This is a genomic window from Glaciihabitans sp. dw_435 (assembly GCF_018449675.1).
In the GTDB taxonomy this organism is placed as follows: domain Bacteria; phylum Actinomycetota; class Actinomycetes; order Actinomycetales; family Microbacteriaceae; genus Glaciihabitans.
The window spans coordinates 1-57,671 of the sequence record NZ_JAAVUZ010000001.1 but is presented as its reverse complement, the minus strand read 5'-3'; the positions used below and the strand labels follow the sequence as shown (position 1 = coordinate 57,671).

The following is a 57,671-nucleotide window of genomic DNA, read 5'->3' as shown; positions in this document are numbered from 1 at the left end:
GCCAGCGCGAGGATCACATCCGAGTTGCGCCCCGCGAAATCCTGCCCCTTGCCCGACGCACCGGCCTGCACCATCACGGGCTCACTCTCGAGCGGCGCCGTGTTGAGCGGACCCCGCACCTGGAAGAACTCGCCCTTGTGATCGATCGTGCGCACCTTGGTGAAGTCGGCGAAGACTCCACCGGCCGCGTCCTCGACGATGGCGTCGGCATCCCAGCTGCGCCAGAGGGCACGCACCACCTGCACCCACTCCTCGGCGCGGTCGTAGCGCAGGTCGTGGTCGATCTGCTTGTCGAGCCCATAGTTCTGGGCGGCGAGATCGCTGCCGCTCGTCACGACGTTGAAGCCGAGCCGTCCATTCGCGAAGTGCTGCAGTGTCGCCAGCAGCCGTGCCGCCGTGAACGGCTCGTAGAAGCTCGCGCTCAGCGTCGGAACGATACCGATCTTCTCGGTGGCCGCCAGGAGGTAGGGCACGAGCGGCAGCGGGTCATGCTTGGGAACGAATCGGGCAGCGGCGAGGTTGACCTCGGCCGACCCACCGTAGGTATCGGGCACGGTGACGCCGTCCTCGATGATGAACAGGTCGAGACCGGCTGCCTCGAACACGCGCGCGGCGTCCTGGTACACAGGCGGCTGCTTCCAGTCATAACCGACGCCGTACGTCGGGTCGCCCCACCCCTGCACGCCGAACCCGGCACCGAGGAACCAGCCGAAGTGCTGCAGTGCCATCAGTCCGACGATCCGTCCGCGAAACCGTCCGCGTTCATCCCCGAGGACTCGATCCACTGGTCGTTGAACGCCTTGCTCAGGTAGTTGCCGCCGCCGTCGGGCGCGATCACCACGATCACGGAGCCCGGCTCCGCCGTCGCCGCCACCTCGAGGCCCGCCGCGATCGCGAGTCCGGACGAGGGGCCGAGCAGCAGGGCTTCCTCCGCTGCGAGGCGACGCACCGTGTCGTAGACGATTTGATCCGGGATGACCCGGACCTCGTCCGTCACCGTCGGGTCGAAGATGCTCGGCCAGTTCGATTTCGGCCACCGCGTGCCGACGCCATCGACGACGATTGTGCTTGCATCACTGCCGCTGTAGGTGGAACCCACGGGATCGGCACCGATGACACGCACCTCTCCGGCACTGATGTCCTTGAGGTACCTGCCACCGCCGGTCACAGTCCCGCCGGTGCCAATACCGGCCACGAAGTGCGTGACCGTTCCCGCGGTCTGGCGCCAGATCTCGGGACCGGTGGTCGTGTAGTGGGCCGCCGGGTTGGCAGCGTTGTCGTACTGCGAGGAACGCCAGGCACCGGGAGTCTCCGCCGCGATGCGGTCGGCCAACGCGCGGGCGTTGTTCGGGTCGTCCGGCCCCGCTTCCCAGTCCGCCTCGACCAGCTGGGCGCCATACGCCGCCAACACCGCACGCTTCTCCGCGGAGATGAATGCGCTGTGGATGATGATGACCGGATGACCCGTCAGGCGTCCGACGAGTGCAAGACCGATTCCGGTGTTGCCCGAACTCGACTCGACGATCGTCGCGCCGGGGGCGAGCTCGCCGTTCGCCTCGGCCGTGCGCACCATGTGCAGGGCGATGCGATCCTTGGCGGAACCGCCGGGGTTGCGACTCTCGAGTTTCACCAGCACGCGGGCGTTCAGGCCCTGCGTGAGCGAGTGCAGCTCGACGAGGGGCGTGTTGCCGATGAGGTCCGACACGGAGGAGAGGACCTCCGGCGTCGGGGTGGGGAGCTGCGCAGGAGTGGTCGCGCGCTCGTCGAGGTATGTCATGCGGATCCTTAGTCTCGTTACCGCGAGCGTCTCGGTGTGGAGAGACGACCTCGGTAAATGGAGACTAACTGCGGCATCGGGTGTGCCCTATTTCGATTGCGGCGTATTACGCGCCAGCGTTCTTACCTACGCCAGCAGCGCCGCGTCGAAGTCTGCTTCCCTACGCCAGCAGGGTGGCGTCGAGGTCTGCTTCCCTACGCCAGCAGCGCGGCGTCGAGGTCCGCGATCAGGTCGTTGACATCCTCGATGCCAATCGACAACCGGATCAACCCGGGCGAGATGCCCAGCCGGTCGCGCAGTTCCTGGCTGAACGAGATGTGCGTGGTGGTCGCCGGGTGCAGCGCCATGGAGCGCACATCGCCGATGTTGGTCATCCGACTGATAACCCGCAGCGAATCGAGGAATCTGCGCGCACCGGCCTCGCCACCCTTCACCGTCACCGAGAACACCGACCCACTGCGGCCGCCGTACAGGTCCTGGGCCAGCGCGAACGCCGGATTCCCGGGCAGCCCGGCATAGTCGACACTCTCGACGCGGGGGTGCTGCTCCAACCATGCCGCGATCGTGAGCGAGTTCGACAGGTGCCTTTCCATACGCAGCGACAGCGTCTCGATCCCCTGGTGCAGCAGGAACGAGTTGAACGGCGACAGGGCCGGCCCGATGTCGTTGACCACGGCCTCGCGGGTCGCCCGCGCGTAGGCGGTAGTCGGGAACCGGTCGAGGAACGACGGTCCCCCACCCACACCATGCTCGATCAGCGGGTACGTGCGGTCGGAACCCGCCCAGTCGAACGTTCCCCCGTCGACGATGACGCCCGACAGCGCGGCACCGTGGCCACTGAGAAACTTCGTCGCCGAGTGCACCACGACATCGGCACCGTGCTCGATGGGACGAATGAGAAAGGGGGATGCCACGGTGTTGTCCACCACGAACGGGATGCCGTGACGCCGAGCCACCCTCGACACCTGGGCGATATCGACGATGTCGTTTTTGGGGTTCGGAATGGTCTCGCTGAAGATGGCCTTGGTGGCGGGGGTGATCACGCGGTCCCACTCGGCATCGTCCGATTCATCCCACACATAGTCCACCGTCACGCCGAAACGGGCGAAGCTGCGCGCAAACAGGATGCGGGTGCCGCTGTAGATACTCGCGGTGGAGACAATGTGATCGCCGGCCTGCGCGAGCGACAGGAGTGCCGCGGTGATGGCGGCCTGACCGGAGGCGACCACGATTGCCTCGGTGCCACCCTCGAGGGAAGCGATCCGCTTCTCGGCCACGGAACCGGACGGGTTGCGCTGCCGCGAGTAGATGAGCCCGTCGCCTTCGCCCGAGAAGCGTCCGCGGGCGTCATCAAACGAATCGAAGCGGTAGCCGGCGGTCATCGCGATGGGCGTGACGCGGGCGCCGCTGACGGTGTCCTCGTACTCACCGGCGTGTACCTGCCGTGTGTCGAAGGAGTAGCCGTCCCAGTCGTATTCGGGGGCGGCGACCTCGTGGTCGGGCTGGGCGTCGCTCATGCGGACACCACCTTTCTGGTGTGGGCGTGGGCTCGCACGGCGTCGGCCATCTGCACGATCGCCTGTTCGAGAATCGGTCGGGGCATCGCAAAGATGAGTCGCACGTGGTTGTCGAAGCCCGCGCCGCAGAGGGATCCGTCGGTCATCGTGACCCCCGCCTGCTCGCGGAAGAAGTCCGCGACGGAGCCGTCGATGCCGAGCTTCGTACAGTCGAGCCAGGCGATGTAGGTGGCCTCGGGCAGCGTGAAGCCAACCTCGGGCAGGTGTTCCTCGAGCAACTCCGCAAGCGCACGGCGGTTGCCGTCGAGGTAGTCGATGACCTCGCCGAGCCACTCGCGACCGTCATCGTAGGCGGCTGTCGCGGCGATGACGCCGGGGGTGGATGCCCCGTGCAGAACCGAGAACCCAAAGATCTGGTACAGCTCCTCATCGGCATCGTTCGACGTGATGAGTTGCGCCGTCTTCAGCCCCGGGAGGTTCCACGCTTTCGACGCGGACGTCGCGGTGATGGTGTGCCGCGCGGTTTCCGCGGAGATCGAGGCATACGGGATGTGCGGCACACCGCCGTAGCGCAGCGGTGAGTGGATCTCGTCCGCGAACACCCGACCGTTGTGCCTCTCGACGATCGTGGCAATGGCCTCGAGCTCGTCCCGGCCGATCACCGATCCGGTCGGGTTCTGCGGGTTGCACAGCACCAGCGTGCGGGCGCCGGCGTGGAACGCACGGTCGATACCGGCAAGATCGTGCTGCCAGCGCCCCTCGACGATCTCCCCCGGCATCTGGATGACCTCGCGCCCGAGCGTCGGCACAAAACTGAGGAACGGCATGTAGGCCGGCGTCGGAATGATCACGGCCGACCCGTGCGGCGAGTACTTGGAGATCGCGACCTCGAGGGCGGCCATCACGTCGGACACGGGGTGGATGTGTTCGGGCGCAATGGCCCACCCACAGTCATCCAGCAACCACTGCGCCGTCGATGCGGCCATGCGAGCGGATGTCGCGGGCGACAGATACCCGAGATCGCCGTCATCGATTGCCTGGTGTAGCGCCGCCGTTACCGCGGGGGCCGTGCCGAAGTCCATTTCCGCCACCCACGCCCCGATGGTGCCAGGGTGCAGGCTCCACTTGCGACTGCTGGAGCGGCTGAGCTGCTCGCGCGTGATGCCATCAAAGGGTGAGGTGGTCATGGATCGAGGGTACTTTCGACCCCGCGGCCCCGCTCAGCGCGGCGACGCGCGACGTAATGTTCGGCGGCGCTGTGTTCGCCGCTAGACCAGCGTCTTCTCGAAGCAGACCGCCGCGGTGATCAGGCCGTAGGCGCCATACACGGGGATCCGCGTGTAGCCCAGGCGCTCGTACAGTCCGATCGCCTCGACCTGAAGATCTCCGGTCTGCAGCACGATGGATGTGACGCCCATCTCGCGGGCGATGTCCTCAAGCTCGAGCATGACTTTCTTCGAGATCCCCTGGCCGCGGTAGCGCGGGTCGACCACGACCTTCTTCACCTCGAGGGAATCACCGAACCACCGCAGCGCCGCGTGACCCACCGCGACGTCACCGTCGAGGGCGAGCACCGTGGCGACGACGTCCTCGGGACGCAGGGCGAGCACGGCCATTACTTCGGCCAGCTCTTCCGGCGTCTGACCGACCATCGTCGGACCGTAGAGGATGCCCATTTCGGCGTCCATGGCCTGACGCAGCGCGGGCGCGCGGACATCGTCCCACCCGACTCGTTCGATGGTGATCATGATGCTCTCTTCGTGATTCTTGTGTAGCTGAATGTGCGTCGCAGCACTCGCGGCGCAGAAACGGGGGCGACGGCTGATAGCCGCGCCCCCGTCATCCGCTCGCAATGATGCTGGTGTTACTGGTGATGCTGGTGTTACTGATGTTGCTGGTGTTACTGATGTTGCTGGTGTTACTGATGTTGCTGGTGTTACTGATGTTGCTGGTGTTACTCGCTCTTTGCGCCCACCGTGGCCGACGCGTTCGACTCGTACGACGTGTTCGTCGACTCGAAGAAGTTGACGAGCTGCAGGGTGTCGTTGGCCGCTGCCATCCACTTGGCCGGGTTGGAGACGTTGTAATGCGCCTCGAATCCGAGCTCCTCGAGCCGACGGTCAGCCAGGTACTTCACGTACTGGTTGATGTAGTTGGCGTTGAGGCCAAGGATGCCACCTGGAAGAAGGTCGTTGTTGTACTCCTCTTCCATCTCGACGGCGTCGATGATCATCTGCTTGATCTCGGCGGCGAACTCTTCCGTGCCGACCTCGGGGTTTTCCTCGAGCACGGTCAGGATGAGGTTGATGCCGAACTTCAGGTGCAGGCTCTCGTCGCGAACGACCCAGTCCATGAGCGAACCGAAGTTGCGCAGCAGGTTCCGCTGGCGGAAGCTCAGCGCGACCATGAAGCCCGAGTAGAACCAGACACCCTCGAGGATGACGTTGTACGCAACGAGGTTGCGCACGAAGTCCTGCTTGCCCTCGACCGTGGAGATATCCAGCGTCTGCTCCGTCATGCGACGGATGAACTTCAGCTCGAACTCTTCCTTGCGAGCCATCGACGGGATGTCGACGTGCGAGTTGTACGCCTTCTCCCGGTCGATCGGGAACGTCTCAAGGACGTACTCGAACGACATGCAGTGGTTGGCCTCTTCCCACATCTGCTTGGCGAGATAGATGCTGCACTCGGCCGCGCTGACGTACGGGTACACGCCGAAGGCCAGAGCCTTGTTGACGAGAAGCTCGTTCGGGTTGAAGTAGCTCATCAGGAAGGTGACGGCGTGACGTTCTTCGTCCGTCATCTTCTTGAAGTCGGCGATGTCCTCGCCGAGCTGGATCTCATTGGGGAACCAGGTGTTGGCGACGGCCTGGTCGTACAGGTCCATTGCCCACTGGTACTTGATCGGTTTGAGCAGAAGTCCGTCCTGCAGACCGGTGCCGAGAATACCCATGTCGTTATCCGCCGATTCTTACTGGCAGCTGTCGCACTGCAGGTCGTCCATCGGGTCGACCGGAACGCTGTACTCAGAAGTGTTGTCGAAGGGGTTCATGTTGTCTCTGCCTGTCTTACTTGTCTGACGATGCACTGACGCCGCCGAAGCCGAAGCCCTTGCGCGGTGCGGATGCGGGAACGGTCTGGGCGACCGACTCTGTGGGGGTGGATGACGCTGCGCCGAAGCCCTTACGGACACCACCGTTGACGTCCTCCGACTTGTTGACCTTGACCGTGGACTGCTCAGCAGTGTGACGCGGCTTCATGTGCAGGTAGTAGGTCGTCTTGACGCCGCGCTCCCATGCGGACATGTAGATGTCCATCATGTCGCCGATGTCGCGGGTCTCGAGGTACATGTTGCGGCTGATCGCCTGGTCGATCCACTTCTGCGCGCGAGCGGCAACCTCGAGGAACGCGTACGGGGAGAGCTGGAAGCTCGTCTTGTACGTGGCCTTCAGGTCGTCCGGGATCGACGCGATGTTCTGGATGTCACCCTGGCTGCGCAGGATGGTCTCCTTGGTGGAGTCCCAGATACCGAGCTTCTGCAGGTCGACGACCAGGTTGCGGTTGACCTCAAGGAACTTGCCGTTCGAGGTGGCGCGGCTGAAGATCTGCGAGAACTGCGGGTCGAAGCCGGGAGTCGTTCCGGCGACGAGGCCGATGGACGCGGTCGGGGCGATCGCCATGAGCGTCGCGTTACGCATTCCGCCCTGCACCTTGATGCGCATTGCATCCCAGTCCAGACGCGTCTTGCGGTTGACCTTGATCTCCTGGCCACGGTCGGCCTCGGTCAGCGCGATCGTGTCGATCGGTACGAGACCCTGCGACCAGCGCGAGCCCTCGAAGTTCGGGTACGCGCCACGCTCCTGAGCGAGGTTCGCACTCTCGTCGATCGCCGCGTAGGAGACGTGCTCCATGATCTCGTCGATCAGGTCGTACGACTCTTCGCTCTCGTAGCTGATGCCCATCTGCTCGATGATGTCGGTGAAGCCCATCACTCCGAGGCCGACGGCGCGGTTCTGCTGGTTCGAGAAGTCCGCTTCCTTGACGGACGAGCGGGTGATGTCGATCAGGTTGTCGAGCTGGCGCACGGCGAGGCGGGCGCTGGCTTCGATCTTGCTGAAGTCGAGCTTGCCGGCGTCGTCGAGGTGACGGGCAAGGTTGATCGATGCCAGGTTGCAGACGGAGACGTTGTCCTCGTCCTGCGGCAGCGTGATCTCGGTGCAGAGGTTGGAGAGGTGGATCGTTCCCGTGTTGTTGTTGAGCGCACGGTTGTTGATCGTGTCCTTCCAGGTCAGCCACGGGTGGCTGGTGGTCTGGAGGGAGATGAGGATCGACTTGAACTGCTCGCGGGCCGTAATCTTCTTGAACAGACGCATCTGTCCGTTCTCGGCCATCTCGACGTACTCGTTGTAGCGGGCGGAGAACGCCTTGCCGTAGAGCTCGTTGAGGTCGGAGACCTCCAGCGGGTCGAACAGGTACCAGGGCTCGTCGTTCTGGACGCGCTTCATGAACTCGTCGCTGATCCAGACCGCGGTGTTGGCGGTACGGGTGCGGCGGTACGGGTCACCGGAGTTCTGACGAAGGTCGAGGAACTCGGGGAAGTCCATGTGCCAGTTCTCCATGTAGAAGCAGAGGGCACCGAACTTCTTGCCACCACGGCTGACGGCCCGAAGGATCGAGTCGATGGTGTGCATGAACGGGATGGGACCGGTGGAGGTCGTGTTGTTCGAGCGGATGGGCGAACCCTGCGCGCGAAGCTTGGTCACCGAGAGGCCGATGCCACCGGTGCCCTTGGTCAGCCACATGACGTCGCGGGTCGTCTTCGCGATGTGCTCCATGTCGTCCTGCATCTCCATGACGAAGCAGTTCGCGAGCTGCGGGTAGATGGTGCCCGCGTTGACGAGGGTGGAGCCGGCAGCGAGGTACTCGAGCTTCGACATCTTCTCGTAGAACTTGATGGCGTACGCGGTGGGGTCGGCCTCGTTGAGCGAGAGGCCCATCGCGATGCGCATCCAGAAGTACTGGGGAACCTCGAGGGCATCGCCGTTGCGGCCCTTGATGCCGTAGCGGTTGTTGAGCGTGACAACACCGATGTACTTGAGGAGCTCGTCGTGTGCGGGCTCGAGGGCCTTCGCGAGCACGTCGAGGTCGAAGAGCTGGGTGAGGCGGGAGTCGAGCAGCAGCTCGTCAACGCCACGGGTGATGTTCGCCGCGAAGTGCTCGGCGTGCAGCTTCTTGAGCTCTTCCGCGGTGCTGTAGTCACCGAGAACGCGCTTGTAGATCGTCTTGAGGAGCAGGCGCGCCGCGACGATGTCGAACGCCGGGTCATCCTTCACGTTCTGAAGGGCGACCTGGATAACTGCCTCGTCCAGCTGCTGCGTGGTGATGCCGTCGAACAGCGTCAGCTCGAGCTCGGACGCGATCTGCGTGACCCAGGTGATGTTGTCATCGAGGCCGGCACTTGCGTGCTCGATCGCAAGGTTGATCTTGTTGGCGTCATACGGCTCTCGCTCGCCGTTTCGCTTGACTACGGTAATTGCCACGAATTTGCTCCCTCGCTGCGCCATTTCACCGGCGCCTGCCCCGAATTTGTGTGCTCGAACCGTTTTCGCGGCGAGCGGTTCCACCACTATATATCGGGCCACCGACACTTGCGTAACCCTAGATATAGTGGGCGTGTCATCCACAGGTGTGGATAACTTGTGGGACTTATCCACACGATAATCCGGGGGTGTGACATTCGGGATGTCACGCTGCGCGCGGCAAAAATCGCCTTCGGGGTCGCATTACACCGCGGTGCACAGCACGGCCACACCTCACGTGTGCGCACCTACATTTCGTCAGACTTGCTGGTGAGGTACAGACGGTGGCTGGTGATGAGGATGGCGAGCCATCCGGTTCCCGTGACCCAGCCGACCGCGACGTCCGTGAGCCAATGCGCGCCGAGGAGAACGCGCGACAACCCCACGGTGACGCTGGTCGCGGCGGCCGCGCCGATAATGGCCGCTTGTGGACCATTCCGCTTCTCTCGAAGCGCGAGGAGATAAGCGAGAGTTCCGAGGATCGTCGTGGCATTCAGGGTGTGCCCGGACGGGAACGACGGCGACTTCTCATAAGGCGCCACCGCGTCCCGGCGGTGCGGCCGGTTGCGGTGAATGATGTCTTTCCCCGCCACGGTCATGGCAAGGGATCCGGCGCCGGCGGCAACCAGGAGGGTGACCGGCGACACCGCGCGTTGCCGCACGGCCAACGTGGTCGCCGCGGCGACCGTGAGTATCGGCATGCTCACCGGTCCGAAACCGCGGGCGATCGCCGCCGCCGAGGCGTTCAGCGCGGGCGAGCGCAGAGTCTTGGCGAGTTTCAGCGCTGGCCGGTCCAGACTCGCGACCCCGTCGCGTCCCGTCACTCCGTCGTAGATGCGGGCGGCACCAATGGTTGCCGCCACCGCGATGCTGCCGCCAACGGCCAGCGTCGCGACGAGGGTGCGATGCGCCCCGATCCGGTTGGCGATCGACTGATGGCCGGAGGCAAGTCGCCGACCGGCCGCGGTGCGCCAATGGGTAACATCTCGTCGGCCGATTCGCCGCTCGAAGTGAGTATCGTCGCCGGGGTCGCCCACATTTTCCATTGAATTAGTGTGCACTGCCGCTCCGGGCAAACGCTGATGACGGAGGGACGTCGGTGGAACTTCCTCCCACGTCTTCACCACGGAGTGACCTCACTGTGACGTGAACGACACCGCGAATTACCGGGAGAATCCGGGTCGACCGCATAGTGGTTATCCTCCGCGATTGCTGGCTCGGCGGCCATGAGTGGAGCACCCAACGTGCCCCGGCCGACGGAAGCGGCACGGCTAAGCTGGTGCGATTGTGAGTGCGTACGGACAGCTGTTGAAGACACCGGGGGTCGCCCGGATTATTGCCGCGCAGCTGACCGCCCGCTTCCCGAACGGAATGCTGTCGCTCGCCTTCCTGCTGCACATCGAGCACATCACCGGCTCGTACGGATCGGCCGGACTCGTTCTCGCCGCCACCAGCGTCGGTCAGGCCGTCGCCGGACCTCTCACCAGCCGCTGGATGGGCGTCTGGGGAATGCGCAAGGTTCTCACGCTCACGCTCGTGGTGTCGGTGGTGGCGATCTCTGCAATCGCCTTCATTCCGATGACTGTTCCGCTGTACATGATCGTCGGACTCATCGTCGGGCTGAGTACCCCTCCCGTGCAGTCGGCAGTCCGGACCATCTACCCCAAGATGGTGACCGGCAAGCAGCTGACACCGCTGTTCTCACTGGATGCCTCGGCGCAGGAGATCATCTGGGTCGCCGGCCCCGTCATCACGACCTTCGTCGCCACACAGATCAGTACCGTGGCCGCCATCATGGTCGCGCTCGTGTTCCTCATCGGAGGCGGCGCCTGGTTCATCCTCTCTCCCGAGGTCGGCCGCGTGCGTATCCCCCGCAGCCGCCGCAAGCTCGGCAAGGTACTCACCAAGAAGCCCGTGCTGCTGTCCACCCTCACCGGTTTCCTTCTGCTCGGTGCCTGCTCCGCCGTGGAGGCGAGCGTCGTCTCCGCGTTCGGTCACGGCGGCCCCGAGTCCGGCATCGTGCTGGCAATCTTCGCGCTCGGGTCGCTCGCCGGCGGGCTTTCGCTCGGGCAGCTCCCCGTCGGCCCCTGGTCGATGGCTCGGCGGATGTTCGCGGTCTTCATCGGACTCGCGCTCGCCGTCGCGTCCCTCCAGTTCTGGTGGCTCGCCGTCGCGCTGCTCATCGCCGGCATCGGCATCGCTCCGGTCTTCGCCGTGATGTCGTCCATCGTCTCGGTCAGCGTGAAGTTCAGCGACACCGCCGAGGCATACGGATGGGTCGGCACCGGCCAGCTCATCGGTGCTGCTCTCGGCTCGGCCCTCGCCGGTTTCTTCATCGACGCCAACGGTGCGACCGGTGGGTTCTGGGTGTCGGCGGGCTTCGCGCTGGTGGGCTTCCTGTTGCCGACAGTGCTCAAGAGCTGGCACCCCGACCTGCGGGGACGGGACTCGAGCCCCATCCCCGATACCGAGCCGATCGCGATCCAGCCGAGCTAGCGCCGCTGGCTGGCGCAGCGGGCTGGCGCAGCGGCTGGCGCAGCGGCTTCAGCGCCCCCGGCAAGCGCAGCGGCTACCGCAGCGCTCTAGCGCAGCGGCTTCAGCGCTCCGGCCATATCCACGAGCTCGGTCAGCATCTTCGTGAGGATGGCGGCGGGCTTCGCCTCCGCGTTGAACACTCCGTCGACCACGTGGGATGCGGCAAACGGAAGCTCCACGGCCGCTCCCGCCTTCACCAGTCCGACGGTGGTCATCGCCGGCTCGAACGCGGCGACACCGCGCGATCCGCCCGATACCCCGCCGTAGCTGACGAATCCGACAGGCTTGCGCCACCACTCCTGCGACAGGAAGTCGAGCGCGTTCTTGAGCGCGGGTGCGTAGCTGTGGTTGTACTCGGGCGTGACGAAGATGAACGCGTCCGCGGCATCCACCCGCTCGCTCCAGGCGAAGGTGTGTGGCTTTGTGTACTGGCGCTTCACCGGGTGGTTCGGCTCGTCCATGAAGGGCAGATTGATCTCGAGCAGGTCGGCGAAGTCGACGTCGAAGGCGCCGAACTCCTCGGTGTGCTTATTCACCCACTCCGCGATGGGGAGGCCGATTCGACCGGGACGGACACTGGCGACAACGATCATGAGAGTAGGCATGCCCCATCGTAGGCAGCACGGGCCGTGCGCATTCCGCGAAATAATGGGGCATGACCGAAACCCCGTTCTCCCCCACCATCGAGCTCGCCGACGGCCGGAGCATCCCGCAGCTTGGCCTTGGTGTTTATAAGGTGGCGGATGACACGGCCGCCGTGCTCACGCAGGGCGCGATCGAAGCCGGCTATCGCCACGTGGATACCGCGAAGCTCTACTTCAACGAGGCGGGGGTGGGTGCCGGGGTGCGGGCGTCCGGGGTTCCCCGGGAGGAACTCTTCGTCACGACGAAGGTGTGGAACGACGACCAGGGCTACGACAGCACGCTGCGGGCGTTCGACACCAGCCTCGGGTTGCTCGGCATGGACTACGTCGACCTCTACCTCATCCACTGGCCGGCCCCGGCGCGCGATCTCTACCTCGAGACGTGGCGCGCCCTCGAAAAGCTGCAGGCCGATGGGCGTGCTCGGTCCATCGGGGTGAGCAACTTCACCATTCCGCACCTCGAGCGGCTGCGTGAGAACTCGGATGTGCTGCCCGTCATCGACCAGGTCGAGCTGCACCCCTGGCTTCCCCAGACCGAGCTGCGCGCCCACAACGATGCGCTCGGCATCCGAACGGAGGCGTGGTCCCCGCTCGCGCGCGGCCGCATCCTCGGCAACGAGACGCTCGAGGCCATCGGACGCAAGTACGACAAATCGGCAGCCCAGGTGGTGCTGCGCTGGGACATTCAGAACGGCCTGATCGTGATCCCCAAGTCGAATTCGCTCGACCGCATCCGCGAGAACTCACGGGTGTTCGACTTCGAGCTCGACGCGGAGGATCTCGCCGCGATCGCCACGCTGGAGACCGGCGAGCGCACCGGGTCGAACCCGGACACGGTCAACTAGCGGCCTGGCCGAGCACACCGCTGCGGGCCCGCCCTCGCTGCCGGGCTACCGCGCCAGCCGGCTATCGGCCGCGCGCTATCTCACCAGCGGTCGTGGATCGCCGCGCGGAAGTAGCGGTCGTAAATCTCGGTGACGGCGGTCGTGAATTCCAGCGGCAGGCGATCGACGGACCCGGCCGACGCGTTCGCGCGCGCCTGCTCCACCGATCGCGCACCAGGAATCACGGTGCTGACACCATCGAGCTGCGCCACCCACGCCAGCGCCGCCTGCGCCGCGGTGAGTCCCTGCGCCTCGGCGAGCGCGGAGAACTCCTGCGCCGCCTTCACGCCCTGCTCGAAGTCGACTCCCGAGAACGTCTCCCCCACGTCGAACGCCTCCCCGTGACGGTTGAACGTGCGATGGTCATTGGCCGCGAAGGTGGTGTCGGCCGTGTACTTTCCGCTGAGCAGCCCGCTCGCGAGCGGCACCCGTGCGACGATGCCGACGCCCGCCTCGATGGCGGCCGGCAGCACCTGGTCCAGCGGCTTCAAACGGAATGCGTTGAGAATGATCTGAACGGATGCCACGTGCGGGTGCGAGATCGCGGCCAGCGCCTCATCCGCCGTCTCGACACTCACACCGTAGTTGGCGATCGCGCCCTCGTCGACGAGGGTATCGAGGGCGTCGTACACCGCATCGGTCGAGAACACCGGGGTGGGCGGGCAGTGCAGTTGCACGAGGTCGAGCGTGTCCATCTTGAGGTTCGTGCGAGACCGATCCGTCCACTCACGGAACTTCGCGAGCGTGAAGTTCGCGGGATCCTGGGCCTCGCGGCGGCCCATCTTGGTGGCGACGAAGACTCTCGCGTCGGGGCGCCCGGCGAGGTATCCGCCAATCAGCTGCTCGCTGCGGCCGTCCCCGTAGACATCTGCGGTATCGAAGAGAGTGACGCCGGCATCCACGGCCGCGTCGAGCACCGCGTGCGCATCGGCCTCGGTGACATCCCCCCAGTCGGCTCCGAGCTGCCAGGTACCGAGGGAAATGACGGATAGGGTGCGGCCGGTGCGACCGAGGGTGCGACTATGCATGCTCGAAAGGCTACGCGATCACTTCGGCGACCGCCCGCGCCAGACGTTTTCTCACTACATGGTCCGCGGCTTCGATACGATGCATGGTTACGTGTCGCATCTGCTCGATAATCCGCATGGTTCCGGGAGTGATGAACTGGTCGAGCGCGCCGTAGACGACGTCGATCGACACCTTCACGGACGCGATGTCACTGATGGACGTCTGCGCCTCAATACAGTTCTTGAGCGACAGGATGAACGCGGTCCAGTTTCGCTCGGTGATCTCGAACACCGTGGCGATGCCCAGCAGCCTGCCGACGCGCGCGGCGTTGGCGATCGTGAATTCCTTGTTGGCGCGGATGAACTCGTACGCCTTCAGGTAGGCACCGACCTGCGACCGCGTGCGCGCGTTGCCGAGCTCCGCCGGAGCGAGGTAGACCGGCGGACTGATGAGCACTACCCGGGCGACCCGGGCGGGAAAGATCGCCGCGTAGCGCGCCGAGATCAGGCTGCCGAGCGAATGCCCCACGAGGATGAACGGTGCCTTGAGGCGCAGGGAGTCGATGGTCGCCGGGGCATCCGACTCTCCGAATCCCAGCAGGTCGATGGTGATGACGCGATAGCGGTCTACCAGCAGCGGCTCGAGGAACCGGAAGGTGACGGAGGACGACGCGATTCCGTGGATCAGGATGATGACGGGACCCTCGCCGTGATCGCCCGCGATGTGCAGGGGCTGCACGCTCCGGTGACGGAACCACTGGGCGATAGTCATCACCCGATTATCCCGTGGAGCGACGAATAAGAGGTGGGAAACGTTGTCTGGTGGCGCCGCGGATGTCTGATTACCGTGAGGTCATGAGGCGCAGATTTCTTGGTATTTCCGCGGTGGCGCTGGTCGCCGCGCTCTGTCTCGCCGGGTGCACGGCCCGCGGCGGGAGCGATTCCGCGAGCACGCAGGGCGACGGCTCACCGGTGGGCAGCTCGCAGGGCACCAGCTCGCAGGGCGACGGCCCGGTCGCCACCGAACCTGACAGCGCGGCGGACGCCAGCGCGCCCGGGTCATCCTCGTCCGTCACCTCCGCCGCCGACCGGCAGATCGTGACGACCGGCACGGTTAACCTCACGGCCACCGCCCCGACCGACGCCGCCACCCGGGCGATCGCGATCGTCGAGGACGCCGGCGGTCGCGTGGACAGCCGCTCCGAGACATCCCCCGTCGACGGCGACGCGGGCAGCGCAACCCTGACGCTGCGCATCCCGGCGGCATCGCTCACCCCAACGCTCGAGCGAATCAAGAAACTCGGCACCGTCGATTCGATAGCGATCAAGGCGGCGGATGTCACGACACAGAGCAACGACCTGAACGCGCGCATCACGGCACTGCAGGCCTCGGTAGACCGTTTGCTCGTGCTGCTGGCGAAGTCCAGCGACACCAAGGTGCTGATCGAACTCGAGACCGCCATCTCCAGTCGTCAGGGCGAACTGGACAGCCTCACCGCGCAGCGCCGGCAGCTGACCGACCAGGTCGCGATGTCCACGGTTACCCTGCTGATTGGGTCCCCCGCGGATGCCCCGGTGAAGACCCCCGATTCCTTCTGGAGTTCCGTGGTCGCCGGCCTCACCGGTTTCGCCGGGTTCTTCACCGGGGTGTTGTTCGTGCTGGGCTACCTGCTGCCATGGATTGTGCTCGCCGGGGTTATCGCGGTCGTCGTGGTGCTCGTGCTGCGACGTCGCCGCGGCGCAGGGTCATCCGCCCCCGCTTCGACGCCCCACTGACTCGCTACTTCGGCGCCCACCCGGTGCCGCGCAGCCGCACGTAGTCGACGCTCATCACCGCGGGGAACGCCGTCGACGCGGTGGGCGATCCCGGCCAATCACCCCCGACCGCGAGGTTGAGCAGCAGATAGAAGGGACGGTCGAAAACCCACGCCGTTCCGGGCGGCAGGCTCGCGCGCGTGATGGAGAAGTACTGGCGACCGTCGATGTACCAGGTGACGGAACCCGGCTGTTTATCGATCGCGTAGGTGTGCCACGCGCCGTCCCCGGTCGACGCGCTGCCGACCGTGGTGTGGCTGCTGAGCCCGTTGCCGCCGGAATATCCCGGCCCGTGCGCTGTGCCGTACACGGTGGTCGGCTCGCGCCCGATGCGCTCCATCACGTCGATCTCTCCGGTGTTGGGCCAGTCCGTGCCCGACCCCAGCATCCAGAATGCCGGCCACAGCCCTGCCCCCACGGGGATCTTGATGCGTGCCTCCGCCCGCCCATACAGCAGGCTCACCTTGCCCTCGGTCGTGAGCCGCGCGGACGTGTACGGGCAGGGCTGCCCGGTCCAGCACAGCAGTGTCGGGTCGGACGACCTGCGGGCGGTGATCTGCAGGGTGCCCCACCCGGTGCGCTTCGATGCGCTCGGCGTGTAGTACTCGAGCTCGTGGTTTCCCCACCCGCTGGTCGCCGCGTTGCCGGAGACCAGCGTCCACGCGCGACTGCTCAGCCCCGTACCCGCCGGGCCCGAGAAGGTGTCCTCCCACAGCAGCGGTTGCTTCTCGCCCCACGACTGTGCGGTGCTCTCCGCGGGCGCCGCCGTGAGCGTGATGGAAGCGGATGTCGCGACCGCCCCGGCCACGAGAATCGCTGCCAGCACGACCGCCCTCCGGGTAACCCGGCGCGGAGTGGCCCCGCCGCTGTTGGCAGTGCCGGCCGGGGTACTCCTCCGCGGATTCATCCGGACAGCCTGCCAGCCGCCCGCGGACCGGGGAAGGGGTCAGCCCAGATTACGTAGTGATGCTCACGACCTCAGTAGCGTGGTGGCTACTCGCGCGCGGCGGGCAACTGCAGCGTGAAGACCGACCCCGCACCGAGCTCGCTACTGACCCGGATGACCCCGCGATGCGCCGCGGCGTGTGCCTGGGCGAGCGACAGCCCGAGGCCGGCGCCCGGCGTCGCCGAGGTGCGCGCAGAACGCGTGCGGAAGAACCGCTCGAACACCTGGCCCTGATCCTGGTGCGCGATTCCGACGCCGGTATCCTCGACCGCGACGTACACGTTCCCGTCGTCCGCCGTGACGATGACCGTGATGTGGCCGCCCTTCGAGGTGAAACGGATCGCGTTCGATACCAGCTGGTCGACCACGTCCGTGATGCGCGCGGGGTCGACGTCGACGTGAATGGGGGCGGTCGGGCTCCAGGTCAGCCCGATCCCGGCGACGTGCAGTCGCACGGCGAACCGGTCGAGCACCTCGGTGACGATGGCGGTGATGTCGTGACGGCGGGTGATCGCCGGCAACTGCGACCCGTTCACGCTCAGCAGATCGCCGATCATCACCCGCAGCCGCTCAGCGTTCTTGCGGATGATGTCCATCTCCGACGAGATGCCGAGCTCGTCGGCCTCGATGAGTTCGGCGTACCCGATGATGTTCGTGAGCGGGGTGCGCAGCTCGTGGGAGACGGTGCCGATGAACTCATCGCGCACGCGAATTGCCTCCACGAGCTGGGTCACGTCGTGCGCCACGATCAGCGTGCTTGGTTTGGCCCCCGCCCGCAGGAGCGGACGACTCGTCGCCTGGATAGCTGCCTGGTTACCGGGCGCACCGAGCCAGTAGACGATGCCCTCGGTGGACTCTCCCCGCAGGGCCTTGGCAACGAAGCGATCCTCGAGCGGCACCGGGGTGACCCGGTCCATCGCGTACACGAGCTGCTCGCCCGGCAGCACCGGATGTTCGGACGCCAGATGGTCGTCGGTGCGGCCATCCACCGAAATGGCCTCGAGCTCGCGCGCCGTCCGGTTGCGGAGAACGATGTGTCCCGCCGAGTCGACCACGACGATGGCGGCGTCCACGGTTTCACTGATCAGCGTCAGGGCATTCTCGCGGTCCACGGCATCGTCGAGCGATCCGCGAAGCTCGGTCGAGACATCCGCCAGCTCCTCCTGAATGGTGCTGAGCCTGTCGGCCGCAACCCGAACGGACACGGTCACGAAACCCACCAGCCCGGTGAGGAGGAAGACGTTGACCCAACCGGCCGACGTCGTTGGCCAGGTGTTGTGCGCCGCGAAGGGGTACAGCGTGACAGCGAAGGCGGCGAGCACGCCGGCGGCCGCGGCGATCCAGGAGACCGAGTAGGCGAGCACCATGAGCGGAAACACGACAAGCACGATAGTGGCGGGGAAGACGTCGTAAACCACGTTCCAGAGGATCGCTACGGCGACGAGATCGAGGATCGGGATGGTGATTTTCCACGCGAGGATCGCGCGTTCCCAGAAGGAGAGACGCGCGAGCGCGGTCGTGACGACGACCAGCACGGCACCAATAATGAGGTCGCGTTCGGCGACGCGCGACGGGGTAGCGATGGCCAGCGCGACGAAGAGGACCGCAACGACGACGGCGAACGGAACCTGGGCGGCGGCGAACATGTCGGCCCGCATGACGCGGTCAAGCCTCGGGCGGGAACGCTGTGCTGCCACGGTGTCCCGCTCCATCCCTGAGTTGAATATTCTTCCGCTACCGGCTACACAGTAGCCCCAAGTGCGGGGGCGCCGCTTGGCCCTTTCGGGGGGCGTGTACCGATCTGTACAGTCCCGTCACTAAGAGGCAGTGCGGGCCGACCCGTTGAACGATGTCGGTGGTGCCGAGAAGGATGAAATGACCGCAGTTCCCGAAACAGTCCCGATTGCAAAGGAGCACCTCATGGACTGGAAAATTGAACTCGTTTCCATCCCCGTCACCGACGTCGATCGCGCGAAAACTTTCTATGTCGACCAGGTCGGATTTCACGCCGACTTCGACGAGCGGGTCAGCGACACCCTCCGTTTCGTGCAGCTGACCCCTCCCGGTTCCGCGTGCTCGATCTATCTCGGAGAGGGAGTGAGCGAGATGCAACCCGGATCCCAGAAAGGTCTTCAGATGGTGGTGGCAAGCGCGGATGACGCGCTGGCCGCCCTGACCGCAAACGGGGTACAAGCCCGGGGCGTCGTCGACCTCGAGTGGGGGCGCTTCGTCTACTTCGAGGACCCCGATGGCAACGCGTGGTCGGTGCAGGAACTGCCCGCCAGCTACACGGCCCCGCCCGAGTAGGAGCATCCGACTACCAGTCACGGGGTGTCGCTCGCCGACGGCCCGGCGAGCGACGGCGTGCTCCAGGGGGTGAGCTGTGTCGGGGTGGCGCCGTCCAGCGTGATGCTGAATTTCACGCTCGAGTGGGCAGCGGAATCGCGGAATTCGTAGGTGAGCCGCCGTCCGTCGGCGGACCAGGCGACCGACACCACATCACCCTCCCGCGGAACCCACACGTGGATGGCACGGGGAGCGGAGCCCTGTGGCACAACGATGGTCCGCACCTCGACCGGCACCTGTCCGACCACCTCCCGCGGAACGCCACCCCGGCTCGACCTCAGACAGATTCGGTTGCCGCCATCGGACGGTCGAATGTCCGCAACGTGGGCGCCGTCAGGAGACACAACGGCGACGCTGGCGGCCACGGTGGCGCGGGATGTCGCGGACGGGCTGGGCAAAGCAATGCCCGCCTCCGCGTCGGCGGAGGAACACGCGGTTGTCGCCGCCACGAGACCCGCACAGGCCAGAAGGATGAACGCGCGTTCGCGGGCGTGAATCGGCGAGTCCGCCGCGGTGAAATGAACAGACATGAGGTCGCACTTCTTTCAGCTCTGGGAGTGGGGATCGGAGCGATCCCCGAGGCCGATCCAATTGCGTGCGAGAACGCCCAACAAGCGGCCAATCTGGTTAAAGTGGTCGCGTGGTCGCACGCACGGTGGGCGTTGGACATCTGCTCGAGCTCCTGGAGGGGTGGCGGGATCAGCAGGGTGCGACCTACGCGATGCTGGCGGCGCGCATTCGGTTGCTGATAGCCGACGGCCGCATCGGTTTCGGCGCGCGTCTCCCAGCGGAGCGGGAGTTGGCCGCCCGTTTGGGGCTCAGCCGCACAACCGTCAACTCCGCGTACGCGACGTTGCGCGCCGACGGTTACCTGCTCAGCCGGCAGGGATCGGGCAGCATCGCACGGATCCCCGGTCACCAGTCCGAGGCGCCCCAACCCCGGGAAGGCGATCTGATCGACCTGAGTCGCGCGACCTCAAGCGCCGCACCGGGGGTTCACGCGGCAGCCGAGCGAGCGATCGCCCGCCTTCCGGACAGGCTCTCGGCAGACGGCTACGAGCTGGCCGGCCTGGATGACCTGCGCGTGGCACTGGCGGCGAGGTACTCAGCAGCGGGCGTGACAACGTCGGCCGACCAGATCCTCGTCACCAGCGGCGCGCAGAGCGCGCTCTCGCTCATCGCGCGGACGCTCCTCACGCGCGGCTCCAAGGTCATCGTGGAGTCCCCGAGTTACCCGCACGCGCTCGACGCGTTTCGTGTTGCCGGTGCGCGACTCCTTCCCGTCGGCGTCGACCTCGACACGGAATGGGACACCGATGCCTTCGACCAGACCATCCACGATTCCATGCCGGCAATGGCATATCTCATGCCCGACTTTCATAATCCGACGGGTATGAGCATGTCGAACGACGATCGCCGAGAATGGGTGCGGCTGGCAGAAAAGTGCGGCACCGTGCTGATCAGCGACGAGACAACCGCCGAACTGAACATCGATCGCGCGGGGACCTTCCGACCATTGGCATCGTTCGCAGCACGTCCGGACTCCGTCATCAGTGTTGGATCGGCAAGCAAGACGATGTGGGGCGGTCTGCGCGTCGGATGGATCCGCGCGGCGAAAGAGATCCTCAACCGGTTGGTTGCCGCACGATTCGCGAACGATCTCGGCGCGGCAGTCATCGATCAGCTCGTGGTGACCGAGATGCTGCCGGGGTTCGAGAAGGTGCTCGCGTACCGGCGGGACCTGCACGGGGCATCCCGTGACGCTCTGCTGACGGCCCTTGCCGAGAAGCTCCCCCGCTGGCGGGTGTCCCGCGTCGAGGGCGGGGTCGCCGCCTGGGTGTATCTGGACGCACCGGTCAGCTCGGCACTCGCCATCGCCGCGCGGTCGCGTGGCCTGCTGATCGGTGCAGGGCCCTGGTTCGGGGTGAACGGCGCATTCGAACAGTTCATCCGGATCCCCATCACCGCGACCCCGGACGTGATGTTCCGTGCTGTGGACATTCTCGCCGCGGCGTGGGCGGAGCTCGGGGTGGGACCGAGGCGTTAGCGGGAGCGGGCGCCTTCCAGCGAAGCCGTGGGGCTCGACTGCGGGCCGGTACCGGCGCTGGTGTCGGTGCCGCTGCCGGTGGCTGTGTCGGCGCGGGCGTCGGTGCCGGTGCCGCCGTCCGCGTGACCGGCGAGGGTCAGCACGGTGTCGGTGGCCCGCAGGTCGTCGGCGTGGTGGGTTACCAGCACCGTGATTTGCGAGGCGAGGCCATCGCGCAGATCGCGCATCATGTCGTGCGCAGCGTCGACGTCGAGATGGGCCGTGGGCTCGTCGAGCAGCACGACTTCCGCACGGGTCAGCAGCGTGCGGGCGACCGCGACGCGCTGACGCTGTCCACCGGAAAGCTCGTCACCCTCGGACCCCACGCGGGTGTCGAGGCCACGGGGCAGGGTGCGCACGAAGTCCGCGAGTCCCACGCGGTCGAGGGCGTCGAACATCTCCTCGTCGTCCGGAGCGTCGTCATGCGCGCGGGCGAGAAGCAGATTTGCCCGCAGCGTCGAGTCGAAGAGGTGACCCTCCTGCGGCGCCCAGGCGATGTGGCGGCGAAGGGAGGCGGGGTTGAGGTCGCCGGAATCGGCGCCGTCCACCAGGTATGCCCCGCGGGACGGGGTGAGGTGGCCGAGCAGCACCGTGAGCAGGGTCGACTTGCCCGAACCGGACGGACCGGTCACCACGAGCCAGTCGCCGGGCGTTGCGACGGCGGACAGCCCGGAGAACACGGTCTCCGGGGCATCCGGCCACCGGGCACTGATGTCGCGAAGCTCGATCCCAGTGACGCTCCCCGGCAGGTCGATGCCGGCGTCGGCCACGACGGGCGCGGCCCGGAACGGAGCGAGGCGACGCACCGCCTGCGCGAGCGCAGGCCACTGCTGCACGGCGTCGACGACGCTGAGCAGGGGTTCCATGAGGCCGAGCGGCAGGAGCACGAGCACCGCGACGGTCTCACCCGGGAGCGTTCCGGCGGCCACGGCGGGCGCGCTGACGATGAGCATGAGCACGGACGCCGCACAGCTGGCGGCAACGATCACGGCACCGCCGAGGCCGAGGGCCCAGGCGCTGCGCTTCGCATCTTTTCCGGCCGCGGCATCGAGGTCACGCACACGCTCGCGCACTGCCCCGTCGACGGCGTTGGCGCGCAGGTCACCGGCGGCGGCCAGGAGCGAGGCAAACCGGCGTGTGACTTCCGACCGGATGAGCAGCTGTCCACGGCTGGCGCGACGGTCTCCCCAGAGGGCGATCGCCGGCGCCACAACCAGACAGACGAGGAGGTACGCGACGAGCAACGCGACCGCGGGAGCGTGCAGCATCTGCGTCGCGATGATCGCCGCGACGCCGGTCAGCACACCGATGATGGGGGGAAGGATGACCCGGGGCGAGAGGTCCCGCACCTGGTCGGCCGTCACGACGAGGTAATCGAGAGCGGTTCCGCCGCGCAGCAGCTTGCGCGAGGTGGTGCCCTTCGCAGCCAGTGCACCCCACAGCCGCATGCGCAGCACTGTGACCGAGGCGAAGATCGCGTCGTGGGTGACGAGGCGTTCGGCGTAGCGCAGGGCCGAGCGGCCGACGCCGAAGAACCGCACGCCGACGATGGCAACCATGAGGTACATCATCGAGGGGTGTCCGCTGGCGCGCACGATCAGCCATCCCGACACGGCGGTGAGCGCAACGGCGAACAGCGCGGCGAGCACGCCGAGGAAGATCGCGAGCACGAACTTGCCCGACGCCGGACGAATGATCTCGAGCAGCAGACGGACGGCGCTGACGCGACGCTCACCCGCCGGATCGGTGAGGCTGGGATCGGTGAGGCTCGGATCGGTGGATGCCCCGGGCCCGGCGTTGTGTGCCGACGCGGGCGCCGCGGTCGCCGACGCCATCGACGATGTCATCGCGCGCAACGGTGATGCCGTCAGCGCGCGGGCGCGGGCCGACGGCTCTCCGAGGAAGACCGACTCCGTGGCGAGGTCGCTGACCTCAAACTCGTGGGACGCGAGCACGACCGTCACCCGTCCGCGAAGACCGGCGATCGCGGTCTCGATGACGCGGCTGCTGTCGCCATCGACATGGGCGGTGGGCTCGTCCATCAGCACGAGGGTGGCGCCGGCGTCGACGCGCAGCAACGCGCGGGCGACCGCGACGCGACGAAGCTCGCCGGGGCTCAGCTGCGCGGGGTCCTGCTCGGCCACGGGGGCGAGCGCCAGCAGGCGAAGAAGCTCATCGATGCGGGAATCCACCTGCCAGATGGACGCCTCTCCGGCGTAGAGCCGCAGTTCCTCGCGCACGGTATCCCCCACCGTGTGCGGGTGCTGCGGAACCCAGGCGACACGCGCGGGATCGATTCCGGTGACGGAGCCGGTCACGACCGCGTCATCCGTTCCGTTGCGCAGGCGGCCCGCGAGCACGGCGAGGATGGTGGACTTGCCGCTGCCGCTGGGGCCGCGTAGCGCAGTGATGGTTCCGGCGAGCACGTCGAAGGAGACGCCGTCGATCGCGGACTCGGTGCGCCCCGCGTACGCGACGGTGAGATCACGCACGTGGACGTCGGCGAGAGTTCCGGGCGCCGCGAGCGAGGTAGAAGAAGAGGTCAGGGGCTCCGGCACCGGCTCCGCCAAAACCGTCTGGGCCTTCTTGAGAGCAACGACGCCGTCCTGCGCGGCGTGGAACGCGGCACCCATGTCCCGGAACGGGGCGAAACATTCCGGAGCGAGAATCAGCACGAGCAGCCCGATTTCGAGCGGCAGCGAACCGCTGACCAGACGCACGCCGATGAAGACGGCGACGAGGGCAACCGAGATGGTCGAGATCAGCTCGAGCGCGAGCGACGACATGAACGCAGTGCGCAGGGTCGCCATCGTGCGGGTGCGGTAGTTGTCCGAGATCTTCTTGAGCGCGGCGGTTTGCTCCTCGACGCGGCCGAGACCGACCAGCACCGGGAGGCCACGCGCGAGTTCGACGAGGTGGTCAGACAGGCGTCCGAGGGCAGCGGATGCATCGGAGACACGTTCCCGCGTGTGCATACCGATCAGCGCCATGAAGACCGGGATGAGGGGGATGGTGACGACGATGACCAGCGCGCTGACCCAGTCGGCGAACAGGATGCGCACGCCGATGAGGAGAGGAATGACCGCGGCCCCGGTGATGGCGGGCAGCACGACGGTGTAGTACTTGTCGAGTTCGTCGAGTCCGCGCGTGGCGAGGGACGTCATCGCTCCGACGGAGCCGTTGCCGCCTTCCACGAGGTGATCCGCGAGGTCCTGGCGGGTCTGCTCCTTCACTCCGAGGGCCTGGCGAGCCGCGTACGCCTGCGTTGCCCAGTGGGCGACCGCGCGCAGCACCGCAGCGATCAGGCCGGTGACGAGGGCGGGCTGCCACGAGTGATCCGCTGCAATGACGCCCGTAATCCCGCGGGCGAGCGCGTCCGCGAGGAGCACGAGTGAGCCGGCCTTCAGCGCGCTGAAGAGTCCGAGCACGTACATGGTGCGCATGCCGCCGTTGCCGAGACCGGCGCTGAGGAGTGCGCTCTGCATGCGCTCGCGGGGCGACGTCATTTGGTCACGATGGCCGGGACGATGTCGTGAACGTCGGGGATGTGGTTGTCACCGACGCGCTTGCGGAAGACCCAGTAGGTCCACGACTGGTAGGCGAGGACCAGCGGAAGCGCGAAGCCTGCCACCCAGGTCATCACACCGAGTGTGTAGGAGCCACTCGCGGCGTTGAAGATCGTGAGGTCGAAGGCCGGGTCGAGCGTCGACGGCAGCACAACGGGGAACACCGAGACGAAGATCGATGCGACACCGGCGAGAAGGAAGATGGCGGTTCCGAGGAAAGCGCGTCCCTCCCGACCTGCGCGTCCGTTGATGTAACCCCACACGACGGCGATGACCGCGACGATGATGATGGCGAGCGTGACGAGCTTGCCGTTCTCCCACTGGATGTACAGCACCCAGGCGACGATCGGAAGCAGGGCGATGGGAGTCCAGCGGGTGAAGAACTTGCCGGCCTTCACGCGCACGACACCGTCGGACTTGAGGGCAAGGAACGCCGAGGCGTGCACGAGGCAGAAGCCGACGACCGCGAAGCCGCCCAGCAGTGCCGCGGGGGTGAACCAGGCGAAGGCACCGCCGACGCGGTCACCGTTGGCGTTGATCGGGAGGCCGGTGGTCGTGAGGCCGAGCATGGCACCGACGCCGAACGCGGCCACGAAGGATCCGAGGCCGAGGGCCAGATCCCATCCGCGACGCCAGCGGTCGGTGTTGCCCTTGCCGCGGTACTCGATGGCAACGGCACGGAAGATGAGGCCGAGCAGCACGAACAGCAGCGGAAGGTAGAGCGACGAGAACAGCGACGCGTACCAGTAGGGGAACGCGGCGAATGTCGCGGCACCGGCGGTGATCAGCCAGACCTCGTTGCCGTCCCAGACCGGGCCGATCGTGTTGAGCATCACGCGACGCTCCTTGTCACTGCGGCCGGTGATGAGCATGTGCATGCCAACGCCGAGGTCGAAGCCTTCGAGCAACAGGTAGCCGGACCAGAGAATCGCGATCGCGATGAACCAGATGGTGGGGAGAACGTCCACGATGTGTCCCTTGCGCTTTCTAGTAGGCGAACGACAGGACGTCGTCGCCGTGCTTCTTGTCCGGGGCAGAACCCGCGGTCGCGTGGTCCTGCGGCTCGTCGTTGTCGTGGGCGAGTTCCGGCATGGCCGAGATCACGCCGCCCCGCACGTACTTCACGAGGAGCTTCACTTCGACGACCAGCAGGGCGCCGTAGACGAGGGTGAGCGTGATGAGCGAGAAGAGCATCTCCCCCGCGCTGACGCCGGGCGAGACCGACGCCGCGGTGAACATGAACACTCCATCGACGCCGCTCGGGTTGGGGTTAGGCACAACCGAGAACGGCTGACGTCCCATCTCGGTGAAGATCCAGCCGGCCGAGATTCCCACGAAGGGCGCGAGGATGCTGAGCAGCCCGGTTCGCATCATCCACTTGGAATTCGGCACTGTGCCCTTGCGTGACAGCCAGAGCGCGACAGCGGCGGCCATGGCGGCGAGGATGCCGAAGCCAATCATGAGGCGGAAGCCCCAGTAGGTGACCTCCATGATCGGGACGTAGTTGATGGTCGTGCCGGCGCGGTCACCGTAGATCGGGTCATCCGGAATCGTCGTTCCGTACTTCGCCTGGTATTCGGGGACGAGCGTCGAGACACCTTTGACCTCCGTGGTGAAGTCGCCGTGCGCGAGGAACGACAGCAGACCGGGAATCTCGATGATGCCCGCCACGTCGTTACAGTTGCTCGATCCGAGGTCTCCGATCGACAGGACAGAGAAGCTCGTGCCGTCGGAACACGCGGCCTCCGCCGCGGCCATCTTGAGGGGCTGCTGGTCGAACAGGAGCTTGCCCTGGGCGTCACCAGTAATGGCAACACCGGCGAAGGCGACGATCGCGACCACACCACCGACGCGCAGCGAGGTGAGCCAGACGGAGTGGTCGGCCTTGTCTCGTCCGGGGACGCCGACGGCCGAACCGATGACGACGTGTCCGGTGGCGTTGACCGTGTCGATTCCGTCACGGCGGCGGCGCCACAGGTGGTACCAGGAGATGCCCATGATGAACGCGGCCCCGGCGCCGAAGGAACCGGTGAGCGTGTGGGCGAAAGCGGTGACGGCGGTGTTGTTGCCGAGGACCGCCCAGATGTCGACCATGACCGGATGTCCGTCGACGAGCTTGACGCCGACCGGGTGCTGCATCCACGAGTTGGCCACGATGATGAAGTACGCCGACGCGATGGAGCCGATGATGGCGATGTAGAGCGAGGCAAGGTGGAGTTTCTTCGGCAGCTTGTTCCAGCCGAAGATCCACAGCCCGAGGAAGGTCGACTCAAAGAAGAAGGCAAGCAGCCCCTCCATGGCCAGCGGTGCTCCGAAGACGTCACCGACGAAGCGCGAGTATTCGCTCCAGGCCATACCGAACTGGAATTCCTGCACGAGGCCGGTGGCCACGCCGAGGATGAAGTTGATGAGGTAGAGCTTGCCCCAGAACTTGGTCATCTTGAGGTAGCGGGCGTTGCCCGTGCGTACCCACATCGTCTGCATGTACGCGACGACGGGGCCAAGACCCAGTGTCAGCGGCACCAACCAGAAGTGATACACGGTTGTAATACCGAACTGCCAGCGGGCGATCTCTACCGGATCCACACTTCCACCAATGCTCATCGAACGAATTCTCAACAATTTCTACACTTGGTAGAAATCATTTCTACGTCAGTGTAGAACAATTTCTACGCTACGTAGAACGTATGGCGAATCTGAGCTAATCTGAAGGGACCTTAGTCCTCACATTCATTCGGACGAGGTCGGAAATGGGTTCGATGTTTACGCTTGGCGAGTTGGAGCGGTCCGTTATGGACCTGCTGTGGGAGTCCTCTACCCCGATGTCGGCGTACGAGCTGCAAGACGCCCTCGCGGCATCCGGAGCAGCCCCCGACACCAAGAAGCTCGCGGCCACGACGGTCCTCACGGTGCTGTCGCGCCTGGAGAAGAAGGGCTTCGTCGGCCGGGAACGCGCATCACGCCCGCACCGCTATCGCGCGGAGGGATCCCGCGAGGACCACATGGCCGAGCTCATGCACCAGGTGCTCGGAGGCGCGTCCGACCGGGTCGCCGTACTTGAGCGTTTCATTGGTCAGGCCACGCCGGGAGAGACCGATCTCCTGCGCAAGCTGCTCGACACGAGCGGTCGCTGACCCGCACCGTGTTCGCGTCGCCGCCGCTAACCGCTAGCGGCACTCCATGTTTGTAGCCTCCATGCTGCTCGCCGTGCTCGCGGGCCTCCTGGCTATCCCGGTCCCGGTTCTGCTGTCACAGATGAGCTGGCCTTCGCGCGCCCCGGCAACGGCCCTCCTGCTCTGGCAGGCCATCGCCCTCTCCGGGGGACTCTCGATGATCGGGTCCCTCGTCACCTTCGGCCTGATTCCGTTCGGCAGCAATCTCGTCGAGAGTGGATCCGCGCTCTTCGACACCGTCACCGCGGGCACCAAGGTGCCCAGCGTCGACTTCATCTACGTGGCATCCCTCTGTGCCGGGCTCTACCTCGGTCTGCACCTCGTGGCCAACCTCATCCTCACCGTTGTCACCACCGAACGCGAACGCCGCCGCCACCGCCAGCTAGTGCAGTTGCTGAGCGCGCCGGATCCAGTGCGCCCGCACACCCGGGTGATCGAGCACGCCGTCCCGGTCGCCTACTGCCTGCCGGGAACCCAGCACTCCGTCACCGTCTTTTCCGCCGGCCTCGCCGACCTCCTCAACGAGAACGAATTGCAGGCGGTGATCGAGCACGAGAAGGCCCACCTCCTGCAGCGTCACTACATGGTGCTGCTGGCCTTCGACGCGTGGCGCAGCTCGCTCCCCTGGTTCCCGATCGCCACCCGCGCGCAGCATGAGGTCGGCGGCCTCGTCGAGATGCTTGCCGACGACCGCGCCCGGCGCACGGTCGACGACCGCACCCTGGCCACCGCGATCGCGCTCGTCGCCAACGGAACCCCCGCGCCGGCGACGCCCGCCATCGCGAACTCCATGGGCACCGACCTCGCCCGCCAAGGAGCCGCCAACAAGCAGCTCACCGCCCGCGTGCGGCGTCTCGCGAACGGCGAGCCGGGCCTCACGAGTACCGCGCGCGCCGCCGCCGCGATCATCGCCGTTGCCCTCATCGCGGTGCCGACGGTGCTGCTGTTCTTGCCCGCGTTTACGGCCTAGAACGAGGTGAGCGGATGCCCCGGGGCATCCGCTCACCCAGAAGGCCCCAGCCATGTCGACTGGGGCCTTCCGTTTCACTATGGGGTTGAGGTCACTTCCCCGAGCCGGTTATCGCGGGATGCGAACCGGAGCCGAACCGCGCACCACGGAGACGTACCCGGTCTTGGTACCCGTCACGTGCACGGTGATGTTCTTGCCCCGTGCTGCCTTCGGCACCTTGTAGGCGGAATGCGTCGCGTGGGCGATCGGCTTGCCGCCCAGGTACCAACGGAAGCTGAGCTTGGTCCCCGACGTCCACTTGCCCGCCTTGGCCGTCAGCGTTGCGCCCACCTTGGCCTTGCCCGAGATCTTCGCGGCCGACGAGACGAGAGTGCCCGCGGCAACTGCCCGCGTGCTGACACTCGTCTTCGTCAGCTTCGGGTAGCCGGTCTTGGTTCCGGTCACCTGCACGATGATCTTCTTGCCACGGTCGGCAGCCGTCGGAACATAGGTGCCCTTCGTCGCACCGGCCACCGCATGACCGTTGACGAACCAGTGGTAGCTGAGCTTGGCGCCCTTCGTCCAGGTACCCGTACGGGCGGTGAGCGTGACACCGACCTTCGGAGTTCCGGCGATCATCGGCACCGTGCCGGTCAGCACCGGCTTCGGCGTCGTCGTGGGCGGCGTCGTCGGCGTGCTGGTCGGCGTCGCCGTCGGTGTCGCCGTCACAGTCGGCTCCGGTGTCGGCGTTTCCGTCGGCGGCGGCGTGGGCGTTGTCACCGGTGTGAGGTCAGCGACACTCAGCGCGGGAATGGTGAGATCTGCCGTGGCCAGGGCCACGAAGATCGGCGAGTGGATCTCGTAGTTGCTCGACGTCCACAGTCGCGTGCTCTCGCGCGTCGACATGGTGCGAGTGACAACATCACCCTTCGTCTCGACGAACGCCGTCGGAATCTCCTCGCTGAAGAAGGGTTCCGTCGTGAACATGTCGCCCTCACCCACCAGCAGGTCGAAGCCGGGCACGTATGCCGGGGGTCGGAAGTTCATCTCCAGTGTCAGTGGCCGCGCGGCGTTCTTCTCCGGCGTCGCCGACATCGTTCCCCAGTAGTCCTGGGTGATGTGCAGGTGAGCCGAGTCGGTGCGCCCGGGTGCCGCGTTGTCGAAGCTGCCGATGATCGTGTTGTAACCGTCGATGTATTCGACCCGCGTCACGCCGGTCAGATCGACCTGCTGCGTCGACTTGCCATCCTTGAAGAAGCCGTCGGCAAAGACCTGACGACCATCGAACGCGTAGTAGCGAACGGTGGACTGCACGTCAGTCTGCGCGTTGTTCTCCACCGCCACATTCACGAGGTTGGCGTTGTCTGCCGTCGGCGTGAAGGTGAGCGAACTCGGCGCGGACGACTCGGCGGTGAACGTGTCGAGCACCATGCTCGGTCCGTCAGACCCGTCCGGAAGCACGACCGTGATCAGCCCGGTGACATCACCGGCGTCGACCAGAGCTGTCGACGAATCAGCGCTCTGCACGTCGAACCCGACGACCTCGCCCAGCTTCGCCGTCTCATCGAGGTACGACTTGCCCGTTGACACCGACTCCAGGTGGAAGCGCACTGTTCCGTGACCGCGATAACTCAGCGAGATTCGCGCGTGCGCGTTCCCGTCGAACCCAATGGTCGGGAATCCGTACGCGCCCACCAGGGCAACCGGCGTCACCCGGAACGGCTCGGTCAGCGTCACAGTTCCGTTCGTCAGCGTCAGCGTGTGCGCACCAGGGGTGAGCGTGGCCGGCATTGTGATGGACCAGTCGATCGTTCCCGAGACAGGCACGAGGCCCGAGCGGATGACACTGCCGCCGTCAATCGACGCCGTGTAGGTGTCCCCGGGGGTGAGCCCGGTCGCCGTGGCCCGCAGGTCACTTGCGGCACCCACCCAGTCCGGGCCGAGCGTCAGGGCAGGATCACCCGGCAGCGCAGGCACATCTGCCCCGGCATCCACCACGACGGTGGTGGCGAGACCGGTGTCACCGAAACGAACGCGACCAAGGTAGCTTCCGCCCTTCAGGTCGGACCACTTCGCGGTCACCGTTGCGGTCTCACCGACGTGTCCGTCAACCGAGGCGGGGTCCGTGGTGAACGATCCCTCCGCGGCGTCCGGAGTCACGACATAGCTCGTCAGTGCGTAGCCCTGCTTCGTGGACTGGTCGGTGCCGGACGCGTATGCGGAGACATCGACGATGTAGGTGCCCTTCGAGACATCCGTCACGTCCAGCTTTTCGTCGGCACTGCCGGTGGCCGAAGCTCCCACGAGGCTGATCGCGCCCGTGGATGTGCGGCGGTACACCACGAGGTCGAGGTCGGCGCTGTCATCCGTCGAATCAAGCGCGAAGCGCAGGAACGTGGAGTCCGCGGGAACCTCGACCGAGTAGCGGTCGGACGCTCCCTTGACGACGGCAGAGCCTTCGACGCGCTGCCCATGGGCGAGACCCTGGGACAGGATGTCGATCGCGGCGTTGTCACCAATGCTGGCGGGGATCGCGACGGTTCCGGTGGTTCCGGAACCCGCCACCTCCTTCGGCACATCGAGCGCGACGGGCTGAACGGCGAGCGCACTGCGCACGGTGATGTCCGCGCCCTTCCAGTCGAGGTAGCCGGTCGAGAAGGCTCCAAGATCGGCGCTCTCCCTTGTGAACTTCACGGTGAACGTGGCCTTCTCACCCGCGGCACCGAAGTGCAGCGTCTTCGGCGAGACGGTGGTGGCGATTCCGGTCAGGCCCGTGACGTCGGCGGTGTAGTCACCGGCGGCAGTCGAGGTGACCGTGCGCGTCATGGTCTGCTCCCCCGCAAGGCCACCGATACCGATGGACGGAAGGTTGAGGTCCGAACCGTCGAGCGGCTCGACACCGTGCTCCTCACCGATGCCCTGCAAGTAGCGCAGCCAGTCGGGGGTGTCGTTGAGGTACACGAGTCCGGGGTGCAGGAAGGCCGTCGGAACGACCTGCCCGTTGCCCTGGGCGAACGGGTCCTGCACGGGAGCATTGGCGTCGTCGACCGTGTCCACGGCCGTCGTCATCAGCGCGGACTTGACCTCGGCTGGAGTCGCCGTGGGGTCCTGGCCCAGGTAGAGAGCCGCGAGACCCGCCACGTGAGGCGCGGCCATCGAGGTTCCCGACATGAAACCCCAGGCGGGGTCTGCGCCAGCGGCATTGGCCGTCGCGGCGAGAATGTTCACGCCCGGAGCGGCGACATCGGGCTTGATCAGGTCGGAACCATCGGCAAGCACGGGGCCGCGCGACGAGAATCCGGCGACCTGCGGGGTGGGTACCGCGTCGTGTCCGCTCGTGTTGCCCGGCTCGAGCGTGGCGGTCGCGCCAGCCTTCGTGGCGTAGGCGTGCAGGGCATCCGCGTACTGCGCATCGACGTGCACCGACGGCACGGTGTGCGCGTCGAGGTCGGTCGAATCGTGCGCGGTGTTGACGAGGATCATGCCGATACCGCCCGCACGCTTCACCTCGGCGGACTTGTCGATACGGGCACTGACACCGCGGTCACACAGCACGATCTTTCCGGTCACCTTCGCCGGATCGAGCGTTCCCGTGCCACACAGCTCCGGGTCTGCCGCGCCGGACGCGGCGACATCCTTGGCGTAGACCAGCGAACCCGTTACCCCTCCGGCAGGAACGGTGATGCTGGCTCCCAGCGCGGACGTACCGTCGCCGAGGCGCACGGTTCCCTCACTCGCGGGGATGGTCGAGGCGGCGACGGTGGTGATCCACGGTGACGCGTTGTCGAGAGTGGATGCATCGGGGCCGCTGTTACCGGCCGACGCGGAGACGAAGATTCCCGCCGACGCCGCAGCCATAAAGGCCTGATCGGTTACCGAGTTGGTGGTCTGCGCGGAGCCGCCACCGATGGAGTAGTTGATGACGTCGACGCCGTCTCCCACGGCAGCGTCGATTGCGGCGAGGAGGTCAACCGTGGCACATCCGTCGTCTTCTTCGCTTGCGGTGTCAGGACCCGACCAGCACGCCTTGTACATGGCGATCTTCGCGGCCGGTGCGACACCCGAGAGGGTCGATCCGTGCCCGACGGCCACCACGCCGGTGTTACCGGCGGCGGTGCTGGAGGTATGCGATCCGTGGCTGACGCCGTCGCGCGGGGAGACGTACTCTCCCACGGCCGGGCTGCCGATGTGATCGGCACCGAAGCCGGTCACGAAGTAGCGCGCACCGATGATCTTGGTCGAGCAGTCGTCGGCGGTGAACTGCACACCCGTGGTGCAGACACCGCTGAAGTCATTGCCGTCACTCTTGTGGAAGACGATGGCGCTGCCGTCCTTGTACGGGGCCGCACCATCGGTCGTGCCGAGCGGCTCTCCCGTGAACGAGGGGTTTTCGGGGGCGATGCCGGTGTCGATAACACCAACAACGACGCCGGCGCCCGCCTTGCTTGTGCCTCCCAGGTCTGCCCACACGCCGGTGTCACCCTCGAGTCCGAGGTAGCCGGTCGAGGTGTGCTCGTCCGTCACGTGCAGGATCTCGTTGGGAACGACCATGGCGACGCGGGGGTCCGCGGCGAGCTTTTGAGCCTGGCCGGCGGTGAGATCGGCGGCGAACCCATTGGTCGAGAGGGTGTAGCTCGCGAGAGACTTCACGTCGATCGAGGCCGCGACCTTCTTCTGCTGCGCCTTGAGGTACTTCGTGTAGTCCACGGTGCGCGCGGCATCCGGGGCGAACGTGCGTGCCCCCTGCTTAGCGGTTGCCTTCAGGCTTCCGACGCCGCCGGAGTACGACGCGGCGGGGTCATCCCGCAGGGTGACGACGTACCGGCCGTCCTTGTATCCACCGGTTGCGGAGGCGTCAGCGCCCGCCGACGCGGCTGCAGCCGAGGAGCTGGTGGACGACGGCGATGCGGCCGTCGCCGACAGTGGCGCGGCGAGGGTCGAGGTCACGAGCGCGGCGAGCGCGAGGGACGCGAGCACGAAGGCACGAGGACGATTGCCTCTCGCACCTGGGCTGAAATGCACGAAATTGGGCACGCAAAATCCTTTGGAAGAGAAACCATGAGCGAGGTCAGGAGAACGCCGTGTCACCCTTCGTGGGGGTACGAGACGGTCGCCCGCTCACCATATGGTCAATGGCGTGGCAGCAGGCGGCCAGTGTCCGGGAGAGGACGCCCACGGACACACACTTGTTTCACCGCCGAAACATAGCCGTCACATAGGAGAGCCGAAGGGTCTACACCCAACCGCGTCGCGCGGCCTCAACACCGGCCTGAAACCGATTGCTCGCGCCGAGTTCCGCCATCAGCTTCTGGCTGCGACGGCGCAACGATCGCACGGCGATACCGAGGCGCTCGGCGATGGCCTCATCGGTCAGCCCCGCACCGATGAGCGCGATGATCGCCTGCTCTTCGGGGGTGGCGGCCCGCGTCGTTGCGCGCGCGGCCGCGCGACCTGACGTCACCACCGGCTCAGCATCGGTGCCGCTCTCGGTCAAGGCCGACAGCATCTCGTCTTTCCGCGAGTTGGCGGTGAGCGGGAGCCCGCGCGCCCAGTACGTCTCGTACATATCGCTCAGCATGTCGATCATCGGTGGTGACTGCGTGACCAGCGCGTCGGCGCGCACCCCGTCGAGGCTGAGGGAGACCAGCGCGATCGACCTGTCGACGATCACGAGCTTGACCGGCAGCTGCGGAACGATCCGCGACTCCTCCCCAGATTCGCTGAGCCGCAGGGTCTCCTCCCACGCTCCCGGGCGGGTGAAACTCTCGGCCGTGTACAGCCCGCGCCAGCGCACCCCGACGCCCATGATGCCGACCTCGAGGGTCTCGAGCGGGGACGACACGTACGGCGGGCGGTCGAACATCATGATTTCGTGCGTGGCCTGGTGTTGCATCCGCACATACCAAGACGCCACCGTCGCCGCGTCACCGACGATCCATGATTCGGGGGCACCGCCCTCCTGCGAAACGGTTCGGTCGAACTGGTCGGCGAGCAGTGGAATCTGCTCCCGGATACGGCTGACCTGCTCGGCCAGCCGATCGGTGACAGCGTTGAGCGCATACCGCGGGTCCACCGGCGCGTAGGCGGCATCTTCATCGGCGCCGCGCGAGATGAGTCCCCGGTCACGCAGCAGTGCGAGGTGAGCGGATGCCTCGGCCGCGTCGATCGCGCACCGCTCGACGACATCTCCCACCTGAGTGCGGCCCCGGTGCACCACGAACAGGTAGATCTGTTCTTCGATCTCGGATAGTCCAGCGATCTGCAGCAGCGCGGAGGGAGTGACCATGTGATTACGCTAACCGAGCGGTAGTCACCTTCGCCGGGTACGCACAGCGCGGGTACGCAAAAAGCCCCGGCCAATGACCGGGGCTTTCTACAACAGTGGTGGACCCTAGGAGATTCGAACTCCTGACCTCCTCGATGCGAACGAGGCGCGCTACCAACTGCGCCAAGGGCCCGTTTACTGCGTATTCACGATATCAGTTAGTTGGAGCCTTCGCGGACACGGGAGCGTCCGCGGGCCAAACCGCCCGATCGATGTGAACGATTAGGCGCGACGGCGACGCAGTACGGCGTCGAGGTCGGTGCTGCCCACCTCGGTCGGCTCGACGATTCCCATGCGCGCGAAGCGGCTGGGCGCCGACACGATTGGGATGACCTCGGGCTCGGCGTGCGCGGCGCGCAGCGCACGATCTGCCTCGACGGCTGCAACGCGCAGCGCCTCGAGCGGGTCGGCGTCGATGACGACCTTGGGCGCCACCGGACGACCGAGGTACAGCGGCTTTGGCACTGGCACCGGCGTCCACTCGACGATGGGAGCGGCCTCCTGCACGGGTGCCTGCTCCTGCACCACGCGCGGCGCGGCGACGGTGCGGGCGGGGCGCGCAACCTGCACGGGAGCCACGACGCGCTTGCGGGACACCCGGGCGAGACGCCCCAGAGTACCGACGCTCGTGATGGCGGCGATCGTCGCGAATCCGAGAATCGCAACCGACGCGGGCACCGCACCCGTGAAAATGATGAGGGCGAGCTGCACGAGTGCGACGACCACGGCGACAAATCCGACGATGGATGTCACGGCGCGCGTCTTGCGCAGACGACGGGCAACTACGGCTGCACTTGCCGGCTTCGCGGCCATCGGCGCGGAGTTTCCGGTCAGGCGCTGGCTGGCCAGGCGTGCTGCCTGGGCGTTGCGGGAGCGAATCATGGCGTCCATACGGTGCTTTTCCTGTCGGAGTGCCTTCTCCTGGGCAGCAATGCTGCGCGCGGATGTCTCGACACGAACAGCCCCGGGAACCTCGGCGGTCTCCGCCAGAACCCGCAGCGTCTGCTGCAGGCGCACGGCGTTGCGCTCGGTTGCCAGGTACTCGCGCCGCCTGAACCAGGTGGGCATGAGGTAGATGAGCCAGAGTCCCGCGGCCGCGGCGAACATCAGACCGCTTGCTGTCGGGGTGAATTCCATGTGCCTACGTTATGAGCGCATCACACAAACACCGGGTCGGCGCGCGGTTCACCCGACAGAGAAAACGAAATATGGTGACCGCGTACCGCCAACGGCGCGAATCAGCCCCGCGACACCACGCTCAGCGGCATGGCCGCCTTGGCCCGGTCGGCGGCGGGAATCACGGCGTTCTCGGCGGGAACCTTGCCGTCAAGCCACCGGCGAAGCGTGCCCTGCGGCAGCTCGTCGGCCGTCAACGCGAAGCAGAAATGGTCGCGCCAGTCTCCATTGATGTGGATGTACCTGCGCCGCAGTCCCTCGTACCGGAACCCCAGCTTCTCGACGACCCGCAGGCTCGGGGTGTTCTCCGGGCGGATGCAGATCTCCATGCGGTGCAGGCCGACACCGAAGAAGCAGTGATCGGTCGCGAGAGCCACCGCGGTCGGAGTGATGTTCTTGCCCGCAAACCTCTCGGACACCCAGTAGCCGATGCTGGCCGAGCTGAGCGAGCCGTAGCTGATGGATGACACGTTCAGCTGTCCCGCGAACTCACCGTCGTACTCGATGGCGAAGGGCAGGCCGAGGCCAGCCCGGGCGTTGGTCTGGAGGCTGCGAATGCTCGCACGCACATCAAAGCTCAGCGGACCGTACGGGTTTGTGGCTTCCCACTTGCGCAACCAGCTGCGGTTGTCCACCAGCTCACGTTCGAGTGGCCTGGCGTCCCTCAACCGAATGGGACGGATGGTGACCGCCCCTTCGGTGAGGGACGGTATGGATTGGGCCATCCGCTAGTCCAGGTTGCCGACGAAGTCCTTGAGCCACGGACGCAGGTCGGGTCCGAGGTCATCACGGTCAACGGCCAGCTGCACGATGGCCTTGATGTAATCGAGGCGGTCGCCGGTGTCATAGCGGCGGCCACGGAAGACCACGCCGAAGACTCCCCCGGCAATGTTCTCCTCGGCGAGCGTCTGCAGCGCGTCGGTCAGCTGGATCTCTCCACCCTTGCCGGGAGCGGTGTGCTCGAGAACCTCGAACACCTCCGGCTGAAGAACGTAGCGGCCGATGATGGCGAAGTTGGAGGGCTGGGTTCCCGGGGCCGGCTTCTCGACCAGTCCGGTGATGCGCACGACGTCGTCTTCGTCGGTGGCCTCGATCGTCGCGACACCGTAGAGGTGAGCGGCGGCGGGGTCGACCTCGAGCAGGGCAACAACCGTCGCACCACGCTGGAGGTTCACGTCGATCATGCGGGACAGCAGTACGTCGCGCTCGTCGATGATGTCGTCACCGAGCAGAACCGCGAAGGGCTCGTTTCCGACGTGCATCTTGGCGCGGAGTACGGCGTGGCCGAGGCCCTTGGGGTCACCCTGGCGCACGTAGTGCATGTCGGCCAGCTCCGTCGAGAAGTTGACCTTGGCGAGCTTTTCCTTGTCGCCCTTAGCGAGAAGAGTCGCCTCGAGTTCTCCGACACGGTCGAAGTGGTTCTCGAGTGCATTTTTGTTTCGGCCGGTAATCATGAGCACATCGGTAAGGCCGGCGGTAACCGCTTCCTCGACGACGTACTGAATGGCGGGCTTGTCGACTACGGGGAGCATTTCTTTCGGCATCGCCTTTGTGGCGGGCAAAAATCGTGTCCCGAGGCCTGCAGCAGGAATGACGGCTTTCGTGATGTGCGAGCTCATAACAACAGGGTAACGGGCAACTGCTCATATGATGACTGTCATGAACGAGGACGTCGGTCACCGAAAACGAGCTCTGCGCGCTGAGCTTCGCGAACGTAGACGCAACATGACCGCTACTGAGCGAGAACAGGCCGACGCGGCGCTGTCCAACAACCTCATTTCTCTGACGCAGGATTTACGAGCTCGTTACATTGCGGCGTACCTGTCGACGCCCGATGAGCCCGGCACGCGCGAATTCCTCCGCTGGGCCAACGAGGCAGGCATCAAGATCCTGCTCCCCATCTCCCGTGCCGACGGACTCCTCGACTGGTCGCGCTACGACGCCTCCCAGGAGGAGGAAGACCACGACATTCTCGGCATGCCGACGTCGTCCGGCGAGCTCCTCAGCCCCATGGCCATCAACGATGTTGACCTCATCCTCGTGCCCGCGGCGTGCGTCGACCAGCGCGGAATGCGTATGGGTTGGGGCCGAGGATATTTCGACAAGACACTCGGATCCATGGAACGCTGCCCACCCGTCTATGCTGTGATATTCGACGGTGAGTTTCTTGACTCCGTGCCCAGCGAAGTGCATGACCAGAAGGTCAATGGCATCGTCACCCCCAGCGGCGTTACGCAGTTCTAACGCTGCACTCTATTTCGTGCCGTTTTAAGGATCTTCGTGCCCACCTACTCCTACAAGTGCGTCAATGGCCATGCGTTCGACATTCATCAGGAATTTACGGATGACTCGCTGACCGTGTGCCCCGTCTGTGGCGGCAAACTTCGCAAGGTGTTCGGGGCAGTCGGCATCAGCTTCAACGGATCCGGTTTCTACAGCACGGACTCGCGCAGCGCGGGATCGAAGACGTCGTCCGGGTCATCCACCTCGTCCTCTTCGTCGTCGTCCTCCTCCGACTCGGGTTCGTCGTCGTCGAGTTCGGACTCGAAGCCCGCGACTCCCGCCGCGCCGAGCACGCCCGCCGCGAAGACGCCGCCCGCCGCCTAACGTGGCAGGGGCGGCATCGTTACCGCGTCGCCGCACTCGTATCGCCGCGGCCACCTCGTTGTTGGTCGCGCCACCCTCACCTGCTGTACCCGCATCCGCCGCCTGACCCGCGCCCCTGCGCGCCGACCCCCTAGGAGATCCCCGTGCTGAAAGGTTTCAAGGAGTTCATCCTCCGCGGAAACGTCATCGACCTCGCCGTCGCCGTCGTGATTGGTGCCGCATTCAGTGGCATCGTGACCGCCATCGTCACCAACGTGTTCAACCCCGCCATCGGAGCGCTCTTCAACGCGAAGTCGCTGGAGAAGGCACTTCCCGTCGTCATCCCGACCACCTCGGGCGATGACGCGACCCTCTACTTCGGCGCCGTAATCGCCGCCGTGATTCAGTTCCTGCTCGTCGCAATCGTGGTGTACTTCGCCCTGGTCGTGCCGATCAACTTCATCAAGAAGCGTGCCTTCCAGAAGAAGGAAGCCGGCATCCCCGCGGTGAAAGAAGACACCCCGCCGACCGAGCTCGAGCTGCTGGCGGACATCCGCGACCTGCTCGCACTGCGCAGCGACCACGAGGGTAAGCACACCCCGCCGGCGGTGTAACCCCCTGCCCGTCGTCCGCGACTTGCGTAAAAATGCTCTAAATCCGCCGGATTTAGAGCATTTTTTTACGACTCGATGACCGGGGGCGATTCGGGCGCCGGAGCCTCGCTGGCCGACAAGAACGCAGTCCAGCCGCGCATGGCATGGAGGAGCTCGTCGCGGGATGCTCCCTCGAACGCCTGAAGCTTGAGAAAGTGTTGCGCGATGGTGAGCCCGAGAATTCCACTCACTGTCACCAATGCCCGCAGCCGCGCATCCTCGCCGGTCAGCGACGTGGTGAGGTTCTCCACACGTTCGTTGAGGTACTCCCGCATTGACGCCTCTGCCTCGGGCACCGTCAGCATGGATCGCACGAGTGCACGCGTTTCCGAGGGAAGCTCGTCGAGGCGAACGCCGAGCACCTCGAGGAGGTGGTCCGACGCGACCTGAGCATTGTCTGCCGGCAACTGCACCGCCGCCGTGAACAGCGCGGCCTTGGAGCCGAAGTGCTGCATGACGAGGGAGGGATCCACCCCAGCAATGCCAGCGATGGCGCGGATTGTCACGCCATCGAAGCCGCGGCTCGCGAACTCCTGCCGGGCAGCCTGCAGGATCCGCTGCGCGGTGGCGGCACGCTTGGCGTCCCGCGATGTCTCGGTCATGGTTTCACTCTACAACCGTTGAGTGGTCGTGCTAGGTTGTTTACTCAACAGGCGTTGAGCGAAAGTCGCCACGCCCGAGAGGACACCATGACAGTCATAGCGATCGAAGAACACTGGAACCTGCCCGAGCTAACAGACGCGGTGAGGGCCCTGCCCGCAGACCGCGCCGACGCCAGCATCGCGTTTGACGAGATGGGTGACAACCTGGACCGTCTCAACGACATAGCCGATGCCCGGGTCGCAGCCATGGATGCGCAGGGCGTCGACCTCCAGATTCTCTCGCTGGCTCCTCCCGGCACCCACCCGCTCGACACCGACGATGCGATTGCTCTCAGCCGACGGGCGAACGATCTCGCCGCCGAAGCAGTCCACCGTCACCCCACACGGTTCCGCGCGTTCTCAACCCTGCCCATGGCAGACCCCCACGCCGCGGTCGCGGAGCTGGAGCGATCGGCGGCACTCGGGCTCGTGGGCACGATGGTCTACGGACGCACCGGCGATGTGGCCTTGGATGACCCGCGGTACGACGAGCTCTTCGCCGCGGCCGCGGCCCTGGGGCAACCGGTGTTCATTCATCCTCAAATCCCGTCCAGCGCCATCCGTGATGCGGCGTACAGCGGATTCGACCCCATCACCAGCCTCGGCCTTGCCACGTTCGGCTGGGGATGGCATCTCGAGGCCGCCACGGCCGCGCTCCGTCTCATCGTTCGCGGCACGCTGGACCGCCACCCCGACCTGCAGTTGGTGCTCGGCCATTGGGGTGAACTGCTGCTGTTCTGGCAGGACCGCACGGACAGCCTGTCGCGGGTCGCCGGACTCGACCGGAAGGTATCGGAGTACGTCCGGTCCAACGTGCACATCACGAGCTCCGGCATGCTCAATCCCACGCTTCTTCGGCATGCCCTCGAGGTCACGACACCCGACCGCCTGCTGTTTTCGACCGACTACCCGTTCCAACGCCCCACGCGGGACGACATCACCGGATTCCTCGCGGAATTCCCCTCACAACAGGACCGCGACAAGTTCACCCACGGCAACGCGCAAGCGCTCTTCCACCTGCCGACGGCGTAGGCGAGGCGCCAGCTCCGGCGGCATGGGTCGGCGGTGGCACGGGACCTGCGGGTGGGGCGCGGCCAGCGAGTGGCGTCGGTCAGTAGTGCGGTGGCTTCTCGGCCTTGAGGCGGTCGTCGTTTTCCTCGAGGGTGTGCCTCGGCGCCTCGGGAGCGGGATTGGGGTCGCTTCCGGGCACGGGCTGCGTCGTCACGCGGCGCCGGGAACGGCGGGCCGGCGGTTCCGAGGGTGCCCCGGCCGCAGTATCCCTTGCGGCAGCTCGAGTGGCTTCGCCAGCCGAGGTGCCGGCGGCCGGGTCATCCGCCGCCGCACTGTTCTTGTCTTGCTCACTCACGGGGCTGCGCTGCGACGATTGCCAGCGGTTCCGTGATCGGAGCCTCATCGGCACCGAGCATGGTCACGATGCGGGCCGCGACCTCGTCCGGGTTGCTGAACAGCTCGAACGCGTGCACGCGCAGGTAGTGCCAGCCGAGGCGACGCAGCAGCTCGGGACGCAGACGCAGCGACTCGCGCAGGCTCGTGCGGTGCAGCACGGTGTCCGTCTCGATCGTGACGCAGGTGCCCTTGTACGCGGCGACGAGCCCGAGCTTTCCGCGGTGCCCGAGGGCGACCTTGAGGCCGTGGCCCTGCAGGCGGCGGGCAAGATCGACGAGCATCGGGTCGCTGTCATCCGGCAGGTGCTCCTGGCCAGACCGCGCGGCGACCTCGGCGAGGATCTCCGCGAGCGCGATGGCGCCGTACTGCATGCGGCCATCCTCGATGTCGCTGGGTGCGAAGCACGTGACGATGACCATCGAGCGACGGGCACGCGTCATGGCGACGGCGAGCAGGCGGTCTCCACCGGGCTCACCCAGCGCACCGAAGTTCGACAGCACGCGGCCGTGCGGCGTGCGCCCGAACCCGATTGAGAAGATCACGCGGTCGCGGCTCTGGGCAACGGCCTGCTCGATCGTCGTGACGGTGAACGGCTCGGCGTTGTCACCGATGATGAAGTCGTTGTACTCGGCGTGACCGGTGATCGCGGTGAGCACCGCCTGCTGCACACGCACGGCGTGACGCTCGCTCGCGGTGATGACCATGAGCGACTCGTGCGGGCGACGACGGGCATGGTCCAGCACGAGGTCGACAACGCGGTTGACCTCGGCGTCGGGGCTCTCCACAGCTCCGGAGACCGGGTCGGGCATGCCGTGGCCGTCGGCGACGTAGTCAAGTGCGAGGCTGCCGTGCCCGAGGAAGCTTCCCGCCCACGGGAGCGACTCGATCCGTCCGCCGTAGAAACGGCGATTGACGAGCTCGGCGAGGTCCTCTCCGCCGGCCCGGTAGCTGCGCGTGAGCGCCAGCGTGGGCAACAGGGTTCCGAGACGCGCGAGGGCCGAGTTCGCGTGCGCTTCGTCGGGATCGGTGGATGTCGCGGCATCCACTGATTCCGCATCCGCGTCGGCAATCGCGATCGTGAACGGCGTCGGGCTCTGCGTCACCGGGTCGCCGAACGCGACCACCTGACGGGCCCGGCGGATGGCGCCGACGTTCTCGGCGAGGGTGGTGGCGCCGGCGTCGACGAGGATCACGGTGTCGAACGGCATGGTGTCCACGATCTCGTGAACGTCGTACGGGGACGCGAGCCAGACCGGCGCGATCGTGCGCGACAGGTGCGGTGCGGTGGTCTGCAGGTCGAACGCGGTGACGTGCTCGCGGCGCAGGAGGCGCTTGAGCAGGGCCGCTTCGTCAGGCCAGTCGACGAGACCGATCTTCCAGGTCTCGGCGAGTTGCCAGGACAGCAGCTGCGCGCTGGAGGCGGCGTGGGCCTCGTCCACCAGGCGGAAGTCCGCCTCGAGACGGTCGAGAACACCGGTGTTGGCACCGAGCAGGGCGCGGTCGGCCTCGAGCAACGACTCGAGGGCGGACTGCCACCACGCGAGTTCGAGCTCGGCTTCGACCTGCGCCTCGGGGATGTGGCGCGAGGCCAGGTCCTGGGTCAGCGGGCCAAGTTCCAGGTCGCGCAGGGTCGCCATGAGCGCCGTGCGGTCCTGCAGGTTGTTGAGCACGTCGGACTCGGCCGCGAGGGCTTCGACGCGCATGAGCAAACGCGACAGCGGCATGAATGCGAGCTGGGTGTCGGGGCTGTTGGCACCGAGCGGCTCGTCGAGAACCTGCAGGTCCTGGGCGACGACCTGGTAGGCGACCTGTACATCGGCGATGCCGACGGGAACGGTCGGCGGCACACCCTCGGGAACAAAACGCTGCCAGAGCATGCGCTGCTGCTGGATGCGAACGATCGCCTCGTGCAGGTCGGAGATGTGCACGCCGGGGCGCACGTACTCCTTCGCGAGCTTCTTGAGGCGGCGACGATTGGGTCCCGACATGTCGGGGGCATCCTTGCGCGGCGCGGTCGCGGCGATCAGTTCGCTGAGCGAGCGGTCGAAGACCACCGGCAGGAACTTGTCGAGGGTGTCGCGGAGATCGACGAGCAGACGCAGGTACACGCCGAGCTCGGTGATGTTCTCGAACGGACGCATGTGCGTGGTCTGGATGAGCTCACGGGCGCGGCCGAGCAAGCGCGGAAGCGACTCGCTGTGCAGGCGCTTCGCGGTCTCGTGGGCACGGTGTGCTGCCTCGCCGCTGCCGAACTGGGCGCCGTACCAGGGGGAATCCCCCGGTCCGTAGCGGAACTCGCCGAGGCGGGCCGCGTTGACCATCGTCTCGGCGGCGCGGTGGCGGTCGTGCGCGAGCGCCTCGATCGTCGCACGCTGCAGACGTGCGGTAGTGGATGGCGGGACGGGAAGCAGCGCGAGGCGGCTCAGTTCCGTGACGCAGTCAAGGACACTGATCTGCAGCATGTCATCGGGACGCGACAACGCACCCCGGTAGTCGAGGAGCACCTTGCGCAGGCGGACGAGCGCCTCGTCAACCTCGGCGACCTGTGGCTGCGGGGTCTTCTCGCTGCGGGAGATCGAGCGGACGATGTCGCGGCGCAGCGTGCGGGTCGCGACGGCGAGGCCGGGAAGCCCGACGTCGCCGAGACGCTGCGAGATGCCCTGCAGGGTTGACCGGCGGGCACTGACGACGAGAACGCGCTTGTTCTGTCCCACGAGGGAACCGATCACGTTCACGATGGTCTGGGTGCCACCGGTGCCGGGGAGAGTCTTGACGACAACGGAGTTGCCCGCGGCGATCTGGGCCACCACGTTTTCCTGTTCGGAATCCGCGTCGAGCAGCAAATTGTCGGTCTGCGGCGGGCGCTGGTCTGAGCCGAGCGCCTCAACCGGCTGGTAGCTCTCGGAGACCGTCCACTTGGCCGTGGCGTTGCCACCGATGGCGTCGAGGACCGTGTGCGAGAGGTCCGAGGCATCCGCGAGCATCCCAGTCGCCACATCGGCGAAGGACGACACGACAAGGCGTGGCTGCACGGTGAGGAGCTGGAGGTGGTCCGTGAGGCCGCGCAAGCGGTCGATCACGTGGTTCGGTTTGAAGGTACCGTCGTCGTCGGCGAGGGCGGCGAACGCGTCCGCGTCGAGGTCGAGACCGAACTGCACGCGCAGCACGCGGGCGAGTTCCGGGTTGAGGAACGCCTTGCCGCGCAGCTTGACCTCGAAGTCGCGGCCGTGGCGGCGGATGGCCAACGGACGCAGCAGGAGGGGTGCGCGGTAATCGACGTTGCCGTAGGTCCACTCGACGATGCCGATACCGAGGTGCACGGCGTCGATGCCGCGCGCGGTAGCAAGTTCGAGGCCCTTGGCCGCGATGGCACCGGCCGCCAGACGGGCGCCGCGCAGGGCGAGCTCGTCACGGATGAGGTTCGACAGCAGTGTCGTTTTGCCGGTGATGAACTGCGCGAGGCCGCCGGGGTGGGTGGCGCTCAGCTCAATTCGGGTACTCGGGGAGTCGACGAAGTGCAGGAGCGGGGATGTTCCACCCACCGCTGCCAACTCACCTCGCCAGCTGGTCCAGGTTGGTTCTGCCACGTTTCCCGCCTCGAAAGTCGGATCGCCCAGGGTCAATGCATGCGGCGCCGTTACTTGGTACTCGGCGCGGGCATGTTCGTCGTCGACGAAGAGCTCGTCATCATTCTTATCAGCACGCCACACCCCGCAACCATAAAGCCGGATGCCCCGCACATCGGGGACGTTCGGCGGGTTTCGCGCAGTTTGGGGAACGTAATATGACGTTTATGAGCTATATCGCGGCCCCGAGCGTCCTCTCTGCGGCGGATCTCGACCCGGTGCGGGGCGTGCTGATCGCCGTTGTCACCCTGGTTGTCGTCGTCGTCATTGGTCTTGCCATCGCGCTCACGCTGTTGTTCCGGCGTCGTGAGGGAGCCCGTCCGAGCGCCGCTGCCGGGATATCCGAACTCGAGCAGCTCGCGGGATCAGCGCTGCTGCGCGCCGACGACGCGGTGGCCGCCGGCGACGATGAACTCGCGTACGCGATCGCCCAGTTCGGAGAGGAGCGCACCCGCGAGTTTGCCAGCGCCGTGGCATCCGCTCACGCAAGTGTCACCGAGGCGTTCCGCCTGAAGCAGCAATTGGACGACGCGTACGCCGACACCGACGTCGAGCGCCGCGACTGGAACAACCGCATCGTCGCGCTGAGCGAATCCGCCCAGCGTAGCCTGCAGACACAGAGCGGTGCCTTCGACACCCTGCGGCGTGCGGAGGCCGACTCTCCCCGCCGCCTCACGGCCCTGCGCGAGGGCATTGCGACGTCGCGCGGCATGGTGCCTGCGGCCCAGTCGGCGCTCGACTACATCTCGTCGCGGTATGCCCCGGAGACGGTCGTCGAGGTTCGCGACAACGTCGCGCAGGCGACGGCGCTGCTGGATCAGGCGAGTGCGGAAGCGGATGACGCGGCCGCCCACATCGATCCCACGGGGGTGAACTCGGTGTCATCCACGATCGACGCGTCCGTCGGGCACGTCATCAGCGCGCGCCGGCTGCTCGCGGCCGTATCGGACGTGCACGCGTCACTTCGTCAGGCGGACGCTGCGCTCACCACCCTCGTCGCGGACACCCGCCGCAGCCTCGAGGAGGCCCGCGCGGCTCGTGACGCCGCTCCGGACGCGGATACCGGTGCCGCCCTGGTGGCCGCCATCGCGTCCGTCGAGCAGGCCGTGAACGCGGCGGTGGCGGGTGGTGGCGCTGGTGTCTCGGCCGGTGCCGACGCTCTCTCCACCTCCGGCTCCCCCGACCCGGATTCCCTCACAGTCGGCTCCCCCATCTCGGGCTCCGGCATCCCCGACTCCGCCACCTCCCTGCACCACCCGAACCCGGCCCGCGCGATAGCCCAGCTCGGGGAAGCGGTCACCGAGCTCGATACCGCCCTGGCCGGCGCACGCAATCAGCAGCAGCGCCTTGAGCACGCCCGCACGGCACTCGCGGGAGCGCTCGTGGCTGCCCGCAGCCAGATTTCCGTGGTTAAGAACTACATGTCCGGCGGCCGCGCGGCCATCGAGGCCCGCACCCGCCTCGCAGAGGCCGAACGGCAGCTGATGCTTGCCGAGGCGGAAGCCGACCCCGTAGAGGCCCTCGACGCCGCCCGCCGCGCCGCCACCTCGGCCCGCGACGCCGACGCGCTCGCCCGCTACGAGGCGCTGTAGCCCGAGGGGCGCTGCTCGGACCCCGTTGTCCGAGACGCTCCGGCCCCTAGTCACCGTGGACGGGCCCGCGGCACCAGCAGGCACCGTGGCCCAGGCCCGCGGCACCCGCCCAATGAGCCGGCCACCTCGCGCATTTGAATAGCGGAGGAGATCCTGTCATCCGCTGCCCCCAACCGGCATGGAATGACCGAATTTCCTCCCCTAGTGAAATCGGCCGGGTTGAAACCGGTGTTGCACGCGCAGCGGGTGCTCTTTCGGCGCTCTGAGGCCGGGCTGCGGCCGGTTGGCGTCGCTGGATTTCGCCAGATGCGGAGATTCGGGTCATCCGCCGCCCAAAAGTCCGCACGAAGGCGAATTGCGGCAGAAACTCCGCATGTAGCGCAAGGGCCGTGCCGGCCAACGCTCGGAACCACCGCGAGATGGGACTGACGCGGCCTGAGGTGAGCGGGTCAGCGGAAAGTGGGCCGGGCGATGGAGGTGGGGGCTGAGATTCGGGATCAGGCAGGCAGCGAAAAAGCCCCGGCGCGCATCCAGTGGATGACACGTCGGGGCTTTCTACGAAGGGCGCCGGTTTAGCGGGGCGGCGGGTACAGGTACCGGGCGACCGAGCTGGTCGGAATCGTACGCATGGCGTAGCCGAGCTTCACCATTCCGTTGTATTCCTCGATGACGACGTTGTTGCCCTTGATGGCCTTGACGTACGCAACGTGGTTGCCGTTGAACCAGGCGACAGCTCCGAGAACGGGAGTGTTGCTGGTCTTCCAGCCGTGGGACTCCCACGCGCGCTTCCACTCAGAGGCGTTTCCGCCACCGGGGGTGAGATTCGACCAGACGAACTTGAACGGAGCCGAGGTGGAGCCGGCGTCACGGTTCAGGCGGTATGCGACGAAGTCGACGCACTGGCGGTAGTAGTAGTTCAGCGGCGACAGCGTGTTGCCTGCGGTCGGCCACGGGTAGTCATCGCCGGCGGCGCGGACGCTCGAGTTGTACGAGGCGAAGGCGGCAGCGGTGATCTTCTGCGCGGCCAGCTCGGACTCGGTGGTCGCGGTGATCTTGTCGCGCTTCACCGAGAGAGGGGCAACTTGCGATGGAACCTTCAGTGAGGCCTGCGCGGGAGCCGCAGCGGCATCAACCGAGGCCGACTCTTTCTCGAGCTCCGCCTGGTGCTCAGCACCGGCGGGAGCAAACGCATACGCGGGGATGGACGCCGCGGCAATGAAGCCCGGGACGACCAAAAGGATCGCGATAACGGCGATCGGGTTCTGCTTCTTCTTGCCACCGGCAGTGACCTTGCGCGAACGCGATGAGGTCGGACGCTCGAGAGCGGCCAGTCGGCGGGCGGCGATTCGTGACGCGCGAGTGGGCTTGGCAACGCGGGCTACGCGCTGCACTCCCTGTCGACGTCCCTCATGAGCGCTTGCCGCTTTGAGTTCACGACGTGACGAATACTGGGGCGCATTCGCAGCTGGCAGAGGGGTCGTTTCGCGGGTGGCGAGGAGGTCGTCTGACAAGTCAGGCGTCATCTCATCGGGCACAGGCGTGTACCTCCGGGCATTACGCATTGGTTGGGCGGAGACAGTTTCCCCCGCGGGACCAACCAAGCTACCTAGCGAGAATACGCGAGATGAGTGCCGCTGTCACGGCAATCTCACGAATTGGTAACGGAGCCATCACGACACCCCAACGAAAACGCAACGGTATTCGTCTGTGGAAATGTCACTTGTGGCCGCGCATCCCTGTAACCATGCGGGGACAACTTTGTCCACCCCCTGTGGGACGACATGCCCTGAGAAAAACCTCCAAATACGGGCTGCGGATGACCCGTCCGACCCAATATGTTGCGTTCTACGCGATAACGGCCGGCGTGACATCCCGAGCTATCCGACGAATGCAATCCTCAAAACTGCCGTACACCATCGTCGCGGGCACCGAAATCATCAGGTTGATCGGAGGGCCGAAGTTCTCGACGTGGAGGCCGTCGGAGTCCACCGGGCGGGCGCCGCTTGAGTCGACGGGGCCGTAGTGCTCGGCGACGCGGTCGGCCATTGTTCCGGCGTGCGTGTAGCCGTAGAGCTTCTTGCCGAGGGCAAAGCCGAGGCCCAGTTCGAAGCAGGTGCCCGAGTCGGGCTCGGCGCCGCGGAAGGGGAAGAGGTTCGCCGCGACGATGTCGCAGGACTGCACGAGGTCGACATCGCGCTGGAAGATCGCGGCCGCGAGCTCCTCCGGGGACAGACCCGTGGGGTCGATCACGACGTCGGCGGGGAACACACCGGTGAGGCCGAACTCGGCGCAGACACCTTTCATCCAGGCGGCGCGCTCGAGGGCGTCGGGGTAGAAGACATCGGGGCCGGCCAGGTAGATTCTCGGAGACATTCGGCGAGTCTAGGGCGCGCTCATTACGCGGATGTTGCGGCGGCAGCGGGGGTACAGCGGGCCGATCGTCGGGTGCACGGCGGGCCGATCGTCGGACTCACAGCGGGCCGACCGTCGGGCGAAACGGCGCAAGCCGGGGGGTGCTTACGCCGTTCCTCGTGCTTTTGGGCTGCGCCGTCCAGACGGATCATCCCACCCCAAACACTATTGGTTATCACGTTCTGGAATAGACCCCCACTGCGGGGGCTGCGGAGGGGGTCCACGACGCCCGGATGCGAGTTACATTGACACTGTGATGGTGCACCCGACCGACCGACCCGACGTCACCGTGGTCATCCACGACGCCACGGGCACCCGCGAGGGCGATAGGTCCCTCCTCGCGGCAACCATCGCGGGAGTCACGGGTGTCGACCCCGCCACCGTGCAGATCGAGCAGGTCTGCGCCGACTGCGGCGGCGACCACGGGCAACCGGTCGTGCTGGGCCCCACGCCCGATGGCGCCCGCATCCATGTGAGCCTCAGCCGCGCCGTGGACATCCTCGTCATCGCGGTCACGCTCGCCGGACCCGTCGGCATCGATATCGAGTCGTCCGACGCGATCGAGCGGGCAGGGTTTGATGACGTTGCACTGGATGACTCGGAGCGCGCGATCATCGCCAGCCTCGGGTCATCCGACCGCACCCAGGCCCGCATCTCGTACTGGACGGCGAAGGAAGCAGTCCTGAAGGCCGCCGGTCTCGGGCTGAGGATCGACCCGCGCGACGTCGTGGTGGGCCTGCCGCTGCACGTGGGTACGGAGTCCGCCGGCACGCAGCCGGCAAGCACGGGCAAGCGCACCCGCGCTGCGTCATCCGCAGGTCGGGCCAGCGGCACGACCGCGGGCCCATCGGTCGTCGCGACGGCAGCGCCCACGCTCCTGCGGTGGGCTGCCGCGCCGTTCCCCGTGCGCGAGGCGCACCTGATGCCGTTCGCGCCCGCCGCGGGCATCACGGGCATAGTCGCCGTGGTCAGCGGCACAACGCCGCTGCTGACGCTGATCGACCGGCGCGGCGGCTAGCGGGACGGTGGTCGGGCCAAGCCCGGTCGGGCTAGACCCGTGCGGCTAGACCCCGTCGGGCCGCGCCATCTGGGCCACCAGCTGCAGGATGCGGGTGTCCCTGTCGTGGGCAAGGTGCGCGAGCATCCGCGTGCGGGCAAGCTCGCCGTCGCCATCCCGGATCGCCTCGAGCACCTGCTCGTGCTCATCGTTGCTCTGCGAGAACGTGTGGTCGCCCATCTGGGTCTTCCACGGGGCACTGATCTTCACCTGCGCGTCGAGCATGCGCACCAGCGTCAGGATCGTCTCGTTGTGGGCAGCATGCCGCAGCGCGTCGTGGAACAGGTTGAACGACTGGCGCACACCCGCCGGATCGGTCTCGCTGCGTCCGCGGGCGACCAGCTCGGTCAGCCGCGCGATGTCGATCGGGCTGCGCCGGGTCGCCGCGGCGAACGCCGACGAACTGTCGAGAATGGCCCGCACCTCGAAGATCTCGAGGATCTCCTCGTCCGAGCGCTTACGGATCGTGAAGCCCCGCTGGGTCGCCGTCAGCAGCCCATCGCGCTCCAGCAGCCCGAGCGCCTCGCGCACCGGTGTGCGGGAGACGGCGAACTCTTCGCTCAACGGCAGCGGGATCAGCGGGGCGTCGTCCGCGTAGTAGCCCGAGACAAGGCGATCCCTCAGGGTGTCGTAAATGGTGTCCCGGGCGTTCATCCCGCGATCTTACTGCCGACCCGCGTCGCCATGCCGTCGCGCCAGGTGAGGAAGCCGCCGTCGAGATTCACGGCCTCGATCCCGTTCTGCAGCAGGATGCGCTGGGCGTTGTGCGAGTTCTGGCCGACGCGGCAGTGCACGACGACCTGGCGGCCCCGCAGTTGCTCGAGGTTCGCGCGCAGCTCCGGAAGCGACACGTGCAGCGATCCCGGGATGGACCCCTCCTTCAACTGTCCGGGCATCCGCACGTCCAGAAGCATCCATCCCTCGGCCAGCCGCTCGTCCAGTTCGTGCCACTGCAGCGTGGGGTCTTCGCCGCGCGCCATGTTGCCGTCGATGTAGCCCAGCATGTTCACCGGGTCCTTCGCCGAGCCGAACTGCGGCGCGTACGCCAGCTCGAGTTCCGCGAGGGACGACGCGGTCATGCCTCCGGCCATCGCCGTCGCGATCACGTCGATGCGCTTGTCGACACCCTCGTGCCCAACCACCTGCGCGCCGAGAATGCTGTCGTCCTCCGGGTCGACGAGCAGCTTGATCGACAGCATCGTCGCCCCGGGATAGTAGGTCGCGTGGTTACTGGGATGGGTGTGGATGACCCGTGCCGCGCGCCCCCCGGCCCGCAGCTCGGTCTCCGACCGTCCGGTCCGGGCGGCCACGATGCCGCAGCTTTCCACGATGGCGGTACCGAGCGCGGCCCGGTACGGACGCGCGATGCCCGCGATGACGTCTGCGGCGAGACGGCCCTCCTTGTTGGCGAGGCCGGCGAACGGCACGGTTGCCTCCTCGGACGACACCCATCCCTTCTTCTGGGCGACGTCACCGACGGCGAACACCCCGTCCGCGCTGGTGCGCTGCTGCTCGTCGACGCGGATCCCGCCGTCCGGGCCGACGGCGATTCCCGCCTCCACGGCGAGCGCCGACTCGGGTCGAACTCCCACGGCAGCAAACACGAACGAGGTGGGGATGGCCGTGCCATCCGAGAGGTGGGCGGCGCCGCCCTCGATGCGGTCGACGGTGGCGTCCAGGTGCACGGTGGCGCCGCTGGCGCGCAGCTGCTCGAGCACCAGCACTGCCATCTCCGGGTCGAAGGAGCTCAGCACCTGCGGTCCGCGACTGACCAGGGTCACGGTCATCCCGCGCTCCCGCAGGTTTTCGACGGCCTCGAGTCCGACGAAGCCGGCACCGACCACGAGCGCGTTGCCGCCCTCGCCGACCGGGGGCAGGTCAGCCATGATCGCGTCGAGGTCATCCAGGTCGCGCAGCGTGCGCAGCGGGAGGTCGCTCGCGAAGGTGGGCTTCAGCGCCGAGGCGCCGGTGGAGATCACGAGCGAGTCGTAGCTCTCGGTGGTGGTCACGCCCGTCGCGCGGTCGCGCACGGTGACGAACTTCGCCGCGGTGTGCACCCCCACGACCTCGGCACCGACGCGCACGTCGAGCCGGAACCGGGCGGCGAGGCTCGTCGGGCTGTTGAGCAGCAGTGACTCGCGATCCTCGATGAAACCACCGATGTGGTACGGCAGGCCGCAGTTGGCGAACGACACGTTCTGGCCGCGCTCCAGCACCACGATCTCGGCGTCCTCGCGGTTGCGTCGCAGGCGGGTTGCGGCGCTCATGCCGCCGGCGACTCCGCCGATGATGATGACCTTCATGCGCGGTCTCCTTCTGTTCTGGTGGCACTAACGGCCGACACAACGGGCATCGCCGTGGCGACAGCCACCGCTTCTATCTCGATTTTCATCAGTGGATCGATCAACCGCGCGACCTGCACCATGGACAGTGCGGGGCGGATGTCTCGAAATACCGAACCATGCGCCCGGCCGACTTCTTCCCAGTCTGCCTCGTCGGTGAGGTACACCCGCGTCGAGACGACATCGGCGAGGGTGCATCCCGCTTCCGCCAGCGCCGCCTCGATCTTGCCGATCGCGACGGTGAGCTGCTCGGCGGCGGTGCCGGCATCCGCGCCACCGCGCACCAGCCCCGAGCTGCCCGACACGAACACGAACCCGCCGCTGACCACGGCCCGGCTGTAGCCGAGCTCGGCCTCCCACGGCGACCCGGACGAGATGAGCCGCGTCACCGCTGCTCCCCGTCGGTCGCGACCACGGGATGGCACACCGGATAGTGCACCTCGAATCCTCGCCGCTGCTCCAGCAGCCGCAGCACCTGCAGCACTCCCCCGTCGTCAAACCGCGCGCCCGCGATCTGCACGCTCACCGGGCACAGCCCGTCGCCGAGGTCGAGCACCGGCACCGTTCCGGCCGGTGTCGCCAGCCTGTTGAACCAGGCGGCGAACCCCATGTGGGCCATCGCGTCGTCCGGATCGGGGCTGACGTCCGTCGCCGGGAACGCCCGCACCGGCAGCACCGGCGACAGCACGTAGTCGAACGGCGCGAGCTGGCGACGCACCGTCTCGGTGGCCACGGCCACGCGATGTGCGTCGAGGGCAGCGGATGCCGCGGACCGCATCAGTGATCCCTCCAGCATCTCCCCCACCACGGGCAGGATGCGTCCGCGCGCGGCGGCCGACTGCGCGAGGTAATCGGGAAGACCCTTGTCGATCATGAACCAGTAGATCGCCTCATAGTCGCGCTCCCCGACATCCAGATCCGCAATGTCGACGAGAGTGGCACCGAGGTCGCGCAGTACGCCGACCGTCACGCCGGAGAGGTCGGTGCGCGCGGTGGCCGGGCTCTCGTAACGGCCGGGCAACGCGTAGAGATCGAGCGGATCGTGGCGGCCGAGCACCCGCAGGGCGGACTCGACGTCATCGATCGTGGTGGCCATCGGTCCGGCGCTGCGGTAGTCGCCGGCCGGGTCGTAGGCGATGCGCCCCTGGGTCGGCTTGAGTGACGCCAGCCCGCTGAGCGCTGCCGGCACCCGCACGGATCCGACCATGTCGGTGCCAACGGCGATGGATGCCACGCCCGCGGCCACGCTCGGACCGGCGCCCGCGCTCGACCCTCCCGTGTTGGTGGCGGTATCCCAGGCGTTGCGGATCACCCCGTGTTGCGAGCTGAGACCAGACATGAGCATGGCGTAGTCGGGCATCGTGGTCTTGGCGACGACGAGCATCCCGGCTCCGCGGGCCCGGCGCACGGGTGCCGCGTCGTTCGGGGAGATCACGCCGGTGTTGATCGCGGTGCCGTGCCAGCGCGGCATGCCCTTCACGTGGAAGCTGTCCTTGAACGTGATGGGCACCCCGTCGAGGTCGCTCAGGGGCTCCCCGTCACGCCAGCGGCGGGTGCTCGCCGCGGCGGCCTCGCGGGTTCCGGGTTCGTCGATGCTGGCGATCGCGTTGTAGAGATCGCTCGCCGCGTGGGCTCGCTCGAGCGCGATCTCGGCGATGTCGGAGGGGGTGGTGTCGCCCGACGCGTAGGCGTGGCGGAGGCCCGAGGCATCCACCGTCCTGAAATCGACGGCTGTCACTCGGCGGCCGCGCGCTCGTCGTCGCCGGTCACGAGGGGCAGGGCGGGGTCGGCCTTCCACTCGTTGAGGGAGCCGTCGTAGATCGTAAGGCCGGTCTGCCCGGCCACGGTCAGCGCGAGGGCGAGGCCCGACGCATTGATGGCGCCGCCGCAGTAGAGGATCGTCTCGGGTTCGGCGCCGAGGTCGTGGGCGTCGAGGGCGAGGCGGGTCTTGGCGACCGAGATGAGTCCGTCGTCGTCGAGCAGATCGGGGAACGGCAGGCTGCGGGTGTTCGGGATGTGGCCGGGGCGATCGCCGCCGCCCTCTCCGGTGAACTCGGCGTGACGCACGCCCGCGAGAGTCGGGGTGGTGTCGACCCCGGTGGCAATGAGCTTCATGCGCTCGATGTCGACGAAGAAGCCGTCGAGCTCGAAGGCCTCGAAGGTGCCGGGGGTCTCGGGGGTGCGGCCGGGGCCGGATTCGGTGGGGCCGCCGGCGTCCTTCCACGAGCGAAGCCCGCCGTCGAGCACCGCGACCCGGGTGAAGCCGAACGAGCGCAGCACCCACCAGATGCGCGCGGCCCACGCGGTGCTGAGCCGGTCGTACACGACCACCGTCGAGGTGGTGTCGACGCCGAGCGCGCGCATGGTGGCCTGCAAGTGCTCGGCGCTGGGGCGCGTAAAGAGGAAGGGAGCGGATGCGTCGGAGAAGGCGTCAAACACGTCCGCGAAGAGCGCCCCCGCGATGTGTTCCTCGGCGAACTCGCCGGAGCCGTCGGCGAACTGGGTCTTGCCCGCGTCATTCGGGGTGCGCACGATGGTCGCGTCGAGGACGATCACCTCGTCGAGGTGGCCCTGCAGCCACTCGGCCGTGACGAGGGCGCCGGGGAGCTCGAGGGCGGTCATTCGGTGGCTCCGGCGGGTTCTGCTGGTTCAGCCGGTTCGGCCGGTGCAGCCGGTTCGGCTGGCGCGGGCGGCTCGGCTTCACTGCCCGTCGAGGCTGCCTTGGCGGATGCCGCGCGGTTGCGCCACTCCCCCCGCTCGGGCCGGGCGAGCCCGAGGTTCTCGCGCAGGGTCGCGCCCTCGTACTCGGTGCGCAGCAGCCCGCGGCGCTGCAGCTCGGGCACCACATGCTCGGCGAAGTCCTCGAAGGCCGCCGGCACATGTGTCGCCTGGATCATGAAGCCGTCGGCGGCGCCGCTGTCCATCCAGAGCTCCATGTTGTCGGCGATGTCGACGGCGGACCCGATCATGCTTCCCTCGGTGCGGGCGCCGTACCAGCGTCCGATCTCGCGGATGCTGAGCTTCTCGCGCTCGGCGAACTCGACGACCTCGCGGTAGTGGCCTTCCACGCCGACGACCTCGAGCGAGGGCAGCGGTCCGTCGAGGTCGTACTGGGTGAGGTCGACGTTCACGTGGTACGCCAACCGGGACAGGCCGGCCTCGACCGAGACGAGATCGGCGAACGCCTCGTGCTTGGACATGGCGTCACGCACGTCGGTGCCGACGATGGTCGTGGCGGCCGGGAGGATCTTGAGCTGGTCGGGGTCGCGGCCGTGAGAGGCAGCGCGCTGCTTCATATCGGCGTAGAACGCGATCGCGGACTCGAGCGACTCGTGGCTGCAGAAGACGACGTCGGCCCAGCGCGACGCAAAGTCGCGGCCGGCGGGCGATGCCCCGGCCTGGATGATCACCGGGTAGCCCTGGGGAACGCGCGGCACCCCAAGGGGCCCCTGCACCTTGAAGTACGTGCCCTCGTGGTCGATGGCCTCGACCTCCTGCGGGCGTCCGAAGATCCCGGACGACTTGTCGAGCACCAGCGCGTCATCCGACCAGCTGTCCCACAGTCGCGTAGCGACCTCGAGAAACTCCTCGGCGCGCTCGTAGCGGGTCTCGCGGTCGGGCAGGGCGTCCTGTCCGTAGTTCTGAGCCTCGGCGTCCTGGAAACTCGTCACCACGTTCCATCCCGAGCGCCCACCCGTCAGGTGGTCGAGCGTGCCGAGGGACCGGGCGAGGTTGAACGGTTCCTGGTAACCGGTCGACATGGTGGCCGCGACGCCGAGGTGCGTGGTGGCTGCTGCCATGATCGTGATCACGGGAATCGGGTCGAGGCGGGGCGTGCCCGAGCCCCACTGGACGGCGGGCGAGAATGAATTCCCGAGGCTGCGCGGCACGGCGAGCGAGTCGGGGACGAAGACCATGTCGAACCGCGCGTCCTCGAGCACCCGCGCGATGTGGGCGTAGTGGGCCATCGTGAGAAAGCCGTCACCGGCGTTGGCGTGGCGCCAGCCGACGGTGCCCTGCGGGCCCGCGTTCATGAACGCGGCGAGGTGCATCCTGCGGGGAGTCTCACTCATGGGCGACCAGGCCCAGCTGCGACAGCTCGTCGACGAGGGCGACGGCGAACTCGCCCGTGCCCTTGGTGCGGGCTCCGGCCAGTTCGGCGGCGCGGGCGAATGCGGCGTGCCCGACGATGGCGGCGAGAAGCGGATCCCCGAGCGCACCCACCGCTCCGGCGCAGAGTGCGCCGAGGCTGCAGCCTGCGCCGGTGACCTGCGTGAGGCGAACGTCTCCCCCGGGAATCGCGACCGTCGTCGTGCCATCCGAGATGTAATCGGTTGGTCCGCTCACGGCGACCACGGCACCGGTCGCGCGGGCGAGCTCGACGACGACCTCGAGCGCCTCGTCCGAGGAGGCAGTCGTCTCGACGCCCTTGCCACCGGCGATGCCGCCGCTGAGCGCGATCAGCTCACTGGCATTGCCGCGGATGATGGCTGGCTTGAATTCAAGCAGGGAGCGGATGACTGCGTCGTACTCGGGTGCTCCCGAGCCGACGGCCACGGGGTCGAGCACCCACGGCGTGCCCGCTTCGTGCGCGGTGCGGGCGACCGTGCGAACATCGTCGGCCGAACTGGTCATCAGGGTCGCCCCGTTGATCCACACACCGGCCGCGCCCGCCGGGAAGGTCGAGATCCAGTCGACCGCGGTGCCTATCGCCGGACCCGCTCCCGCGGCGAGCAGAACGTTCGCGCTGAGGTTCGCGGCAATGTAGTTGGTGAGCCCGTAGATGAACGGGGCCTCGGAGCGAATGGCCGCGAAACCCTCCTGAACGTCGGTGTCCTGCCAGGTCTTGGTCTGCATGGGGGTCTCCTAGAATTCGGGCGAGGCGTGCTCGCAACTGTATACAGCTACATACAGACTCGCCAACTTTCCCCGGCGATGTTCACGATTCCGAAACATCCCGTCACAATCCGCGCGCACGGCCCCGCAGCCTCTCCGCTCAGAAAACGGGCGAGTTAGGCGGTTCCGGGCGA

The 57,671-nt window shown here is 66.8% G+C and carries 47 protein-coding genes and 1 tRNA gene (1 of these 48 running past the window's edge); 13 read left to right on the top strand and 35 right to left on the bottom strand.

Annotation, left to right across the window (positions count from 1 at the left end):
• The 8 genes from HB677_RS00240 to HB677_RS00205 form a co-directional block, all read right to left on the bottom strand.
• Positions 1 to 728 carry the 5' portion of an NtaA/DmoA family FMN-dependent monooxygenase gene (locus HB677_RS00240; RefSeq protein WP_213813652.1) on the bottom strand. 574 nt of this gene lie to the left of the window's left edge, so the window shows 728 of its 1,302 coding nt (coding positions 1–728); its start codon is at positions 726 to 728; its stop codon lies beyond the left edge, outside the window.
• Entirely contained in the window at positions 728 to 1,777 is a 1,050-nt protein-coding gene (locus HB677_RS00235; RefSeq protein ID WP_213813651.1) for a PLP-dependent cysteine synthase family protein, read from the bottom strand. The genes HB677_RS00240 and HB677_RS00235 overlap by 1 nt, the downstream gene beginning before the upstream one ends.
• Positions 1,778 to 1,971: 194 nt before the next feature.
• Positions 1,972 to 3,294, bottom strand: a complete 1,323-nt coding sequence (locus HB677_RS00230; RefSeq protein ID WP_213813650.1) for an O-acetylhomoserine aminocarboxypropyltransferase/cysteine synthase family protein — start codon at positions 3,292 to 3,294, stop codon at positions 1,972 to 1,974.
• Entirely contained in the window at positions 3,291 to 4,481 is a 1,191-nt protein-coding gene (locus tag HB677_RS00225; protein WP_213813649.1) for a MalY/PatB family protein, read from the bottom strand. The genes HB677_RS00230 and HB677_RS00225 overlap by 4 nt, the downstream gene beginning before the upstream one ends.
• Before the next feature lie 81 nt (positions 4,482 to 4,562).
• On the bottom strand, positions 4,563 to 5,042 hold the full coding sequence (locus HB677_RS00220; protein WP_213813648.1) for a GNAT family N-acetyltransferase: 480 nt from the start codon (positions 5,040 to 5,042) through the stop codon (positions 4,563 to 4,565).
• Between the two features lie 206 nt (positions 5,043 to 5,248).
• Positions 5,249 to 6,247, bottom strand: coding sequence for a ribonucleotide-diphosphate reductase subunit beta (locus HB677_RS00215; protein WP_213813647.1), 999 nt, complete (start codon positions 6,245 to 6,247; stop codon positions 5,249 to 5,251).
• Between the two features lie 115 nt (positions 6,248 to 6,362).
• Positions 6,363 to 8,834: a ribonucleoside-diphosphate reductase subunit alpha gene (locus HB677_RS00210; RefSeq protein ID WP_213813646.1), complete on the bottom strand. Its 2,472-nt coding sequence runs from the start codon at positions 8,832 to 8,834 to the stop codon at positions 6,363 to 6,365.
• Between the two features lie 287 nt (positions 8,835 to 9,121).
• A complete protein-coding gene (locus HB677_RS00205; RefSeq protein ID WP_213813645.1) occupies positions 9,122 to 9,919 on the bottom strand; it encodes a phosphatase PAP2 family protein in 798 nt (265 codons plus the stop codon).
• A gap of 241 nt (positions 9,920 to 10,160) precedes the next feature.
• Here HB677_RS00205 and HB677_RS00200 point away from each other — a divergent pair, with 241 nt between their 5' ends.
• On the top strand, positions 10,161 to 11,369 hold the full coding sequence (locus HB677_RS00200) for an MFS transporter (RefSeq protein ID WP_213813644.1): 1,209 nt from the start codon (positions 10,161 to 10,163) through the stop codon (positions 11,367 to 11,369).
• Between the two features lie 86 nt (positions 11,370 to 11,455).
• On the opposite strand, the gene HB677_RS00195 is transcribed toward HB677_RS00200, so the two are convergent.
• Positions 11,456 to 12,013 carry an NADPH-dependent FMN reductase gene (locus HB677_RS00195; RefSeq protein WP_213813643.1) on the bottom strand — a complete coding sequence of 186 codons (558 nt, stop codon included), beginning with the start codon at positions 12,011 to 12,013 and terminating at the stop codon, positions 11,456 to 11,458.
• Positions 12,014 to 12,063: 50 nt separating this feature from the next.
• Here HB677_RS00195 and HB677_RS00190 point away from each other — a divergent pair, with 50 nt between their 5' ends.
• Positions 12,064 to 12,897: an aldo/keto reductase gene (locus HB677_RS00190; protein ID WP_213813642.1), complete on the top strand. Its 834-nt coding sequence runs from the start codon at positions 12,064 to 12,066 to the stop codon at positions 12,895 to 12,897.
• Positions 12,898 to 12,977: 80 nt separating this feature from the next.
• Here the strand turns inward: HB677_RS00190 and HB677_RS00185 are convergent, their stop codons facing one another.
• Both HB677_RS00185 and HB677_RS00180 read right to left on the bottom strand, forming a co-directional pair.
• A complete protein-coding gene (locus HB677_RS00185; protein ID WP_213813641.1) occupies positions 12,978 to 13,964 on the bottom strand; it encodes an aldo/keto reductase in 987 nt (328 codons plus the stop codon).
• Between the two features lie 10 nt (positions 13,965 to 13,974).
• Positions 13,975 to 14,715, bottom strand: coding sequence for an alpha/beta fold hydrolase (locus tag HB677_RS00180; RefSeq protein WP_213813640.1), 741 nt, complete (start codon positions 14,713 to 14,715; stop codon positions 13,975 to 13,977).
• A gap of 83 nt (positions 14,716 to 14,798) precedes the next feature.
• Here HB677_RS00180 and HB677_RS00175 point away from each other — a divergent pair, with 83 nt between their 5' ends.
• Positions 14,799 to 15,719, top strand: coding sequence for a DUF4349 domain-containing protein (locus tag HB677_RS00175; protein WP_213813639.1), 921 nt, complete (start codon positions 14,799 to 14,801; stop codon positions 15,717 to 15,719).
• A 4-nt stretch (positions 15,720 to 15,723) separates the two neighbouring features.
• Here HB677_RS00175 and HB677_RS00170 read toward each other — a convergent pair whose 3' ends face one another.
• Positions 15,724 to 16,584 carry a glycoside hydrolase family 16 protein gene (locus HB677_RS00170; RefSeq protein ID WP_307852405.1) on the bottom strand — a complete coding sequence of 287 codons (861 nt, stop codon included), beginning with the start codon at positions 16,582 to 16,584 and terminating at the stop codon, positions 15,724 to 15,726.
• A 167-nt stretch (positions 16,585 to 16,751) separates the two neighbouring features.
• A complete protein-coding gene (locus HB677_RS18705) occupies positions 16,752 to 18,401 on the bottom strand; it encodes a cell wall metabolism sensor histidine kinase WalK (RefSeq protein WP_213813637.1) in 1,650 nt (549 codons plus the stop codon).
• Between the two features lie 223 nt (positions 18,402 to 18,624).
• Here HB677_RS18705 and HB677_RS00160 point away from each other — a divergent pair, with 223 nt between their 5' ends.
• Positions 18,625 to 19,011 (top strand): glyoxalase superfamily protein, encoded by a 387-nt coding sequence (locus HB677_RS00160; protein ID WP_213813636.1) that lies wholly within the window; start codon positions 18,625 to 18,627, stop codon positions 19,009 to 19,011.
• Positions 19,012 to 19,028: 17 nt separating this feature from the next.
• On the opposite strand, the gene HB677_RS00155 is transcribed toward HB677_RS00160, so the two are convergent.
• Positions 19,029 to 19,580: a hypothetical protein gene (locus tag HB677_RS00155; protein WP_213813635.1), complete on the bottom strand. Its 552-nt coding sequence runs from the start codon at positions 19,578 to 19,580 to the stop codon at positions 19,029 to 19,031.
• 110 nt (positions 19,581 to 19,690) lie between these two features.
• Between HB677_RS00155 and HB677_RS00150 the strand changes: the two genes are divergently transcribed.
• Positions 19,691 to 21,097 carry a PLP-dependent aminotransferase family protein gene (locus HB677_RS00150; RefSeq protein WP_213813634.1) on the top strand — a complete coding sequence of 469 codons (1,407 nt, stop codon included), beginning with the start codon at positions 19,691 to 19,693 and terminating at the stop codon, positions 21,095 to 21,097.
• Here HB677_RS00150 and cydD read toward each other — a convergent pair.
• From cydD to HB677_RS00135, 3 genes are read right to left on the bottom strand one after another with little or no spacing between them, the layout of a single operon-like run.
• Positions 21,094 to 24,642 (bottom strand): thiol reductant ABC exporter subunit CydD, encoded by a 3,549-nt coding sequence (gene cydD, locus HB677_RS00145; protein WP_255545998.1) that lies wholly within the window; start codon positions 24,640 to 24,642, stop codon positions 21,094 to 21,096. The two genes, HB677_RS00150 and cydD, sit on opposite strands and share 4 nt — an antisense overlap.
• Positions 24,639 to 25,670, bottom strand: coding sequence for a cytochrome d ubiquinol oxidase subunit II (cydB, locus tag HB677_RS00140; protein WP_213813633.1), 1,032 nt, complete (start codon positions 25,668 to 25,670; stop codon positions 24,639 to 24,641). The genes cydD and cydB overlap by 4 nt, the downstream gene beginning before the upstream one ends.
• A gap of 19 nt (positions 25,671 to 25,689) precedes the next feature.
• A complete protein-coding gene (locus tag HB677_RS00135; protein WP_213814118.1) occupies positions 25,690 to 27,288 on the bottom strand; it encodes a cytochrome ubiquinol oxidase subunit I in 1,599 nt (532 codons plus the stop codon).
• Positions 27,289 to 27,461: 173 nt separating this feature from the next.
• Between HB677_RS00135 and HB677_RS00130 the strand changes: the two genes are divergently transcribed.
• Together HB677_RS00130 and HB677_RS00125 are read left to right on the top strand one after the other, a co-directional pair.
• On the top strand, positions 27,462 to 27,836 hold the full coding sequence (locus HB677_RS00130; protein WP_213814117.1) for a BlaI/MecI/CopY family transcriptional regulator: 375 nt from the start codon (positions 27,462 to 27,464) through the stop codon (positions 27,834 to 27,836).
• A gap of 46 nt (positions 27,837 to 27,882) precedes the next feature.
• Positions 27,883 to 28,845: a M56 family metallopeptidase gene (locus HB677_RS00125; RefSeq protein WP_213813632.1), complete on the top strand. Its 963-nt coding sequence runs from the start codon at positions 27,883 to 27,885 to the stop codon at positions 28,843 to 28,845.
• A gap of 108 nt (positions 28,846 to 28,953) precedes the next feature.
• On the opposite strand, the gene HB677_RS00120 is transcribed toward HB677_RS00125, so the two are convergent.
• From HB677_RS00120 to galU, 6 genes are all read right to left on the bottom strand, one after another.
• The gene (locus tag HB677_RS00120; protein WP_213813631.1) at positions 28,954 to 33,858 is read right to left on the bottom strand and encodes a S8 family serine peptidase; all 4,905 of its coding nucleotides are present in this window, start codon (positions 33,856 to 33,858) and stop codon (positions 28,954 to 28,956) included.
• Positions 33,859 to 34,057: 199 nt separating this feature from the next.
• Entirely contained in the window at positions 34,058 to 35,110 is a 1,053-nt protein-coding gene (locus tag HB677_RS00115; protein WP_213813630.1) for a helix-turn-helix transcriptional regulator, read from the bottom strand.
• A 96-nt stretch (positions 35,111 to 35,206) separates the two neighbouring features.
• Positions 35,207 to 35,282: transfer RNA gene (locus tag HB677_RS00110), tRNA-Ala, on the bottom strand.
• A gap of 89 nt (positions 35,283 to 35,371) precedes the next feature.
• Positions 35,372 to 36,286, bottom strand: coding sequence for a hypothetical protein (locus tag HB677_RS00105; RefSeq protein WP_213813629.1), 915 nt, complete (start codon positions 36,284 to 36,286; stop codon positions 35,372 to 35,374).
• Between the two features lie 101 nt (positions 36,287 to 36,387).
• On the bottom strand, positions 36,388 to 37,050 hold the full coding sequence (locus HB677_RS00100) for a GNAT family N-acetyltransferase (RefSeq protein WP_213813628.1): 663 nt from the start codon (positions 37,048 to 37,050) through the stop codon (positions 36,388 to 36,390).
• Positions 37,051 to 37,053: 3 nt separating this feature from the next.
• Positions 37,054 to 37,944 carry a UTP--glucose-1-phosphate uridylyltransferase GalU gene (galU, locus tag HB677_RS00095; RefSeq protein ID WP_213813627.1) on the bottom strand — a complete coding sequence of 297 codons (891 nt, stop codon included), beginning with the start codon at positions 37,942 to 37,944 and terminating at the stop codon, positions 37,054 to 37,056.
• A 40-nt stretch (positions 37,945 to 37,984) separates the two neighbouring features.
• Between galU and HB677_RS00090 the strand changes: the two genes are divergently transcribed.
• From HB677_RS00090 to mscL, 3 genes are all read left to right on the top strand, one after another.
• Positions 37,985 to 38,569 carry a 5-formyltetrahydrofolate cyclo-ligase gene (locus tag HB677_RS00090; protein ID WP_213813626.1) on the top strand — a complete coding sequence of 195 codons (585 nt, stop codon included), beginning with the start codon at positions 37,985 to 37,987 and terminating at the stop codon, positions 38,567 to 38,569.
• A gap of 36 nt (positions 38,570 to 38,605) precedes the next feature.
• Positions 38,606 to 38,932, top strand: coding sequence for an FmdB family zinc ribbon protein (locus HB677_RS00085; RefSeq protein WP_213813625.1), 327 nt, complete (start codon positions 38,606 to 38,608; stop codon positions 38,930 to 38,932).
• A gap of 146 nt (positions 38,933 to 39,078) precedes the next feature.
• Positions 39,079 to 39,525 carry a large conductance mechanosensitive channel protein MscL gene (gene mscL, locus HB677_RS00080; RefSeq protein WP_213814116.1) on the top strand — a complete coding sequence of 149 codons (447 nt, stop codon included), beginning with the start codon at positions 39,079 to 39,081 and terminating at the stop codon, positions 39,523 to 39,525.
• A gap of 65 nt (positions 39,526 to 39,590) precedes the next feature.
• Here mscL and HB677_RS00075 read toward each other — a convergent pair whose 3' ends face one another.
• Positions 39,591 to 40,166 carry a TetR/AcrR family transcriptional regulator gene (locus HB677_RS00075; RefSeq protein ID WP_213813624.1) on the bottom strand — a complete coding sequence of 192 codons (576 nt, stop codon included), beginning with the start codon at positions 40,164 to 40,166 and terminating at the stop codon, positions 39,591 to 39,593.
• An 87-nt stretch (positions 40,167 to 40,253) separates the two neighbouring features.
• Between HB677_RS00075 and HB677_RS00070 the strand changes: the two genes are divergently transcribed.
• Positions 40,254 to 41,237, top strand: coding sequence for an amidohydrolase family protein (locus tag HB677_RS00070; protein WP_213813623.1), 984 nt, complete (start codon positions 40,254 to 40,256; stop codon positions 41,235 to 41,237).
• A 79-nt stretch (positions 41,238 to 41,316) separates the two neighbouring features.
• On the opposite strand, the gene HB677_RS00065 is transcribed toward HB677_RS00070, so the two are convergent.
• Complete coding sequence (locus HB677_RS00065; protein ID WP_213813622.1) at positions 41,317 to 41,571, bottom strand: hypothetical protein; 255 nt, start codon at positions 41,569 to 41,571, stop codon at positions 41,317 to 41,319.
• The gene (locus tag HB677_RS00060; RefSeq protein WP_213813621.1) at positions 41,564 to 45,322 is read right to left on the bottom strand and encodes an ATP-binding protein; all 3,759 of its coding nucleotides are present in this window, start codon (positions 45,320 to 45,322) and stop codon (positions 41,564 to 41,566) included. The genes HB677_RS00065 and HB677_RS00060 overlap by 8 nt, the downstream gene beginning before the upstream one ends.
• An 83-nt stretch (positions 45,323 to 45,405) precedes the next feature.
• On the opposite strand from HB677_RS00060, the gene HB677_RS00055 reads away from it, so the two are divergent.
• Positions 45,406 to 46,830 carry a hypothetical protein gene (locus tag HB677_RS00055; protein ID WP_213813620.1) on the top strand — a complete coding sequence of 475 codons (1,425 nt, stop codon included), beginning with the start codon at positions 45,406 to 45,408 and terminating at the stop codon, positions 46,828 to 46,830.
• Positions 46,831 to 47,402: 572 nt separating this feature from the next.
• Here HB677_RS00055 and HB677_RS00050 read toward each other — a convergent pair.
• Together HB677_RS00050 and HB677_RS00045 are read right to left on the bottom strand one after the other, a co-directional pair.
• Entirely contained in the window at positions 47,403 to 48,221 is an 819-nt protein-coding gene (locus HB677_RS00050; protein ID WP_213813619.1) for a CHAP domain-containing protein, read from the bottom strand.
• 454 nt (positions 48,222 to 48,675) lie between these two features.
• Positions 48,676 to 49,203: a nucleoside 2-deoxyribosyltransferase gene (locus HB677_RS00045; protein ID WP_213813618.1), complete on the bottom strand. Its 528-nt coding sequence runs from the start codon at positions 49,201 to 49,203 to the stop codon at positions 48,676 to 48,678.
• A 295-nt stretch (positions 49,204 to 49,498) separates the two neighbouring features.
• Here HB677_RS00045 and HB677_RS00040 point away from each other — a divergent pair, with 295 nt between their 5' ends.
• Positions 49,499 to 50,260 carry a 4'-phosphopantetheinyl transferase superfamily protein gene (locus HB677_RS00040; protein WP_255546071.1) on the top strand — a complete coding sequence of 254 codons (762 nt, stop codon included), beginning with the start codon at positions 49,499 to 49,501 and terminating at the stop codon, positions 50,258 to 50,260.
• A gap of 45 nt (positions 50,261 to 50,305) precedes the next feature.
• Here the strand turns inward: HB677_RS00040 and HB677_RS00035 are convergent, their stop codons facing one another.
• From HB677_RS00035 to HB677_RS00005, 7 genes are read right to left on the bottom strand one after another with little or no spacing between them, the layout of a single operon-like run.
• A complete protein-coding gene (locus HB677_RS00035; RefSeq protein ID WP_213813616.1) occupies positions 50,306 to 50,953 on the bottom strand; it encodes a GntR family transcriptional regulator in 648 nt (215 codons plus the stop codon).
• Entirely contained in the window at positions 50,950 to 52,602 is a 1,653-nt protein-coding gene (locus HB677_RS00030) for an FAD-dependent oxidoreductase (protein ID WP_213813615.1), read from the bottom strand. Before HB677_RS00030 ends, HB677_RS00035 begins: the two co-directional genes overlap by 4 nt.
• The gene (locus tag HB677_RS00025) at positions 52,599 to 53,030 is read right to left on the bottom strand and encodes a RidA family protein (RefSeq protein WP_213813614.1); all 432 of its coding nucleotides are present in this window, start codon (positions 53,028 to 53,030) and stop codon (positions 52,599 to 52,601) included. Before HB677_RS00025 ends, HB677_RS00030 begins: the two co-directional genes overlap by 4 nt.
• Positions 53,027 to 54,379, bottom strand: coding sequence for an amidase (locus tag HB677_RS18700; RefSeq protein ID WP_213813613.1), 1,353 nt, complete (start codon positions 54,377 to 54,379; stop codon positions 53,027 to 53,029). Before HB677_RS18700 ends, HB677_RS00025 begins: the two co-directional genes overlap by 4 nt.
• A complete protein-coding gene (locus HB677_RS00015; protein ID WP_213813612.1) occupies positions 54,376 to 55,263 on the bottom strand; it encodes a sulfurtransferase in 888 nt (295 codons plus the stop codon). The genes HB677_RS18700 and HB677_RS00015 overlap by 4 nt, the downstream gene beginning before the upstream one ends.
• Positions 55,260 to 56,714 (bottom strand): LLM class flavin-dependent oxidoreductase, encoded by a 1,455-nt coding sequence (locus HB677_RS00010; protein WP_213813611.1) that lies wholly within the window; start codon positions 56,712 to 56,714, stop codon positions 55,260 to 55,262. Before HB677_RS00010 ends, HB677_RS00015 begins: the two co-directional genes overlap by 4 nt.
• Positions 56,707 to 57,498 (bottom strand): hydroxyethylthiazole kinase, encoded by a 792-nt coding sequence (locus tag HB677_RS00005; protein WP_213813610.1) that lies wholly within the window; start codon positions 57,496 to 57,498, stop codon positions 56,707 to 56,709. Before HB677_RS00005 ends, HB677_RS00010 begins: the two co-directional genes overlap by 8 nt.
• Positions 57,499 to 57,671 lie beyond the last annotated feature (173 nt).

What these genes read in the sequence shown, in the direction of transcription:
- HB677_RS00235 (WP_213813651.1), bottom strand. Translation starts at nt 1,777, where the DNA reads ATGACATACCTCGACGAGCGCGCGACCACTCCTGCGCAGCTCCCCACC.
- HB677_RS00175 (WP_213813639.1), top strand. Translation starts at nt 14,799, where the DNA reads ATGAGGCGCAGATTTCTTGGTATTTCCGCGGTGGCGCTGGTCGCCGCG.
- HB677_RS00055 (WP_213813620.1), top strand. Translation starts at nt 45,406, where the DNA reads ATGAGCTATATCGCGGCCCCGAGCGTCCTCTCTGCGGCGGATCTCGAC.
- HB677_RS00090 (WP_213813626.1), top strand. Translation starts at nt 37,985, where the DNA reads ATGAACGAGGACGTCGGTCACCGAAAACGAGCTCTGCGCGCTGAGCTT.
- HB677_RS00070 (WP_213813623.1), top strand. Translation starts at nt 40,254, where the DNA reads ATGACAGTCATAGCGATCGAAGAACACTGGAACCTGCCCGAGCTAACA.
- HB677_RS00035 (WP_213813616.1), bottom strand. Translation starts at nt 50,953, where the DNA reads ATGAACGCCCGGGACACCATTTACGACACCCTGAGGGATCGCCTTGTC.
- HB677_RS00115 (WP_213813630.1), bottom strand. Translation starts at nt 35,110, where the DNA reads ATGGTCACTCCCTCCGCGCTGCTGCAGATCGCTGGACTATCCGAGATC.
- HB677_RS00105 (WP_213813629.1), bottom strand. Translation starts at nt 36,286, where the DNA reads ATGGAATTCACCCCGACAGCAAGCGGTCTGATGTTCGCCGCGGCCGCG.
- HB677_RS00190 (WP_213813642.1), top strand. Translation starts at nt 12,064, where the DNA reads ATGACCGAAACCCCGTTCTCCCCCACCATCGAGCTCGCCGACGGCCGG.
- HB677_RS00195 (WP_213813643.1), bottom strand. Translation starts at nt 12,013, where the DNA reads ATGCCTACTCTCATGATCGTTGTCGCCAGTGTCCGTCCCGGTCGAATC.
- HB677_RS00220 (WP_213813648.1), bottom strand. Translation starts at nt 5,042, where the DNA reads ATGATCACCATCGAACGAGTCGGGTGGGACGATGTCCGCGCGCCCGCG.
- HB677_RS00030 (WP_213813615.1), bottom strand. Translation starts at nt 52,602, where the DNA reads ATGAAGGTCATCATCATCGGCGGAGTCGCCGGCGGCATGAGCGCCGCA.
- HB677_RS00130 (WP_213814117.1), top strand. Translation starts at nt 27,462, where the DNA reads ATGTTTACGCTTGGCGAGTTGGAGCGGTCCGTTATGGACCTGCTGTGG.
- HB677_RS00075 (WP_213813624.1), bottom strand. Translation starts at nt 40,166, where the DNA reads ATGACCGAGACATCGCGGGACGCCAAGCGTGCCGCCACCGCGCAGCGG.
- HB677_RS00100 (WP_213813628.1), bottom strand. Translation starts at nt 37,050, where the DNA reads ATGGCCCAATCCATACCGTCCCTCACCGAAGGGGCGGTCACCATCCGT.
- HB677_RS00005 (WP_213813610.1), bottom strand. Translation starts at nt 57,498, where the DNA reads ATGCAGACCAAGACCTGGCAGGACACCGACGTTCAGGAGGGTTTCGCG.
- cydD (WP_255545998.1), bottom strand. Translation starts at nt 24,642, where the DNA reads ATGACGTCGCCCCGCGAGCGCATGCAGAGCGCACTCCTCAGCGCCGGT.
- HB677_RS00215 (WP_213813647.1), bottom strand. Translation starts at nt 6,247, where the DNA reads ATGGGTATTCTCGGCACCGGTCTGCAGGACGGACTTCTGCTCAAACCG.
- HB677_RS00040 (WP_255546071.1), top strand. Translation starts at nt 49,499, where the DNA reads ATGGTGCACCCGACCGACCGACCCGACGTCACCGTGGTCATCCACGAC.
- HB677_RS00155 (WP_213813635.1), bottom strand. Translation starts at nt 19,580, where the DNA reads ATGTCTGTTCATTTCACCGCGGCGGACTCGCCGATTCACGCCCGCGAA.
- HB677_RS00230 (WP_213813650.1), bottom strand. Translation starts at nt 3,294, where the DNA reads ATGAGCGACGCCCAGCCCGACCACGAGGTCGCCGCCCCCGAATACGAC.
- HB677_RS00160 (WP_213813636.1), top strand. Translation starts at nt 18,625, where the DNA reads ATGGACTGGAAAATTGAACTCGTTTCCATCCCCGTCACCGACGTCGAT.
- HB677_RS00125 (WP_213813632.1), top strand. Translation starts at nt 27,883, where the DNA reads ATGTTTGTAGCCTCCATGCTGCTCGCCGTGCTCGCGGGCCTCCTGGCT.
- galU (WP_213813627.1), bottom strand. Translation starts at nt 37,944, where the DNA reads ATGAGCTCGCACATCACGAAAGCCGTCATTCCTGCTGCAGGCCTCGGG.
- HB677_RS00015 (WP_213813612.1), bottom strand. Translation starts at nt 55,263, where the DNA reads ATGACCGCCCTCGAGCTCCCCGGCGCCCTCGTCACGGCCGAGTGGCTG.
- HB677_RS00010 (WP_213813611.1), bottom strand. Translation starts at nt 56,714, where the DNA reads ATGAGTGAGACTCCCCGCAGGATGCACCTCGCCGCGTTCATGAACGCG.
- HB677_RS00205 (WP_213813645.1), bottom strand. Translation starts at nt 9,919, where the DNA reads ATGGAAAATGTGGGCGACCCCGGCGACGATACTCACTTCGAGCGGCGA.
- HB677_RS00185 (WP_213813641.1), bottom strand. Translation starts at nt 13,964, where the DNA reads ATGCATAGTCGCACCCTCGGTCGCACCGGCCGCACCCTATCCGTCATT.
- HB677_RS00225 (WP_213813649.1), bottom strand. Translation starts at nt 4,481, where the DNA reads ATGACCACCTCACCCTTTGATGGCATCACGCGCGAGCAGCTCAGCCGC.
- HB677_RS00180 (WP_213813640.1), bottom strand. Translation starts at nt 14,715, where the DNA reads ATGACTATCGCCCAGTGGTTCCGTCACCGGAGCGTGCAGCCCCTGCAC.
- HB677_RS00045 (WP_213813618.1), bottom strand. Translation starts at nt 49,203, where the DNA reads ATGTCTCCGAGAATCTACCTGGCCGGCCCCGATGTCTTCTACCCCGAC.